Raw genomic sequence first — 49,729 nt, 5'->3', positions numbered from 1 at the left:
GGAAAATATATCTTGGTTTTTTGGTTAATAGTCTCTCGAATTCAACTGGAAATTCGTGATTTTGAGGGGCTTAAACATACTATACGAGGAGGAATCGTAGATGAAAGCGATCATGCTGCAGGGAACTTCATCTGATGTTGGCAAAAGCGTGTTATGCACCGCGCTTTGCCGCATCTTTTATGAGGACGGCTGGAAAGTGGCGCCTTTTAAATCACAAAATATGGCTTTAAATTCTTACATTACGCGCGATGGCAAAGAGATTGGACGGGCGCAGGGCGTGCAGGCGGAAGCGTGCCGGATCGAAGCGACGGCTGACATGAATCCGATTCTTCTGAAGCCCAAGAAAGACATGATTGCTGAAGTGATCGTGCGGGGCGAGCACTACGCGGACATGGGCGCAGCTGCGTATCGGGAAGATTATGTGCCCACGGCGCTGCCTATTCTGCGCGAATCGCTTGACCGGCTTGCAGCGGAATATGAGGTGCTTGTTATCGAAGGTGCAGGCAGCCCGGCGGAAATTAATTTGAAAGATCGAGATATTGCCAATATGAAAGTAGCGGAACTGGCCGATGCGCCGGTTTTGTTGGTGGCGGATATCGATCGGGGCGGTGTGTTCGCTTCGCTGGTCGGCACGCTTTCGCTACTGGATGAATCGGAACGGGCGCGGGTAAAAGGGTTTATCATCAATAAATTTCGCGGAAAATTCTCTCTATTGAAACCTGGATTGGATTGGCTGGAGGAATATACGGGTATTCCGGTGCTTGGCGTGATTCCGTACGCCGATACAGGTATTGAAGCGGAAGATTCGCTTGCGCTGTCGAATTTAAAGCTGAAAAAGCGGGATGAAACCGGCGAATCGCTTGATGTGGCATTTATCCGTTTGCCGCGCATTTCTAATTTCACAGATCTTGATCCGCTATATGATGAACCGGGAGTGAGAGTGCGTTTGATTGGTTCAGCGGCGGAATGGAATCACCCGGACATTGTGATTTTGCCAGGAACAAAAAATACGACGGATGACTTGCTCTGGCTTAAGCAAACAGGACTTGCTGATTTAATCTGCGAAGCAGCACAAAGCGGAACCCATGTAGTCGGAATTTGCGGCGGGTATCAAATGCTTGGCAAAAAGCTGTTTGATCCGGACCGAGTGGAGTCGAACCATCTGGAAAGCGAAGGGCTTGGGCTTTTGCCGATTCATACGACATTCCGCGCGGGAAAACGAACGGTACGTGTTCATGGAAACGTTGCAGGCGCATCTTTCGCCTCCGGTCAGACGGTAGAAGGATATGAAATCCATCTCGGTCGGACAGAAAGGGAAGCGGGAGGACGGCCTTTGTTGCAAATTGCGGACGGGCATATGGATGGTGCGATTAGCGATGACGAAAGGGTGTGGGGGACATATTTACACGGTGTGTTTCACAACCGCGCGTTTACAAGGGCATGGCTTAACGACATTCGGATGCGCAAAGGCATGAAGCTGGTCGACACCGAAGTGCAAACCGAATCGGAGCGAAGGGAGGGGAGCTATGCGGCGCTGGCTGCGCTTGTGCGTCAACATCTGGATATGAAAAAATTGTACGAAATCATGAATCTTTCGCTTCCGGTCAAATAAGTGGAACAAGGAGGTGTGGCGGATGGCCGACCGTTCATATCCTGTATTATTGAAACTAAAGGACAAACCGTGCGTTATTGTGGGCGGCGGCAACGTAGCGGAGCGCAAAGTGCTGGCTCTGCTTGAGGCGGCCGCTGCCGTAACGGTGGTAAGTCCTACAGTAACTTGGACCCTAAAAGAGCTGGCGGAATCCGGGCGCATTGTCTGGTGTGCGAAAACATTTGAGCCTTCTGATATTGCGGGTGCATTCCTTGTATTCGCCGCGACAAACCAGCCGGAGATTAATCTGGCTGTATATAGGGCGCTGGGGCCGGGACAGCTGATTACGATCGCAGACAGACCTGATTTGAGCATGTTTACTGTACCGGCGCAGCTAAGGCGTGGACGTTTACTTCTGGCCGCAGCTACAGAAGGGGCAAGTCCAGGGCTCGCGTCCAAAATCATTGGGGAGTTGACGGAAACATACGATGAAGCGTATGAACTGTATACCGATTTTCTTGCTGAGAGCCGTGCGGTTATTTTGCAACAAGTGGAGCAACCGTCCGTGCGTCAGCGATTGTTCAAACGGCTTTTGGATGAACAATTCCTGCGCGATGCAAGGGAAGGAGATGCGGCTGCTCTCTGGCGTAGATTTAAAGAAATTATGGCAATAGAAAGTCGGAAGGTTTGAAGAAAGGGAAGGGGAGAGAGTATGTTTACAGAGCAGGAGAAAAAGGCCGTATATAAAGTGATCGAAACACGCCGTGACGTTCGCTCGTTTCTACCGGATCCTTTACCGGAAGACGCGGTGCGACGAATTTTGGAGGCGGCGCACCACGGGCCGTCCGTTGGCTTTATGCAGCCGTGGAATTATATCCTGATTACGTCTCCCACAGTGAAAGCGCGTCTGGCTTGGGCGGTGGAAAAAGAACGGAAAGCCCTTGCTATTCATTATGAAGGGGAGCGGGCTGAGAAATTTCTTAAGCTGAAAGTGGAGGGGTTACAGGAAGCGCCGCTTACCATCTGTGTTACGTGTGATCCGACGCGAGGTGGCTCCCATGTACTTGGTCGCAATTCCATTCCGGAGACGGACATCATGTCCACGGCGTGTGCCATTCAGAACATGTGGCTTGCTTCATGCGCCGAAGGGATCGCAATGGGCTGGGTAAGCTTCTACAAAAAAAATGATGTTCGTGATATTCTTGGCATTCCACCGCACATAGAACCGGTGGCACTTCTATCGCTGGGCTATACAGAACAGTATCCGGAAGCTCCCATTTTGGAAACAGAGAAATGGGAGAAAAGACTAGATCTTGATACGTTAATCTATCACAATCAATGGGGGAATACGTAATGGCTCAACCGGATAAAAAACGCGGACTTGTGCTTGTTTATACGGGAGATGGGAAAGGGAAGACAACAGCGGCGCTCGGCTTGGCGGTTCGGGCGGCGGGACGCGGCAAACGGGTACTGGTGATTCAGTTTATCAAATCGCCGGAGCGAACATATGGCGAGAAAATTATATTTGACAAGCTCGGTATTGAGATGTATCAGAAAGGCGTTGGCTTTACGTGGCTAAAGACACCTGAAGAACACCGGGAAGCGTTAAAATCAGCCTGGGCGTTCACGAAAGAAAAAGTGATGAACGGCAAATATGATGTCGTGATCTTGGACGAGTTAAATAACGCGCTCGCTATTCATACGTTTCCTATTGATGATGTATTGCCGCTTGCAGAAGTTCTGGAACTTATGGAGAAGCGGCCGTACGGCATGCACATGGTGATTACCGGCCGGAACGCGAAACCAGAAGTGCTAGACAAAGCCGATTTAGTCACTGAAATGAAGCCGATCAAGCATTACTATGATGAAGGGATTCCGGCCGTACAGGGGATTGAGTTTTGATGGCGTACCTTGAACAGTTTGGGCACGGCGGCGATTTGCTGACAGCCTCCGCTTTGTTTGGAGTAACTCCGGAGAAGTTGCTGGACTTTAGTGCCAATATTAACCCGCTTGGCCCCCCGCCCGTCGTATTGGAAGCAGTGGAGCGTGAGATGCAAAATATTGTTCATTATCCTGATCCGGCGCATCGCTTGTTCATGCGAGCGCTTGCGGAAAAGTATCAAGTGACGGAAGAAATGTTGCTCGCAGGCAATGGGGCAGCCGAATGCATGGCGCTTCTGCTGCTTTCGCTTGCACCGAAGACGGTCGGTGTGATTTATCCTTCGTTTGTTGAGTATGAGCAGTTGGCCCGCCGGTTTGGCGCTTCGGTTATCGGTTGCACTGGCAGGGAGGAACAGGGTTTTTTGCCTTCACTGGAGGATTTACGTTCGTTGCTGAAGGCGGTGGATGTGCTATTTATCGGGCATCCAAACAATCCGACAGGACTGATGTATGGAAAAGAAGAGCTGCATCAGTTAGCGATCTGGGCAGAAGAAAGTGGAACCTATCTGGCGCTCGATGAAGCGTTTATTGACTTCTTGCCTGAAGGGGCCCAACCCACGCTTCTCCCGGAACTACAGGCGTATCCGCATGTCATCTTGCTGCGGTCGCTGACCAAGTTTTACGCGATTCCTGGTTTGCGCCTGGGATTTGCAGTTGCCCATCCTGCGGTTATTCAGCGGATGCGGGAGAAGCAAGTTCCTTGGAGCGTGAACCGTTTGGCGCTAGCTGCGGGTGAAGCGTGCTGTCGGACAGGCGCATATGAAAGTGAAACGCGCGCGCTTATTGCTAGAGAGCGCCAGTATCTAAGCGAAAATCTTGCGAAGCGGTTTGGTTTTTATGTGTGGCCAGGGCAAGCAAATTTTCTGTTGGTTCGTTTGCCTGAAACGATGACGGCGCAGGTATTGCAGCAAAAGTTGGGCCAGCGCGGCATCCTCATTCGCAGCTGTGCGATGTATCCGGGACTGACGCCGCATGATTTCCGAGTTGCCGTGCGTGATCGCAAAGACAATGCTCGGTTGCTTGCGGCACTTACAGAAGTTCTGGATAAAAGGGGGAGAGGATTTTGAGCATCGTGTTTGTTACCGGAGGCGTTCGCTCTGGCAAAAGTGCGTTCGCGGAGCAGCTGGCTAAAGAGAAGGATGTGTCCGTACTATACGTTGCGACAGGCGTTGCCACCGACAAAGAAATGGAACAGCGGATTGCCTTGCACCGTGAACGTCGACCTGCTTCATGGGAAGTGGCCGAACATCCGTATGACGCCGATGCTTTTGTTTCTGAGTATAGCGGTTATGAGGTCGTGCTTTTCGATTGTGTATCCACATGGCTCAGCAATTTGCTGCTTACGTTTCCGGAGGGGCGCTGGCGTGATGGGGCTGCGACAGAAGAAATCAAAGGGAAGATTGAGCGCTGGCTTTCTGGTGTGCGTCAATACCAGGGAACGATGATCGTTGTCTCGAGTGAAGCCGGTCTGGGAGGTGTGGCAATGTCGCGGTTAGGCCGGTGGTTTCAAGATATGCTGGGTTGGGCCAATCAGCGGATTGCTGCGGAAGCGGACGAGGTATACGCTGTTATATCCGGTATTCCGTGCAAGATTAAGGGGGAGCGGATATGAACGCTTTTTTTCATGCAGTCGCTTTTTTGACGCGCATTCCGGTTCCGAGACTGACGGATGATATGAAAGATTGGCAGCGTAGCGTCGCGTTTTATCCGGCGGTTGGCTTGCTTTTGGGAATATTGTTGTGCGGAGCGGCGTTTGTTGCTTTCTGGCTATTGCCCGTCCCGGTGGCCGCTGTCATCGTATTGGTCGGCTGGGTCTATAGCACAGGCGCTTTGCATTTGGACGGATGGATGGATCTGGCGGACGGGTTAGGTAGTTACCGTGACAGAGAAAGGGTTTTTGCTATTATGAAAGACAGCCGCGTCGGTGCGATGGGAGTGACAGCCGCGATTCTTTTATTTATGGTGAAGGTGGCGGCGCTTTATGAGATTATCGCTTCGGGGTTACTTGTCTGGTTGATTCTTCCGCCGTTGTTGGCGCGTACTGGGCTTACGGCCGCCATTTGGTTCTGGCCGTACATAACTGAAAAAGGATTGGGTACAGGCCTGCGCGGTGGGCTTACCGAATGGCGGGTCGCCTCTGGTTTTCTACTGGCTGTCGGTTTTGCTTTCGCGTTGTATGGCATAGCCGGATTGCTCGTGTCTTTTGTTGTGGCAGTATGTGACTGGCTGTTTTTGCGCATGGTGGCGCGAAGGCTTGGAGGTCTTACGGGCGATTGCTACGGAGCCCAGGTGGAATGGGCGGAAGCGGTGACTCTCGTATGCATTGTCATCGCCGGGAGGTTTTGCGCATGAGATGGATTTGGGTACGGCATGGCGAAACGCAGGAAAATCGGGAGCGTCGTTATCTTGGCCATTACGATGCTCCGCTGACCGCGCGCGGACGAAGGCAGGCGGAAGTTGTGGCCGAGAGGCTCAGCGGGGAACGAATTGATTTTATTTATACGAGCGATTTGCTACGGTGCCGGGAAACGGCCGAGGTTATCGCGCGCGTTCACGGTCTCTATCCATTTGTTGCTAAAGAATTGCGCGAATTAGATTTTGGAAAGTGGGATCGGAAGACGTACGAAGAGATTATGCAAAGGGATAAACAATTGGCTAAAGAATGGTATAATGATCCGTATACTATTACACCTCCTGAAGGTGAAAGTTTACAGGAGCTCGGAAAACGGGTAGATCGCTGGCTGTTAGCCTTACAAGAGCGGATGCATCCGAGGGAAATCGCGGTGCTGGTAAGCCATGGTGGTCCGATTCGCTGGTTTCTTGCCACTTGGATCATGGAAACCCCGGCTTGTTTCTGGTCTGTGAAAAATCTCGGCCCCGGCGAATTTTTTATCGCTGAGAAGTGTGGACAAACCTGGATTGCACGATCATTATAGAAAGAAAACAGAAAAGATAGACGGATGGGAAAAGAGGAGAAAATCATGAAAGCTATTACAGGCACAGCATGTCACACATTTGGCGAGTTGCTGCAGGGACAGAGAGAAGGCGTCCCTTTTCTCGTTTCCTTGCCGATTGAAAGCTATGTAAACGCAACATTTTATCCGGCTACTTCAGGTGAGTTGATGACTTCGCCGCAAAAAGTCAAAGTATATCGCGTTTTGCGGCGCTTGATGAATGAATGCAAGATTTCGCTTCATGGAACATTGTTATTGGAGAAAACGCTGCCTGAGAGCAAAGGATTCGCCACAAGTACGGCTGATATGGTAGCGGCTTGTCGGGCGGTATCCAAAGCATATAAGCTGTGTCTTTTGCCTCAGCATATTTCTTCATTACTTGTGCAAATTGAACCGACTGATGGGATTATGTACGACGAAGTGGTTGCCTATCAACATCATCATGGCCGGGTGATTACGAGCTTGGGATATCTTCCTCCGCTGCGGATTATTGGCGTGGACCGCGGTGGGAAGGTGGATACTGTATCGTTTAACAAGCGCTTGGCTGTATATACGTGCCAGGAAGAAAAAGAATATGATAGGCTTTTGCAGAAACTTCAGGAAGCTTTTCGTGAGGGGGATAGCGAGCTTATCGGATATGTGGCGACGCGCAGCGCAGAAATGCACCAAAAACGTCTCGCGCATCCGGACTTTGAAGAATTGAAAGCGCTTTGCCGTGAAGCGGGCGGCCTTGGCGTAGTGGTGGCACACAGCGGAACACTTGCTGGAATTCTGCTGGATGCGAGTTCTTCCTCGTGCGAAAGAAAGGTAGATATGTTGCAGAAGAAAATGAAAGGCTGGCCCCGTACCGTTTATACGTTTTCCGTCGCAAGAAGCCAGAAGGGGATTGTGGTATGAGCCAGCCGTTTCGTTCTTCCGTATCGTACGTATCTTCCATATGGACTGATATTTCGCTTGAATATAAGGAAGATCATATTCTTTTGCGATCTTTTGAACCGCTCACTGTGCTGAGCAGTGCGCTCTGGGGGGGAGGGCTGTCAAAGGCCACCCATTTTGTAAACTGGAAAGTACCGCTTACATACCGCTGTGAAGATCCGGCGCAGATGACGCAGAACCAATTGGTGGCGTGGGGGTATCCCCCGGAATCGACAATCGGCTTGCAGACCGCAGCCAAGTTGACCCATGCCGCGGTGACGGAAGAAGAAGGAGACCGTTTCCGGATGATTTGCTGTGCTACGGCAGGAACAAGTAACGGTGCGCGTGCGGGGAAAGCACGCCGCACGTTTTCCGCCTATCAGTGCGGCACGATTAATATTTTTTTACTGTTGGACGCGCATTTGACGTCTGCCGCCATGGTAAACAGCATTATTACGGCTACGGAAGCCAAAGCAGCCGCTTTGCAGGATTTGGGTATAATCGATGAGCAAGGGAATATTGCGACCGGAACAACGACCGATTCGGTCGTGTTTGCTGTAAGTCAGAATATACGGTACGGGGCGCCGCATCAGTTTGCCGGTACGGCGACAACGATAGGTAATACCGTGGGTCGGCTTGTGTATCAGGCTGTATACGAAGCGATTGCAACACAGGAGGAACCTTGATGCTGGCGCGTGCGTTAGTTCTGCTTGCCGCCTATATTATCGACCGCATTGTTGGCGATCCGCGTTGGTTGACTCATCCGGTCGTATATATGGGCCGCGTAATTGTTTGGCTGGAAAATTATATCCGTCGTCTGTTTCCACGGGAAGAACAGTTGAAGCAGGCGGGTGTTTTGTTTCCGGTTGTGCTTGTCGGCGGTAGCTTTTTGCTCATCTGGATGCTGCTTGAATTGCTACGCTTGGTTCATCCATGGCTGGCGTGGGCGGTGGAGGCATGGTTGATTTCGACGACGATCGCCACCAAAGGGCTGGCGGAAGCAGGAATGGGAATTTATCGCTTGCTGAAAGAAGATAAAATCAAGGAAGCGCGAAAGGCGCTTGCAATGGTGGTAGGACGGGACACACATTCCTTAAACGAGCGGGAGATTTCGCGAGGAGCGGTGGAAACAGTGGCTGAAAATATTGTGGACGCCATTTTGTCCCCGTTATTTTACGCTGCTATTGGAGGAGCACCGCTCGCCATGGCGTACCGTGCGGCCAATACACTTGATTCGATGGTTGGATATAAAAACGAAAAATACTACAATCTCGGGTGGGCGTCGGCTCGTTTCGACGATATCGCCAATTATATCCCGGCCCGGCTCGCAGCTCTTACGCTTATATTGGTTAGTTGGGTGCTGCGCCTGAACTGGCGGAAGTGCGCGGTCGTCATTTTGCGTGATGCGAGGCTCCACCCGAGTTTGAATAGCGGTTTTACGGAAGCGGGTGTTGCCGGTGCGCTCGGCATTCAGCTCGGAGGAACAAACTATTACCAGAGTGTTCCTTCGCATCGGGCGAAAATGGGTGATCCTGAACGTCCGATTGCTCCGGAAGATATAAAAGAAACGGTCGCCATCATGCATTGGACAGCGTTTTTCTTTTTGCTTGCTTGTCTGGGTAGCATACTGTTCGTCGCGTTGTTGTATAGTATATAGCAGCCCCTTCTTTTTTCGACGATGTATAGTATTATAGAAACCATATGACAATTTATTCGTACTATGATCATACACAAAAAGTCGCCTGTTTTATTCAGCGACTTTTTCGTTGTTTTGACGTCCAATTATTTATAGAAGAGGTTTTATATACATCGCTTTTGGCATTCAGCCCAACACTAAAACATATCCTTGACAAGATTGATTATATTGTGCGCATGGGGGAATCAAGATGCGGATACTCTTGTTTTACTTTTCAAGTTAAGCATTGAGTTTGGTGTAGACTCTATCATAAGTTGTATCTATATTGGGAGGAAGAAGCGGTGAACAACAAGGACGAAATTTTACAGCGGACGCGCGATTCAGTCAATGAGCGTGGGGGGGCAACTGTCTATCGGTTGCCATATGCGGAGAAAGAGCCTGAGCAAAAGGGGCGCTTCCGTCTGAAGTTCCCTTTGTTGCAGTGGCTGAATAAGTGGAAGAAGATCGTAGCTTTTTTTGTTCTCGGTTGTATAATTATCGGAAGCGGCATTTGGGCGGGAAGCGGGATGTTTGGCGCTTCGCGGGTTACTAGCCAAACGGTAGTGCAGGAAATTCAGGAGCTATCATATTTAACTACGGCGGAAGTGGTGATGATGACGACCCTGGAAGGAGAGGACGCTTATCGGTTTTATAACATAGAACTTCCGGGTACAAAGCGCTTTTTCCACATTGACGTCCCGGCTAAGATATTGGTTGGCATCGATTTGAAAAAGGTTACACCGTCCGACATCAGAATTGACGAGACGAACAAACAGATTACGATCACTTTGCCGCGGGCGGATTTTCTACAGGCTCCAAATATTGACATCAATAAGGTGAAAGTATTTACGGATGAAGGGATTTTCCGGGAAAAGATGACGCCCGAAGAGCAGCGGGAATTCTTGATTCGGGCACAGGATAAACTTCGTCAGGAGGCGGTAGGTAGCGGCGTGCTGCGAACGGCAGAAGACAGAGCGGTGCGCGTGTTGCAGCAGATTTACAAGCCGGTGGGCTATCAGGTGAATGTAGCGTTTAAATAAAGGTATGTTTCATAAATCATAGATTGTTGAAGAATACGTCTCTCTGGCACTTTATATATAAATATAGCCTGATATATTGCTATCTTTCGTGGTTTGAGGGAAGAGTGAAGAAGCAAGAAAATGTATATAGAAATATTAAAAAACTTGAAATCACGAATACAAATCAGAAATAATAAAGATAGCAAATGCGGGTAAAGAGAGGTGGAACGATGGATATAATAAATGAGATGTTTCATTCGCCAAATGATTTATTCTCGTTGGGCCTTGATCCGTTTGAGTTTATGATTTATGTGTTCCTGTTGCAAATCGTACAGCGAAGTGAAGGCAAATGGATGCCGTCCATCCGTAAAATTGCCGCGATGTGCAATATGAACAAGAACACGGTAGAAAGAAAAATTAAGAGTTTAGAAGAAAAGAAGCTTATTAAAATTCATAAATACCAGAATAAGAATCGGTACGAAATTTTGCCAATAGAAAATATACAGCAGGATAAGATGGGCGACTATTCGCTTGCACGATAAAAAGCGCAAAAAAGAGCGGGCAAATCACCCGCTCTTTTCCGTGTTTATAAAAGTGGCGACAGAAGCCGCGCCACCGATTCAAGCACACGGTGGTGCCAGGGGCGTTGGTTGTATTCTGCGAGCGTAAGCTCTTTGCTGTCCACCAGATCTCTAAGGAAGTCTTCCTCCAGCTTATAGACGGAATTGCTATTATAAATGATAGCATTAACTTCAAAATTATGCTGAAAACTGCGAATATCCATATTTGCCGTTCCGATGGAAGCGACTACGCCATCGACGAGCAGGATTTTGGCATGTACAAACCCGGGCTGGTACAAGTAGAAACGCACTCCCGCTTCCAAAAGTTCCTGGAAATACGAGCGTGAAGCCCAAAATACCGTATGATGATCCGGTCGACTCGGCAGGAGAATGCGAACATCAAGACCGCTTAACGCTGCTGTTTTAAGCGCCATACTAATAGAATCGTCCGGGATAAAATAGGGCGATGTAATGTAGATTTTTTCTTGTGCTGTTGCGATAATGGAAAAATACATCTGCCAGATTGACTCCCAGTCTGAATCGGGGCCACTCGCGGCGATCTGGATCAACTCTTCGCCCGGTGATTCCGTAAGCGGTGGAAAATAGCGGTCGTCGTTAATATTTTCATTCGTGACAAAGAACCAATCTTTCAGGAAGATGTTTTGTAGCAGATACACCGATTCTCCTTCAAGGCGTACGTGAGAATCGCGCCAGAAGCCAAAACGGGTATCTTTACCGAGATATTCGTCCCCGATGTTCAGGCCGCCTACAAATCCAATTTTTCCGTCGATCACGATAATTTTACGGTGGTTACGGTAGTTGAGCTTGTTGCTGAGAAAGGGCAGGATAACCGGGAAGAACGTGACGACTTCCACGCCTGCTTCCCTGAGTTCGGCGATATATTTTTTATCCAAGTGCACGCTGCCGACCCCGTCATAAATGACTCTTACCTTGACCCCTTCACGCGCCTTGTCTATAAGTACTTGTTTGAATTGCTGACCTGTTGTATCATGCCGGATAATATAAAATTGGAAATGAATATGGTCTTTCGCCTCAGACATATCCTGAATCATCTGGCGGAACGTCTCATCGCCATTGGTAAGAATCTTGCTTCGGTTATTTAATGTAAATGGTGATTCGGCGACATTCATCATTAAATTAAGGAGCCGACGTTTGGAAGCAAGGTGCGGATAGTCCCAGAAATCGTTTTCATCCAGCATACCTGCTGGGACGGTTTCCAGTTTTTTGAGGACTTCCGCGTTGCTAATGAACTTATTACGGAATAATTTGCGCTTGCGTACGTTCCTGCCCAGTAAAATATAAAAAATAAAACCGACAACTGGAAGAAAGTTCAAAACAATAAGCCAAGCCACGGTGCGGGAAGGATTGCGGTTTTCCAGCACGATTACGCATGCAATTAAGAATACGGACAATGAAAATAAAAAGGTAAGATAAGGCTCAATCGTCCGCCAGAAAGAAACTCCCGCTTCTTCTGGGGCAGCGACAAGCAGAAGAGGTGCCGGTATTACGGCGCTAAACAAAATCCACGTCATCGTACACCAACCTTATCTGTGATATTATGTATTTATCTTATTATATCCTCTAAAATCAAAATGGGTCTATGTTTGACCCGATTCTTCTTTACCAAAAATATACCGTCCTACGGATAGAAAATGGATAAACCGGAAAGGAAGTTGTAGTTGGATGTTGCAGCGGTATTTAACGGTAAAGCCGGAAGGCGGCCAGACTGAGATTGAGATAAACCGTTCCCGCTTTATTAGCTACGTACGGCGGGTAGAGACGCAGGAAGAAGCGATTGCTTTTATTCAGGAAATCAAGAAAAAACACTGGGATGCTACGCATAATTGCTCGGCATATATTGTGGGTGAGCATGACCAGCATCAGAAAATGGATGATGATGGGGAACCAAGCGGCACGGCAGGCAAACCGATTTTGGAAGTGATTAAGAAAAAAGGGCTGAAGGATACAGCTATTGTTGTGACTCGATACTTCGGCGGCATTAAGCTCGGTGCTGGAGGACTTATCCGCGCATATGGTAAATCGGCAAGCGCTGGCGTGCATGCGGCTGGTGTCGTGGAGCGTATTTTAACGCGTGAGCATCACTTTTCATTTGATTATACGTTTCTTGGCAAAGTGGAAAATGAATTGAATGCGCGCGGTTTTCAAATCGTCGGCATTCAGTATCTTGATAAAGTGATAGTGACGGTAGGTGAAGAGGAAGGGGAAGAAGAACCGCTCAAACAATTGATCACAAACCTTACAAACGGCCAGGCGGAATGGAAGCCAGGCGATCTTGTGTATATTGAAATCGATCAGGAAACAGAACCTGAAGAAGACGACGAATAGCGGCGCTTCTTGCCCGCTTTCTCCGGAAGAATTGAGTGAAAATACGAAAACTTTATTTGCCAGTCATTGTTTAACTTTGGTAAAATAAAAAGTGTTTGGGGAATAATAACTTCAGCTTTATATGGGAGGAGTTGAGGGGCATGTTGATGAACATTCTTATGTTCATCTTTACATTTTTTGTTGCGTGGGGTCTTCGGAACGTAACGAAGCAGAAAAATAAGTTTGGGATGGTATTTACGGCGATCGCGTTGGCAGTTTGCATTTTTGCCGACGTTTTAATTGTGGCGACTGGATTTGCGGTGCCTTAAGATGTAAGCTTAAAGACAAGCTTGAAAAAGGGGTTGGACGAGCGGACGCCCCTTTTTTGCATGGAATTTTATGAGGAAAAGGGGATAATCAAAATGAAATATGTCGCATTTTTGCCCATTATCGATCAGGAAAAGAATGCTCAATACCGTCCGGCCCACCTCGCGTATATCAATAAATTGTACCATGAAGGGAAAATAATGGCCGCAGGCCCGTTTACTGATGGGAAGGGCGGCATGGTGATTTATATTGCGGATACATACGAAGAAGCGATGGAACTTGCGAAGAATGATCCGGTTGTCGTCGAAGGTGCTCGCTCGCTGGAATTGCGGGAATGGGGTGCGCTGGCGCTGCCGCTTGAGTTATAATAAAAGACGGCAGCTATTATAGGAAGCTACCTGAATCGAGAGTGGGGAGGCAACACAACATGGAAGTTATCAAAATCTCGCCCCGCGGCTATTGCTACGGCGTCGTGGATGCCATGGTACTGGCGCAGAAAACGGCGCAAAACTTTGATTTTCCAAGACCGATTTATATTCTTGGCATGATCGTGCATAACAGCCATGTGGTGAAGGCGTTTGAAGAGCAAGGCATCATCACTTTGGACGGTCCAAACCGGATGGAGATGCTTGAGAGAATAGATAAAGGTACGGTAATTTTCACCGCACACGGTGTATCGCCTCAAGTGAAGGAGCGCGCCCGAGAAAAAGGGTTAACCGTGGTGGACGCGACCTGCCCGGATGTGACGAAGACGCACGATTTAATCCGGGAAAAAGTCGCACAAGGTTACCATGTTATTTATATCGGTAAGAAAGGACACCCAGAGCCGGAAGGAGCATTGGGTGTTGCGCCTGGCCGTGTTCATCTAATCGAGAGAGAAGAAGATATCGACAAGCTTGACGTGCCGTCTGAGAAGTTAATTGTTACCAATCAGACGACGATGAGTCAGTGGGATATTAAGCATATCATGAACAAAGTCATTCAAAAGTATCCGCACTGTGAAGTTCATAACGAGATTTGCTTGGCGACACAGGTACGTCAGGAAGCGGTAGCTGAACAGGCGGGTGAAGCTGATTTGCTTATTGTTGTTGGTGATCCGCGCAGCAATAATTCGAATCGGCTGGCGCAGGTAGCAGAAGAGATTGCGGGTGTGCCCGCATACCGTATCGCTGATTTGGGCGAACTTAACCTTGAATGGCTCAAAGGCAAGAAGAAGGTAGCAGTGACGTCAGGTGCTTCTACACCGACGCCGCTAACCAAGGAAGTCATCGCGTTTTTGGAGCAGTATGATGAAACAAAGCCGGAAACATGGGAGAAAAAGCGGACGGTTAATATGAAGAAAATCCTGCCGGCGTACAAACGATAATGAAGAGGCAAATCTGTGAGGCAAACCTGTGTAGGTTTGCCTTCTCTATTTTTTATGAAATTCGCGGAAAGGAATTGGAACGGATGAAGAGAGCTTTATTGAAGCGGGAACCGATGTGCATCAGCGGCTTGTTTTAGTTGTAAAGTGAAAATCCGGACCCGGTTTGGAAATGGAGCGTGATACACACTCTGCCGCTTTTTCCGCATACACTGGTCAAAAAAGGTGATGTAGGAATGAGAAAGATACGTTTGTTTGGAAGGCGGCAACAGCAGCAGGATCCGTGTATGGGAGTGAAGCAAGGGCAGGTATCAATTTCAGAAGACCTTCTTATGATTCAACAGTTAGCCGATAACGGAGAGAACCCTTGGCGCTTGAACCCGGTACAAACGGCGCGCCAGATAGGAATTGAGAAGCTAGGGTTTGCTCCCACAGATGTTTTTCGTTTCCAGAGATATTATATGGATTACAGTTTAGGATTGAATTATGCACTTGTACAGGCACAGCACGGGCCTTGTCTGTTTCTGATTGAATTGTACCAGCCTGTGCGCCAGGGATCGACCGGTATCTGGGCTGTGGAAAGAGTTGCAATAGTAAATGATTGAGGAGAAGATATCGCTTTTCACTTTATTATTGAAGTGAACCATCCTAAATTTTCGTTCATCAACAGCTCTGCGAGGTTTCTTCATTTGACTTCCAGTATGCCTCTATATCCTATTTCCGGATAACCGGGCACGTTTGAGATGAAAGCAAACGTGCCTTTTTTGACGGCAGTAAACTCGATTTTGGCTGTCTCCCCTTTGCGTAAATCAGGAGAGAAGATATGATAATTTGCCAACACAATATTATGCGTTTTATCATCTAGGTTATAGATGATAAAAGAAACAGTATCGCCTTGCTTACATACAATCCGGTTAGGTACAAAGCCATTTTTACTAATAATGATCGTTTGCGTCCCACGCGGATTTATCTTACCGTCTGGATGCTTTTTATGACCGGTTGTTGCGGGAAGATTGGCAGGTGTCAGCATTTGTTCGATTATTGATCGGCTTTGTGTTTTTACGTTCGGGATGGAAAGAAATGCATGAATGATGAACGTCAGCGTTAGAAGTGTGCAAATCATATGAAACATATATCGATGCATAATATTTTCTCCTTATAAAGGAAGATGGACAGCTAACAATAGTATGGGGAGAATGGTAACATTTCCTTCATGAAACCATTGGAAAAATAGGATATACTTGCTTTAAAATAAAGGGGAGGTAGATGGATGATGGAACTAAAGGTGAATGAGCGTATTACACTGAGGGAAATTGAACATAAGGACGCGGCCGAATTATACGCGCTGGTAGATGCCAATCGGGAACATTTGCGAAGGTTTCTCGGCTGGGTAGACGCAAATCAAAGCGTGTCTGACACAGAGGCTTTTATTGCGGCAAGCAGGCAACTCCAGCAAATGAAAAATGGTGTGACTTATATGATTCGATACGAGGGCAGAATTATCGGTGTCATCAATCTGCACCACATTGATTGGATGAATCATCATACAAGCATCGGGTACTGGCTTGCGGAAGGGATGGAAGGTCAGGGCATTATGACCGCTGCTGTGAAAAGATTAATTACATACGCATTTGACGAATTGGGATTAAATCGGGTGGAAATTCGTTGTGCGGTGGAAAATCGGAAGAGCCGCGCCATACCGGAGCGGCTCGGCTTTATAAGAGAAGGCAGAATCCGCCAGGGAGAGTGGCTGTATAACCGTTATGTTGATCACTATATTTATAGCCTGTTAAAAAACGAATGGCGACGGGATTAACAACCGCAGCTTCCGCTTCCGCAGAACGGTGTTAATTCTTCGAGACGGCCGATTGGGAACGCACGCTCTTCGGTGGATGAGCGGAAATGCCCCCATGCCATTACACCGTTTAAGTAGCGTACAAAAAACGGTTCATCGTATCCGATAACCCCATACTCCTGTCCGCTCATAAAATGATCCGGGTTAAGCAGATAAGAGCGGGCCATGAAAAATTTAGATTCGAGCACCGATGCTTCAGAAATGTATCCGGCCTGGTATTTTCGCATACTTTCCGCGCGCAGGCGCTGCATTTCCGCCTGCAATTCCTCTCTTGTCATTTCGCTGTAACGTTTCATGCGTTTATAACCTCTTTCTACCTATGGTTCACCTGTTTTTTATACTTGATTAGTAGTATATCACAAGTCCCTTAATAAAAAGTTTGAAACCTGTATTGGCAGGTAAGACTCGGATCGTTAACCGCTTATCTGGAAAAGAAAAGCTCGCGGGGATAAGCCCGCGAGCTTTTTCTCATTGAGTTTGTCCTGTGTACGGGAATTGGGAGGTATAACCGTTAAACTGTTGGTATGTCTGATCCAGTTTCTGTTGCTCTTCCGCTTCAAGCTTATACCAACCTTGCTGGAACATCAGGTTGAAAATATCACGCGCGCACTGGTGCGTTTCAGTCAGGCAAGTCAGTATATCGCGGTGCAGTGCATCATGGCTTGCTTCGCGCACCGCAATGTTAAAATTGTCGGTCAGATATTTTTGAGTTGCAAGGATATCGTTTAGACGGTCGCGGTCAGTCATTTGCGGGCTTTGCTGTATTTGGCCGCCTTGCAATGGTGCGGTCGGATTTGCGATTTGGTTATTTTGCATAATATCCCTCCTTAATCATTGTGCAGACATATTGGTCGGTATATTGCCCATAGCGCTATTATTGTTGTTCTGGCAGTGCTGAAGCAGCGTATTGTAATGGCGTTGATGCATTTGGCCTGCGCGGTCAATGATTTGCTTGATTTGTGGATCGGCACATTCTTGCGCATAGTGACTACACTTTTTCATAGCGACAAGCAGCCAGCTCATTTGATCTTTGACATAGAGTACGTCTTTTGTCGTCATGACTGCTGGCGGTGTCATCATTATTGCCTGCTGCATTTGTCCGGGTGTTTGTTGCTGTTGTTGCACGGAATAAACTCCTTTCATTATATGGATTTATACATGCATATTTTGCACAAAAAAAACCGACGCATTCACGCGTCGGGCATTGTAAGTTTGCCAATCGTGATATTGATGGTGTCAAGTTCGAGGTTCAGATGCCGGACGTAAGCATCATAGATGCGGTGGTGTATTTCCTGCGCCACCTGTCTTAAGGGAGTTCCGCGCGGCACGTTTAGGTGAACTTCCAGTGAGACGAAAGGCAGATCGTTTAGCATGACATGAATTTTGGTCATGTTTGTTACTTCCTGCATATCGCGGCAACTTAATGTGATCAGCTTACGCAAAACATGTTCCGTGACATGGACGCGTCCACCACCGAAATCCGGCTGTACGATTGTCGTTTCTCCTATTACTTCTTTTTTGGCGGAAAAAAATTTTTTACCGCGCGCGATCAGGCGGCGGAAGAAATCTTGTTCCACCTGAATGTAAGGAATTGGGATGACGTGTTTGCCGGCGGTGCGCCGGGTATAAAGCGCTGCCTTAATTTCGCTGGAAGAGCGGATATCTTCAATGGCGATATATTTGGAAATTGGCCCTAGTTCAAGCGCGTCCGCGATTCGGTTTACCATTTTGCGTGAGGTGCCGAGCAAGAGAATCCGCTCGATTTCGTATTCATGGATCGCTTTTCGCACTTCCTGCGCGTGGTCTTTATAGAAAAAAATCGCTCGTTTGACGGCCTGCACCGTTGTGCGCTCGTATTTGGCAGATGTGCCTGCAACTTTGCGCCCTTTATAAATAAGCAGGCCATCATCAATAATGGCACTGATTTTATGTTTATGCGCCAGCTCGAGGGCGCTTGAGCTTTTTCCTGTTCCGCTTGGGCCGTACAATGCGTAAACATCCATACTACGTGTCTCCTTTGCCGAATTCGAAGCAACTGTTAGGAGGCAGACACTGATTGTTTTCCCATTTCAGCTGATCGTTCGGCCGCGCGTTTGATGCAGGCAAGCATCGCTTCCTGGAAGCCGCGTTCTTCGAGCACGGCAATCCCTGCTGCGGTCGTACCATTCGGACTGGTCACTTGTTTGCGTAACAGTGCCGGTTCTTCTTGGCGGTCGCGGAGCATATGCGCTGCGCCGATGATCGTCTGCAGAATCAGGCGGCGGGCTACTTCCGGTGCAAGGCCGATTTCACGTCCGGCCGCTTCCATTGCTTCTACCAAATAGTATACATAAGCTGGACCGCTTCCGGAAAGACCGGTTACGGCGTGCAGGTCTTTTTCTTTTACTGTTTCTACAATACCGATCGCTTGAAAAATTTGCATGGCAAGTTCCATATCCTTTTCCGTAGCGAACGCGCCGGAAGCGATCGCTGTAGCGGACAAACCGACCGCCGCTGAAGTATTTGGCATTGTTCGGATAACCGGGGCTTGGTGGCCAAGCAGGTGCGAAATATAATCCGTGGAGATGCCGGCCAGTACAGAAATAAAAAGTTGTTTCGGCCGGGTGAATGATTGAATCTCTGCGATCGCTGCGTCAATATCTTTCGGTTTGACAGCGAGGATGATAATATCCGCTGTTCTAATCGCTTCTTCTTTTCTTAATATAGAAATTCCATAGCGCGTCGCTAATTCCCGGATGCGGGTGCTATTGCTGCGGTTTAGTGCACAGATCTGCTTGGAAGGAAGGAGATTTTTGTTTACCAATCCTGAAATCATTGCTTCCGCCATAGATCCAGCGCCGAGAAAGCAAATGGTTTTATCCTTAAGGCTAGACATTGCATTCTCCCCTTTATCGAATTTGTCCCGTGCCATAGATGACATACTTGGAAGAAGTAAGAGCCGGCAGGCCCATTGGTCCGCGTGCATGCAGTTTCTGTGTGCTGATGCCGATTTCCGCCCCGAAGCCGAACTCAAATCCATCTGTAAAACGGGTGGAGGCATTATGGTAAACCGCGGCGGAATCCACACGAGTGAGGAACTTACGCGCGCTTGCTTCCGATTCGGTTATAATTGCTTCCGAGTGCTTTGTGCTGTATCGGTTAATATGTTCAATGGCGCTGTCGACCGATTCAACCACGGTGATTGCCATCGTGTAATCCAGATATTCCGTGCGCCAATCTTCTTCCGTTGCTGGAATGATCTCCACATTCTTTGCCAATTCGCGTACGCGTTCGCAGCCGCGGAGCTCGACGTTTTTCTCTTTTAGTGCGCTCAACAAAGCCGGGAGGTGTTTCTTGGCCCAAGCTTCGTGAACAAGCAGCGTTTCGGCGGCGTTGCATACGGCCGGGCGCTGCGTTTTTGCATTTATTACGATGGCATGCGTCATATCGGGTTTTGCCGATTCGTCAACGTATATATGACAGTTGCCTGCGCCTGTTTCCAGCACCGGAACCGAGGCGTTTTCTACGACCGAGCGGATAAGGCCCGCGCCACCGCGCGGAATGAGAACATCGAGATAATCGTTCATTTTCAGCATCTGATTCACTTCTTCGCGTGTGCCTTCTTCAAGCAATTGTACCGCCTCTTGCGGAACGCGAGTGCTCAGGAGTGCTTCACGCAGGATGGTGACGAGTATCCGATTAGAATGAAGTGCGGAAGAACTGCCCCGCAGAATGACCGCATTGCCGGATTTCAGGCAAAGTCCGGTTGCGTCCACGGTTACATTCGGACGTGCTTCATAAATCATGCCAATGACACCGAGCGGCACGCGCACTTTAGTAATACGCAAACCATTCGGCCTTTCCCACGAATCCATCACTTCGCCGATAGGATCTGGCAACTCGACAACTTGACGCAGTCCTTCTGCCATGTCGTGGACGCGGATTTCCGTCAACATTAGGCGATCGATAAGTGCGCCTGTTACGCCTGCTTCTTTGGCGGACGCTATATCTTTTTCATTCGCTGCAAGAATGCGCGCCATGTTGTTTTCAAGCGCGTCTGCCATTGCGAGCAACGCCTGATTTTTTTCTTCGGTGGTCAGCGTAACCATTTGCGCTGCCGCCTGTTTTGCCAGTTTTGCCTTGTCGAGCAGTGTCATTGCATAATCTCCTCCTTATGTTCCTCTTTATTCTCATTGATATATAACGTCACCCAGTTATCCCGGTGTACTGCTTCTACGCGGAGAACGCCCAGTTGTTCGCGACAAACAGCAGTGGATTCACCTTTTACCTGTTCAAGTTGTGCCGCAGAGTAGTTGACTTCCCCTTTCCCGAGCAAGCGGCCGGATAAATCGGTTACTTCCACGACTTGGCCGGCTGAAAAATCCCCGCATACCCTAACAATTCCGGAAGGTAGCAGGCTTTTTCCTTCGTAGAGCAACGCCCGGGCTGCTCCCTTATCAATTACGATGCGTCCGTCGCTTTCTGCGTGAAAAGCGATCCATTGTTTACGCGCTTTAAGAGGCGCTCTCATGTCGTTGCGAAAATATGTGCCTTCCCCTTTTCCTGCCAAGATGTCAAGCAGTTTGCCTGCGCCTTTGCCTGTACCGATAAAAACATGGATACCTAGCGAAAGCGCAAATTTCGCAGCGTTAATTTTCGAACGCATGCCTCCGGTGCCGACGCGGCTGCCGGCTCCTCCGGCAATGGCCTCAATCTCGGGAGTAATCTCTTCAATGAGCGTAAATTTTTTCGCCTGCGGATTTGTGCGCGGGTCAGCGTCATACAATCCGTCCGTATCAGTCAAAATGATTAAATCATCCGCTCGCAAAAAGCCGGCCACAAGCGCGGAAAGCATATCATTGTCCCCGAATGTAAGCTCATCGACGGCTACGCAGTCATTTTCATTAATAATCGGGAGAATCCCTCGTTTCAGTAACTCGTTCAATGCATTATGGGCGTTTTGGTAGCGATGACGTTTGGAAAAATCGTCGCGCGTAAGCAAAATTTGCGCCCCTGAAAGCCCGTATGTCCGCAATGAATCATTATATGCCTGGATTAATAGTCCCTGGCCGACCGCTGCAGCCGCCTGTTTGCCTTCCAGCGTAACAGGTCGTGATGGATACCCAAGCTGCGTAAATCCGGTCGCAACAGCTCCGGACGATACGAGAATGACCTCGTGACCCGCCCGGCGCAGCGCCGCTAGTGCGGAGACATGCTCTTCCAGCTTTTGACGGGACAATCCGCCTGTCGGGTTTGTCAGTGAGCTGCTTCCGATTTTCACAACAACACGATGTTTTCTTTTGGCATCCATCCTTGTACTCCACCTTTATTCTCAGAAATACTTCATTACAAGAAAAACACGCAGACATTGCATGACCATCTAACAAAAAAATGCCTTTCGTTCCTTTGCAAAAGGACGAAAGGCAAATTGCTTCCGCGGTACCACCTTTATTGGCGATGCGGCATTGGCCGCATGCCCGCTTACCTCTTTGGTAACAGGGAGAGGACCCTGGCCAGGTTCATTCCCTGGCGCTCCGGGGTGGGTTCAGGCAGGCCGTACGGCAAATCTTGCAGCGGTATGATTTGCTCTCTGAACGCAGGCGTATGCCCTACTAATCCCCATCAACACGTTCGTATCTTTATACCATTGGATTTGAAATTTATTATCGCAGACCCTTTACACAATTGTCAAGTGATATGAAAAAAAATGCAGACTGTATATTTTCCCTGTTTCTACACAACCTACCTAAAGATTCTGCAAAGAAACGGGTGACAAAAATGGGGAAATTTAAAAAGCCGAAAAAAGCAAAAACGTTAGAAGAAATTGTGCAGGGACAGGCAAAAGAAGATGTGAAAGAACAGAAGAGGCTCGAAGAGATTGGCATTGATCCGATGACAGCGGTGAATGCCGCGCGGCTGCAAGCGATATTTAAAGATGTGGACGTGTTTGTCACGCATCTATTAACATTTCCAAACGCAAAAAATGACGCAAGAATGCCGGAAGGGGCAGTATTTTTTCTGGATGACTTGGTCAATGAAATGATTCTTGACCAGCATGTGATCCGGCCATTGTTAGAAATGGGCCCGGAGTCGTTTCTCGGTCATGTGGAAGATCAGGTGATTACGGCAAAAAAATTGATGCCGGTTGATAATTTAAAAACGATGATTGAGATGATTACCGCCGGCTGTGCTGTCGTTCATGTCGATTATATGCCGTATGCGGTCGCGGTGGTTACGCCGAACCTCCCAACCCGTTCTGTTTCCGAACCAGAGGCTGAACAGCTGGTGCGGGGCCCGCGCGAAGGTTTTACCGAGAAGCTACAGGATAATACAGGGTTGATTCGCAAGCGGTTACGCACGCCGGATTTGAAGTCGGAAGTGATTAAAATCGGCCATCGTAGCCGAACAGTGGTCTGCTTTATGTATATTTGCGATCTTGTAGAAGAAGATGTCCTTAATACGTTGCGGAAACGATTGAAAGAAATCGATCTGGATGTTCTTCTGGAGAGCGCCGAGCTCGAAGAGTTAATTCAGGATAGTGTCTACTCGCCGTTTCCACAAATTCTTTCCACTGAACGACCGGATAAAGTAGTATCGGGACTGGCGGAAGGACGGGTAGCCGTCATTGTTGATGGTACGCCATTTGTGCTGCTGATACCGGCTGTTTTCTATGATTTCTTGCAGGCTAGCGAGGATTACTATCAGCGTTTTTACTTTCCCAGCGCGGTTCGTCTATTGCGGATCATTACGTTTCTTACCGCGCTACTAGGCCCGTCCCTTTATGTTGCTATTACTACATTTCATCAGGAGCTTATCCCCACCCCGCTTTTATTAACGGTTATTTCAGCTAGAGTCGGTGTGCCGTTTCCGGCGTTAATTGAAGCGTTAATTATGGAGATTTCGTTCGAGATACTGCGGGAAGCGGGTGTGCGCCTGCCGCGTCCGGTCGGTTCGGCGGTCAGTATAGTAGGCGCGCTTGTTGTAGGGCAGGCGGCCGTAGAAGCGGGGATCATTTCACAGGCAATGGTCATTGTCGTAGCTTTTACAGGGATTGCTTCTTTTACTATTCCTGCTTTTAATCTGGCTATGGTTACCCGCCTGCTGCGTTTCCCGATGATGATTGTTGCAGCGAGCCTGGGGATATACGGCATTTCGATTGCGCTTGTCGCGCTCGGTATTCACATGTGTTCGCTGCGTACGTTTGGCGTACCGTATATGTCCCCGGTTGCCCCGGCGCATCCTAGGTCATGGATAAGCGAACTGTTCGTTTTGCCATTTTCACTACGAAAATCGCGGCCAAATTATTTGCAGAAAAAGGACCTGAAGAGAATGGATGTAGCTTCTAATCCTCCGGAGCAGGAAGGGGGAACGCATGAATGAAGAAAAAACTGCTTTCATTTGCTTTCTTTTTCCTTTTGTTCGTCCCCTTTCTTCAGGGATGTGGCACAGTAGCGGGCGGCATTGCTGTCCGGGAATTAAACCAGTTAAATGTCGTAATGATCACGGGGGTAGATTATGATCCGAAGCATAAAAAATTTATTCTGTCTATCCAGTCTCTTAAACCGGCGAAGGAAAAAAATGTCGCCATTTCGCCAGAGAGCGCATATACGGCAAGAGCAACAGGAGACACCATTATGGAAGCTTCAAAAAACTTGCGTGCTCAAACATCCGGAAAGCTTGTCTGGTTTCACAGTAAGGTCATCATATTAGGGGAGACGTTAGTAAAACAGAAAGTACTGAAAGAAGTGGTGGATTTCTTTGCGCGAAATCGGGAAATTCGTTATTCCAGCTGGATTCTTGTCGCCAATGGAACGGCGGAGGATATCGTAACAGCAGAGCCAAATGGCGAGAGTACAATGGGAGAGGAACTGGTCGGAATTATTAACAATCAGGCGGAATGGGGCCGAACGGCAGTTGTGATGCTACGTGAACTCATTAACAGCTATGCGAGTCCGTACGAAGGATTTGTCACCGGTCGTGTTCACAAGTATCTTTCCAAAGATAAGGAAAAACAAATTATAGCGATTACCGGCGCTTCCGTAATTCGTAATCAAACACTGGTAACGGATTTATCCAGAGAGGAGGTTCGGACGCTTCATTTTCTTAACAAAACGATACAGCAGGAGCCGGAAATAGTCTTTTCTGTTCCGCTAAACGAAGCGGGGAGCAACAGACGAAGTACCGCGGTACAGATTAAGATAAAAGACAGGAAAAAAAGCAGCATAACAAATGGAGTTCCCAAAATTGATGTGCAATTAAGCTTGGATGCTACCGTTTTAGAGTCGGGCGCTTCACCCGATTTTAACAAGGAGGTGACGGTGGCCAAGCTGAAAAAACGATTGGAAGAAAGAATACAACGTGACATTCGCACTCTGCTTCATAAAATGCAGAAAGAGAAAAAGGTCGACATTTTTGAATTTAATAGTTTGATTCACCGTCAGCATAAACGGTACTGGCATGAGCATCGAAAGGAGTGGGATACTATTTATCCGAATATTCCTGTTCATGTATCCATTACATGGAATACGTTCCGTACCGGGCTAATTAATCAGGTAAAAAAAGGTGAACAGTCATGATCTTGATTCTGGCTTGTCTTTTGTTTGTCGTATATTTCGTGGTTAAAGTAAGGCAGTTCAGCAAAGATAAAGAATGGAAAGATTTGTTTGTTTTTGTGGTGCTCAGCGTTATAGCTAGTTATTTTGTGTTAGTCTTTATGTTCAACTGGGGCGTTGGCTATCCTATCCGCTATTTACACAGTATCACTGGACCGATTGCTCACAGAGTGTTCCCTGCAATTTTTGGCATTGAGATGTAAAAGGCGGTGAAAAATATGTATGAAAAAGGTCGAATTTCTTCCAGTCAATTGTTTATCCTGATTGTCATTTATATGACAAGCTCGGAGAACCCCATAATGGCGGGCCAGGATGGGGCAATTGCCAGTTTGTTTGCCATTTTGCCCAGCATCCTTACCTTTTATTTGCTTGCACAACTGCAAAAGCGGCATCCTGGAAAGATACTGTTTGAATACGCGGAAGACATCCTCGGGAAATGGCCGGGAAAATTGGTAAGTTTGTTGTATATCTGTTTTGCAGTGGAGGTTTGCTCCATTCTGTCTCGAAGTGTCGCCGAATTCGTCGTATCGACATTAACTCCTGAATTGCCGGTTGGTGTATACATTATTAGCATGGTTATCGTAGCAGCGTATGCGGTATACCAAGGAATAGAAGGAATTGGCCGATTCGTAGAGATGGCGTTTCCTTTTTATTTCATCTTGCTTGTTTTTATCAATATGCTGCTGATCGGTCAGTTTAGGCTGGAGAATGTGCTACCGTTTTTGGATCATCCACCGGGCGAGATTTTGTATGCATCGTATCTGCATTACGTTCTTCCGCTTGGAGAGATTATTTTTTTCATGAGTATTCTTCCTTACACGAAAAGATCGAATAAGCGATTTTTTTCTCCGGTCATTGCGCTTGTGCTGGGCGGTCTCTACATTGCCTATAAGATCATTATCACCGTTGGGGTGCTTGGACCGGGAACAGCGCAGGCTAACACATATCCGTACATTACAGCGATTCGCTTTGTTAAGATTGGGGAGTTTATCGAGCGGATTGATATTTTGCTCCTTGGAATCTTTATCATGATGATATTGATGAGATTTATCGTTATTTTCTATACGCTCGTCCATGGAGTGGCACATCTTACCGGAGCGAAAAGTGTCAATCCGCTTGTGTTGCCACTCTGTTTTCTGATTATTGGCCTATCACAAATTTTTATTAATGATGTAAATGATGTTACTTTGTATCATAATGATATTCGCGTGGTGACTGCCCCTATTTTTATGTTGCTTTTGCCTGCATTGCTCCTTGTCGTTAGCTGGTTGCGTCGACGAAAGCAGGGGCCTGCTAATCATGTGGATAGTTTGGAAGAAGGAAAGGCGTCGAATTAATTCGTCGCCTTTTTTCTTTTTGTACAGTACAATAGATGTTGGATTGTAAGCTTGTTGGTACAAATGCGCATGGAGCCGTTTGCCGACAAGCATTATTATTTTTAGGAAGGGGAGTGAAGAAAGTGCGAACCGCTTCGTCATCATACCGTTTTTTGCTTTTAATCTTTGTAGTGCTCATTGCTGGCTTGAGCCAAGGGTTACTGCTTCCACTCCTAACGATTCTTTTGGAAAAATCAGGAGTATCATCCGGCATGAACGGTTTGAATGCCGTTGCCTTGTATATCGGGATGTTCCTTATCATGCTGGTTATTGAAAAGCCAGTGCGTAAATTCGGCTATAAAAGGGTCATCATACTGGGAATTATGCTTGTTATGGCGGCGACGCTATTATTTCCCCTCTGGAAAAATCTTGTCTTTTGGTTTGCGTTGCGTATGTTGGTCGGAATGGGAGACAGTGCGCTGCATTATTCGTCACAGCTGTGGATTACATCTACAAGCCCGGCTGAGAAACGAGGGCGCAATATTTCTATTTACGGAATGGCGTATGCGATTGGATTTAGTATCGGACCTTTGGGCATCAATCTGATGTCATTCGGTGTGTGGGTGCCTTTCGCTGTGATCGGCGGCTGTTTTGGTCTTGCGCTTTTGCTTTTGCTCAAGATGCCGCACGAATATCCGGTACGGGAAGAAAAGAATGCACCTGCCAAAAGCCGTTATATCGGGGCAATACGAATCGCTTGGTTCGCGCTTTTTCCGGCTCTTCTTTATGGGTATATGGAATCGTCCATGAACAGCAACTTTCCGGTGTATGGGCTGCGGATGGGGCTCAGCGAAAGCTGGGTGTCAGTGCTTTTGCCTGCTTTCGGTATTGGAAGCTTGATTTTGCAGATTCCGCTCGGATTATGGAGCGACCGCAAAGGGCGAAAGCAAGTGCTTATGCTGGCCGGATTCGCAGGTGGGCTGGCCTTTTTGTCTGTTCCGCTATTCGGCAATAATGTATGGGGCATATTGTTTGCGTTTATTGCGGCAGGAGGTCTGGTCGGTTCATTTTATTCCCTCGGCCTTGCTTATGTGGCTGACCTTGTGCCGAAAGCGTATCTGCCAGCAGCCAACGTCATCGCTTCCATTAATTTTAGCGTAGGAAGCATTATTGGCCCGAATCTGGGCGGGCTCGGCATTCAATATGTGTCTCCGGGCAGCATGTTTTATTTTCTTGGTAGTATGTTTTTGCTTTTCATAGGTTTAGGATTCTTTTTCCAGAGAACCAAACAGGAAGAAAAAACATCGTTAATCCGTTTTACAAATTAGCCTTTTTTTCTTAAAATAAAAAGGATGGAGGGCAGTTGGAAAGGGGACGGGAGCATGATTATTCAAGTTAAAGATTTGCATAAATATTATGGTTCATTGGAAGTATTGAAAGGCGTCGACTGCGTCATTAATGAGAAGGAAGTCGTCAGCGTGATTGGCCCGTCCGGTTCGGGGAAAAGTACGTTTTTGCGCTGCTTGAACGGATTGGAAGAATTAACGAGCGGCCAGATTATCGTTAACGGGCATGATTTGTCCGATCCGAAAGTTGATATGAACCGGGTGCGCATAGAAGTGGGCATGGTATTCCAACGCTTTAACCTGTTTCCGCATAAAACTGTACTGGAAAATGTGATGCTTGCCCCGTTGAAAGTGTTGAAAGAAAATCCTGACAAAGCGCGTGAAAAAGCGTTGCATCTTCTTGAAAAAGTCGGCCTGCGTGACAAAGCAGAGGTTTATCCGGAGAAATTGTCAGGGGGGCAAATGCAGCGTGTAGCGATTGCAAGGGCACTGGCGATGAATCCAAAAGTGATGTTGTTTGATGAGCCGACTTCGGCACTTGACCCTGAATTGGTAGGCGAGGTGCTGGCGGTTATGAAAGAGCTGGCCCAAGAAGGGATGACGATGGTAGTGGTTACCCATGAAATGGGGTTTGCACGCGATGTGTGCGATCGTGTCATCTTTATGGATCAGGGTGTTATTATAGAAGAGGGCAAGCCGGAAGACGTATTTACGAATCCGAAGAATGAACGCACGCGTGCGTTTCTGCGCAAAGTCATCGATATTTCCGAGGAGGCACATTAATATCGAACAGACAAATATTGTGAAACATACAGGTTTTTTGCAAGGATTTGTTCACAAATATGAAAATCCAGTACAGTATATATTGAAGCTTAATGAAGCGAAAGTGCTGATGAACGGATGGATCGGCAGAAGCATCCGTGTTGAGTTTCTGGACAATATAAAGTGTGTACATTGCGGACGAAGCATAAAGAAGACGTACAATAACGGATATTGCTATCCCTGCTTTGTCAAGTTGCCGGAAAATGATTTGTGTATCGTAAAACCGCATGAGTGCCATTACCACTTGGGAACGTGCCGAGATTCTGAGTGGGGAGTGGCGCACTGCATGGTTCCCCATTACGTCTATCTGGCTGTGAGCAGCGGCGTTAAAGTAGGATTGACCAGAAAAAATAATGAAAAGAAACGTTGGGTAGATCAGGGAGCGGTGCAGGCGATCGCAATCGCTGAGGTGCCTACGCGGAAAATCGCAGGCGAATTGGAAGCATATCTTACACAGTATCTGGCAGATAAAACCGATTGGCGCAAAATGCTGAAAGGTGAAGTGGAGCCGGTTGATCTGATTGGGTTGCGCGAGAAAATATATGAATATTTTCCGGAAGAGTACAAACAGTACATGATTGAAGAAGATGAATGGATGAACTTTATATATCCAATTTTGGAACAGGTCCAGAAGGTAAAACCATATAACCTAGACAAGCAACCTGTAATCGAAGATCGGCTAATTGGAATGAAAGGACAGTATTTGCTTTTTGAGAATGGTGTGTTAAATATACGTAAATACTATGGATATCAGGTGGAAATAAGCGGATAGTCTTGAGATAAGAAGGAGGAGCAGGAGGCAGATAGAAAAGCCGTCTGCTTCTTTCTTTGTTTGTCTGGCATGCTTAATCTAGGAGATAGTGGGGAGAGAACCATGGAAGAAGAAAAGCAGCGTGCGCTTTTGTTTCATGTGTGGATGCTTGATGATTACGCCGAACTTTTACAATGGTTGCAGGAAGAAACAGTGACTCATGCAGATTTTTCTAGAATGAAGGGAAAGGTTGAAGACGCGAATGTGCCGGAAGAGGTGAAAGAGTTACACTACAGGATGATTGAGCGGTTGGCCAGGGTACAGGGAAAGCTTGAAAATTTAAGCTGGATGTCAGAGCATCTAAAAATTCTACATGATTTGCAACAGACATTTACCCAGACGTTTGACAAAGAGAGAATTTATCAAAAAGCGTTTGAGCTGGTATCTCGCGTAATGGATGTGGACGCATTCTTCATCGCTTTTTACCGCAAGGGGGAAGAAAATATTTACATTCCGTTTGCTATCGATAACGGTATTCGCTATGAAAGTTGGACGATTCCGTTCGGTCAGGGGATTGTTTCCGAAGTGCTGAAAACGGGCCGTTCTATTCATATTCATGCAGGGGCAAAACAGGAGAGAAAGGAGGAAATTTGTTGGGGAAATCCCGCTCAGGATACAAAAACCCTCATTTTTGTGCCGATGGTTTTGCGAGGAAAGATGAAAGGGGTCATTACGGCGCAAAGCTATCGCGAGTTCGCTTATAAAAAAGAGCATGAGGAGCTTTTGCGTATTATTGGTACACAGGTGGCCAGTGCGATTGAAAATACAGAATTATATGAACGAATGATGGAGCTTGCTATTAAGGATGAACTTACCGGCTTAAAAAACCGTCGCGCGTTTCAGGTTGATTTGCATGATAAAATTCGTCAGGCGAATCTGCGCGGTGAGCCGCTTTCCCTGCTAATGATTGATTCAGATAATTTGAAAGAAATAAATGATACGTACGGTCACCATGCTGGGGATTTGCTGTTGCATCGTGTAGCTGAATCCATCAACTATTGTCTTGGTCCACGCGAAGAAGCATATCGGTATGCAGGAGATGAATTTATTGTGCTGGCGTTAGGCGCAGACGGAGAAACAGCGCGGAAAAAAGCGAAGGCCATGCAGCAGCATTTACGGCTGTATCCTCCTGTTATTAACAAGATGAAGATACCTGCTTCGCTTAGTATTGGTATTGATACATACCCTGTGTCTGCCAAAAATGCGGAAGAATTGAAGAAACACGCCGATCAGGCATTATATGTATCCAAGAAGCTGCGAAATGCGGTTACGCTATATGAGCGGTAATCCGGAGAGAATATCGACCACCTTGTAAAAAGGGATACAACCGCCTATAATCACCTATGGTAAGGAACAAATAAATAGGGATAGATGTACAGAAAGGGGTGCGGAGAAGCAGATGAAAAAATGTGTATCGATCATGATAGCTATTATGTTGCTGGTTGTGCTGGCCGCATGTGGTAACAATGCGTCCGACAGTTCAGGCAATGATTCTGCCGGACAGAAGAAACAGCAAGCGCAGGCGGGAGCGTTTCCACTGAGTATTACAGACAAAACAGGGACGGAAGTCAAACTAGAAAAGAAACCGGAACGGATTGTGTCCGTTATGCCGAGCGCTACCGAAATCGCTTATGCCGTAGGCGCGGGCGATAAAGTGGTAGGTGTATCTAATTATGATAATTATCCGGAAGAAGTAAAGACAAAAGAAAAAGTTGGAGACCTGAAAGTCAACATTGAGAAAGTCGTATCGCTGGAGCCAGATCTTATCCTGGCAGATACAGGAAATGGGGAAGCGATTGAGGCGCTTCGCAAAACCGGTCTTCCAGTCGTAGTAATGGGGGCGAAAACATTTGACGAGATTTATGATTCCATTGAAATGATAGGAAAAGTCACCGGCAATGAGGTGAAAGCAGCTGAGGTCATTAAGCGCATGAAAGATGATGTGCGGGAAGTTCAGGAAAAAGTAAAAAACATTCCCGTAGACAAGCGCCCGAATGTCTGGATTGAGGTTGATCCTTCTTTATTTACGGCAGGAAAAGGCACATTTATGCACGATATGGTGACGATGGCCGGGGGCAACAATATTGCGGCTGATTTGGATGGCTGGAAGCAACTATCGGAGGAGAAAGTGCTACAGCGTAACCCGGATGTAATTCTAAACACATACGGTTACTATAACAAGGACGCGTCCGTTAAAATCAAGCAACGGCCGAAATGGCAGCAAGTAAAAGCGGTACGAAACGGCCAGGTGTATTCGCTTGATTCGGACGTAGTAAATCGACCGGCACCACGTATTACGCAAGGGCTAAAAGAGATTGCGCAATATTTGCACCCGGAACTATTTCATAAATAAGGAATGATGCAATTGAAAGAAGGTCAATTGGGCTGGGGGAAGAAGCTAGGATTGTGGCTGCTTCCCCTTCTTCTTGTGCTTCTTGTTGTGATGGTGGCCAGCGTTTCGCTAGGCAGCGCTAGATTATCTTTCAGCACGGTTTGGAAAATTATTCTTTCGCACGTACCGTTTATGCCGGAATTTACAAAAGAGTGGTCAAATTCGGCGGAGATTATCGTATGGAATATTCGGATGCCCCGCATTTTGGTGGGCGTTTTGGTCGGGGCGGCGCTTGCAGTATCCGGTGTTGCTTACCAAGGTGTTTTGCGCAATCCGCTTGCCGATCCTTATGTGCTGGGAGTGTCTTCCGGCGCTTCGCTCGGAGCAGCTTCTTTTATTTTATTCGGGCAGGAGCTTTTGTTTGCCGGCCGGTGGACACTGCCGCTTATTGCCTTTATTTGCGGTGTGGGTACATTGTTGGTAGTGTATCGTCTTGCTTATATCGGTGGAAAAGTCCAACCGGAAACACTTCTGCTAGCGGGCGTGGTGGTGCAGGCGTTTCTTGGCGCAGGTCTATCTCTAGTTATGTCGATGTCTGGAGAAAAGATGCAAACAATTTTGTACTGGTTAATGGGAAGCTTGACATTAAGCGATTGGTCTTCTGGCATGGTGATTGTTCCGTATGTCCTAGGCGGGGCGCTCGTAATTTTCCTTTTTGCGAGAGAGTTGAATTTACTGACGCTCGGTGAACAAAAAGCGCACCATTTGGGGATGAATGTAGAGCGAACACGTCTTATCGTATTGCTTGCGGCCTCCCTTACCGCAGGAGCGGCGGTAGCGGTTTCCGGCGTTATTGGTTTTGTTGGATTGGTAGTGCCGCACATTATGCGATCGCTCGTTGGTTCGGATCATCGGGTGCTTTTGCCGGTATCAGCGATTGCGGGCGCGATTTTATTAATGATTGCCGATACGGCGGCGCGGACGATTATGGAGCCGCAAGAGCTTCCGATCGGTGTTATTACCGCATTTTTGGGCGCGCCTTTCTTCGGGTATTTATTGCGTAAGCGACGGCGTGGTTTGTGGTATCATGAATGAAGCACAAGGAGGCAAGCATAGGTGAACATGATCGAAGTGTGCGATATAAGCCTGCGGATCGGACAGCACGAAATTTTGCACGATATTCATTTCTGCGTTGAGAAAGGTAAAATATTGGGCATTATCGGGCCGAACGGCTCGGGCAAATCGACGTTGATAAAAGTAATATCGCGCCTGCTTGTCCCCTCTTCAGGAATGGTAACAGTGGATGGCAGGGAGATCTCCGCCTACTCTCCTAAGATGCTGGCACGCAAAATGGCGGTCGTAAGCCAGGAAGGATTTGCCCCGCTGCCGATTACCGTCAGGGAAGCGGTCGCGATGGGAAGATACCCGTATCATCGCTTGTTCCGGAGCAATGTAGCACGAGATGCGGAAGCTATACAGCGTGCGCTCATGCGAACAGGACTTACGGGGCTGGCTGATCAGCCGCTTGAAAAGTTGAGCGGCGGAGAACGCCAGCGCGCCGCTATTGCCTGCGCGCTGGCGCAAGAGCCAGAAGTTTTGCTTTTGGATGAGCCGACGACGTATCTTGATATTGGCCATCAGATTGGAATTTTGGATGTGGTACGCGAATGGCGGCAAGAAACGGGAGGCACCGCGGTGCTTGTGCTGCACGATTTAAATTTGGCCGCCCAGTACTGTGACTGCCTGCTGCTTATGGAGAACGGAAAAATTACGCAATATGGCGGTGTGGAAGAGATAATAGAAGCCAATTTGCTGGCAGGTGTATATGGCGTGAAACCATTGGTTATTACTCACCCGAATTTGCACCTTCCTCAGATTTTGCTGGAAAGATCCAGTTGACCTGCAATTTGTTTCTAGCACCTTCCGCACATGGTTTTTCTTATGCTATGCTATAGAAAAAGGAGGATCAGGATGACGGAAGTTACAGCTTACTTATATAATAAATGTGGCACATGCCGTAAAGCGAAAAAATGGATGGACGAAAACGGGATCACATACCGCGAAATTCCGATTGTGGATGAGCCACCGACCAAGGAGCAGCTTCGTACATATTGGCAGCAGAGCGGACTCGATCTCAGGAAATTCTTTAATACAAGCGGGCAATCTTATCGTGAACGGGGCCTAAAAGACCGATTAAAGGATATGTCAGAAGAAGAAATGCTGGATTTGCTCGCCTCTGATGGGAAGCTTATCAAGCGTCCGCTTATCATTGGAAATGGTAAAGTGACGGTCGGATTTAAAGAAGACGAAATGGAGCAAGCGTGGAAATAAGGGAGGCGCGTATGGAAAGGTTGCTTACTATTCGGCCTTCGCGCCGTCTTCAGGGGCTGACGTCGGCTATCTTCACGGAAATGAACCGGCGCAAAAAAGAGGTAGAGGCGCGCGGTGTTCGGGTTATTGACCTTGGTATTGGCAGTCCCGATCAGCCGCCACCTCCCTTTGTTATCGAAGCGTTAACCCACGCGGTACAGAATGTGGGGAATTATGGTTATCCGACTTCGGAGGGCTCACCTGCATTTCGGAAAACGGTTGTGCGTTGGTATCAGCATCGTTTCAGCGTAGAATTGGACCCTGAACATGAAGTGCTATCGCTTATGGGCTCACAGGATGGGCTGGCTCATTTGGCTCAGGCATGGGTCGACCCAGGAGATATCGTATTGGTTCCGGACCCAGGCTATCCGATTTATTTTGCAAGTGTAGCGCTTGCGGGCGGCGAGATTTATCCGATGCCATTGCGTGAAGAGAACGATTTTCTACCTGATTTTTCGAAAATTCCGGATGATGTGAAAAAGCGCGCTAAACTGATGGTGCTCAATTATCCGAACAATCCGGTGACCGCTATCGCAAAAGATGGATTTTTTGCAGAAGTCGTTTCGTTTGCTAAGGAAAACCAGTTAATCGTTGCGCACGATTTGGCGTATTCGGAGCTTGCGTTTGACGGATACCGTCCACCGAGCTTCCTAATGACGCCGGGAGCGAAAGAGGTGGGAGTCGAATTTAACTCCCTGTCCAAAAGCTTTAATATGGCTGGTTGCCGTGTTGGTTATCTTGTAGGTAACAGGGATATTATTCGCCCGCTTGCCATCATTAAGTCCAATATTGATTATGGGGTGTTTCTCGCCGTACAGGAAGCGGCAGTAGCGGCGATGGAGTACGATATTGCAAATCCAGGAAAAAACTACAATGCTGCCATTTATAAGAAACGGCGTGATGTGCTGCTGGACGGACTTCGGGACAACGGATGGACAATACCGAAGCCGCAGGCGACCATGTTTGTCTGGGCGCGTGTTCCTGACGGGTGGACTTCCGAGACGTTTGCTTTTGCCTTGTTGGAAAAGGCGGGGGTCGTGGTGATTCCTGGCAATGCGTTCGGTGCTGAAGGGGAAGGGTATGTTCGCATTGCGCTGGTAAAACCTGTTGACGTTTTAAAGGAAGTGATTCTGCGTATTAAGAAATCAGGAATACTTTCTTCCTAAACGGTGTATGTTATATGATGTGTGCTGACCATCATAAGGCTCATTTTGAAAAAAGTTGAACTATCTTAATTAGAATAATTACAATCTTGTATTGACTATTATCATTTGGCTTGCTATTATGTAAAGAGATAAGGTAACATTTACTATTCCGGGCTTGCCCGGATTAGAATAAATATTAGGAGGTAGTTACATATGGCAGAACGCTTAGTAGGTTTACCAGCTCCAGATTTTGAAATGGAAACAGCTCTGGGTGACGGTGAGAACTTCGGGACTGCAAAGCTGTCTGACTACAAAGGCAAATGGCTGGTAATGTTCTTCTATCCGCTGGACTTTACTTTTGTATGCCCGACGGAAATCACTGCAATGAGCGACGCATATGAGCAATTCAAAGAACTGGATACGGAACTGCTGGCAGTCAGCACAGACAGCAAGTTCTCTCACCGTGCATGGATTAACACGCCGCGTGAAGAAAACGGTCTGGGCAAACTGAACTTCCCGATCGCTTCCGATATTACTCATAAAGTATCCCGTGACTATGGTGTGCTTATTGAAGAGAAGGGTGTTGCGTTGCGCGGTCTATTCATCATCGATCCGGAAGGCACATTGATGTATTCCGCAATTCATAACTTGGATGTTGGACGCAGCGTAGACGAAACACTCCGCGTGCTGCAAGCTTTCCAATCTGGTGGTTTGTGCCCTGCAAACTGGCGTCCGGGTCAAGCTCACTTGGAAGCGAAGTAATCGTTGTTCGCTTGTACGGAAAAGGACCTAACTTTTGCAAAAGTGTTAGGTCCTTTTTTTACAATTTTCTCCGTTTCGCGCATATTGACCGGACGGGGGGTAGAAGTGGAAGAAATTATTATATTAAGGAGGCGCGTTGCATGAAACTGCGTGAGGAAATGCCTGAATTTGAAGGGATTACCGAATGGGTTAATGGCGAAGTGAAAAAGGAAGACCTGAAAGGAGCGCCAGTGCTTGTTCATTATTGGTCGATTAGCTGCCATACATGCAAGGAAGCATTACCACAATTGAACGAATGGCGCGATCGCTACGCAGAACAGGGCTTGCGCGTCGTTAGTATCCACATGCCACGTTCGGAAAAGGATATGGAAATTGAGCCTGTGAAGGAAGCGATTAAGAAGTACCAGCTAACACATCCTGTCGCGATTGATAACAGCTATAAGCTGGTTGACGCCTACAAAAATCAGTATGTGCCGGCGTACTATTTGTTTGATGCAGATTTGAAGTTGCGCCATTATCAGGCGGGCGAAAAAGGGCTAAAAATGCTTGAAAAGCGCTTGGACCGTGTGCTCACTCCAGAAGAAACGGAGAAATAGTCCGGAAAGAATAACAGGGAGGATTCGATCGAGATGAATTTGCCGATGAATTTAAAGTATAGCGAAGAGCATGAATGGGTACGCGTCGAGGGAAATAAGGCGTACGTAGGAATTACTGATTTTGCGCAATCCGAACTGGGAGATATCGTGTTTGTCGAACTTCCGTCTGTAGGCGATGAAGTGAAACAGGATGAGCCGTTCGGCAGCGTAGAGTCCGTAAAAACTGTATCTGAACTGTATGCGCCAGTAAGCGGAAAAGTGGTAGAAGTGAATGGTGAACTGGAAGATTCTCCGGAACTCGTGAATGAATCACCGTATGAAAAAGCGTGGATGATTGTTGTTGAGATGTCCGATACAAGCGAGTTGAATAAGCTGATGGATGCGGCGGCTTATGAAGAAATGGTGAAGGAATAAAGAATTGCCGAGTCGAAAGTCAAAGGTGTAAAGAAACAATACAGTCATTTCATCTTCATCTTTAAAATACAGGAGCCTTCCAGCATCAAATGTTCGGAAGGCTTTTAAAGTTATTTAAAAGTGAAGTTTTGGAAGAATGATTGCTTCAAAAATGAACGAATAAAGTTGTTTAAGTTTGAAAGTGGAAAAATGAATAATAGCTTCCCAATTATAATGTTAATTTTCCACCATGATAGCAATAATAATCTTTAGCCTTAAGGTTTTTTAAACGATTCAAAGACTGATTTGCTTTCTCAATATCTAAACAAAAATGTGGATTCGCTATCACTAATTCATTCCCCTCTCTAACTGCTGCATCTCCTGTAATGACACTGCTTAATTCAGGAAAATATAATGAAATATGGCCTGATGTATGCCCTGGTGTTGCAACAATTTTGCATTTATTATGTAAAATCCATTGGCCATCATGGACTGTTTCATCAACTGAAACATGTCTTAAAATTTTTAATTGCTGTATAAACCAATTTCCAAACTCTTTTTCTTCCTCAGGCATATTATTTAGCATTTCCTCAGCTTGAACTAATCTCTCAGATTTCGCTTCACCACTAATGAATTTCGCTTCCACTTCACTAGCTATAATAGTAACTGAAGGATATTTTTCCTTGAAATCGTATAAAGAACCGATGTGATCATCATCACAGTGTGTAATAATGATATTCTTTAAATTCTTCATGTCATATCCAATTTTTAAAATCTCCTTTTCAATTAAAGGCAAAAAATTGGTATAGCCTGTATCAACTAAGGTTAATTCATTCATGCTACTTTTACTTCAGTTCGTTTGACTACACTGTCCGAATTTTAAATAAACGAATATCGAAATTTCCTGTTTATTATACATGAAATGGAAACTAGAGGGATATATAACTTGAATCGTTCAATTTTTAAACGACATTGTCACTGTACAAAAGGAGCACAAGAAGAAGGATGTTTTTGTATAAAATTAGAGGGCTTTGAAAAAGCAAACCATTCATTGCGAAAACTTGTGGAGCGTATGGAACGGAGAACGAGCGGTTAACGCCCACAAGTTTTTCTTATGTTTGAGAAACGAGTAAAAAATATCTTCCTTAGGCATACTATAAGTATTCTTGTGTAAATCGGGAGGGATTGTGATGTCACAGCAGCCAGATGTAAATCGTATTGATGTTACGAAGCAAGTGCGTGGCGAAGTGACGGAGGATTGCATTGTCCTGACACTGAATGGCCGAGAAATCGGACACATTCCGTTTGACGCGGCCTCCTGTACGATGAATGCCGGATACATGGTAGAGCAGCAAAGAATTTTTCGCATTGACTCGGCGGACACTGTCCATCCTTCCAGCTATGTTGATAATTGTGACATGGGATGGTGTTAAGCGAAAGCGTTTAAGCTCGGAGCGGAAATTTCCGCTCCCCTTTTTTTATAGTCTTTCAGACATATCTACTTTTTATGAGGAATCTTTTCATTTGTAAACGAGGAAACACTGGCAAGGCGTGTGCCAAACGTTGCCCGTCTCATGTAGAGCATGTGGCATGGGGAGAGAGAAGGATCGATAACGCCTACAAGTTTTTCTCATGTAAGGTTAGAGGGTTTTGTGGTAGAATAATAGAAAAAAGGTGAGAAAATTCAGCCATTGCAATGCAGGCAGTTTTTTCAGGGAAGTTCCATTATTTTACGCATGGGAAAACAAAATATACACCATTACAATAGAAGTTGTACGTTGTTGCGTAGCTGCTATAGATGATAAAGGAGGAGTCCGGATGAGCTTTTGTTGTGGAGCCAGTATGATTGGAGCACTTGGTAGTTTGCGTCATGTTAAGACGCAAATTCATAACGTCCCGATTTTGTACTGCCCTGTATGCAATCGTATTGATGTTCACCCTGAGATCGAGGAAGAGTATGATATATTGTCTGAATACGCCCAGGCCGATTTAGCTCCCGAAGTCGACTTTCGCGAATATGTGACCGGAGAGCATGTAGAGAGAATTTTTGAGAATTGCGTTTCGATCGACGACGGCAACATCTCTTATATTCTTCGCAGTCAGATTGATAATGCGCTTGATTTGATGTCTGTTGCCAAACAATTGGATGATGAAGAATGGAGCAATGAATTGAAGCGTCGTTTAAATAAACTAAGCAAACGCCTGATCCGTTGGGAAGCACAAAGCAACAAAACGCTGCCTTAGCTCAAGCTAGAGATTGAAAAAAAGAGTATTTTATGTTCGGTCGCCGGAGAATCTCTGCTGTAATAGAGAAACAGGCGGCTTTTCTTTTGTTTATATATGTCATAAGTTTATAAATACGGGTGCGTCCCCCCTGAAAATAGCAAGAAGGCGCGAATACATATGAAGCGAGGTGAATGTCTTTGTTACTTACACTTTTCCTAGGAAAGTGGCGCCGAAGAGAAAAGTTGTTGCAGGTGCAAGAGACTGAACACCTTCATCAAATGATTGAAAGAATACACCAGGGCGAAGATGCGTTGCGCAATGAATTGCTTCAGCAGTACCGTCCTTTTATCGGAACGACGGTATCAAAAGTGTGCAAGCGATATATTCACCAAACCCATGATGAAGAATTCAGCGTTGGACTTGAAGCGTTTAACGAAGCGATATCACAGTATTCAAGCGATAAAGGAAGCAGCTTTCTCTCGTTTGCTGATCTTGTGATACGCAGGCGTGTCATAGATTTTATTCGTAAAAACAAGCAACGGGCTTTATTTGTTTCGTTAGATGAGACAGCAGACCCCGAATCACCCGAGTATAATGTCTGGGATGTGCAGGCGGCGATTGAACAGCATCAAGCAAAGCAGGACGCGGAGATGCGGCGAGAAGAAATTTTGCATTATCGCGAACGTTTGCGTGAATTCGACATTGAGCTGGAAGAGCTTCCTGAATACACTCCAAGGCATGCAGATGCCCGAAAAAATATGATTCACATCGCCCGGATGATCGCGGATAACAAGAAGCTGCGCGAAGCATTTTTGGAGAAAAAGAAAATTCCTGTCAAATATCTTCTGCAGTTTATTTCTTTCTCACGCAAGACGGTAGAAAGAAATCGAAATTATATTGTGGCGATTACACTCATTTTTATTGAGAACTATCAATATTTGCGCTCCTACATTCAGGTGGATGATACAGAGGGAAAGGAGAAGCTTGCGCGTGAAAAGGAAGGGCATCGTACTGGAGATACAGAATCAGTATCTTATTGTCATGACGTCCGACGGGGAGTTTTGTAAAATCCCTCCTGTGGACAAACCTCTTACAGAAGGGGATGAGGTGGAATTTACACGCACGGTCAAAGCAGAAAAAGCATCGCAACGGGCCAAGCGCAGCTGGAAGGGCTGGACATATGTAGCGGCGGCTTGTTTGCTTTTATTCATTACTGCACTGCCGTTATGGAATATGGTTTTTGCTTCTGCTTACGCGGCCGTTTCCATTGATATTAATCCAAGCTTTGAACTTGAAATTGATAAAAACTATGTAGTAACGAGCGTCACAGCACTTAATCAGGATGCGGAAAGCATATTGAAGAATATTAAATGGGAAAAGCGTCCTTTATTGGAAGTAACGAAAGATATTCTCACGGACGCGCGCGTACACGGGTTTTTAAAAAATAACCACGATGTGCTTATTGTACCTGTAGGGTTGAAAAATCCGGAGGCTTCGCGGGAATTATTGCAGCTTATGAAAAAAGAAATACCGCATCTTGTCAGCAACAGCGCGGGAGAGCTTACCATCACTTTAATGGAAAGTACGAAAGAAATGCGCAAGCAGGCGCAAAAGCTGGGTATTTCCCCGGGAAAATACACGCTCTATGATTCCATGAAGCGAGTAAATAAAAAGATTAGTGAAAAGGAAATTCAGACGTTGAGCATTAGCGAAGTATCTTCCGCTATCGGAGGCTTTGAAAATATTCCAAACATCATTCAGTATTCGAAGGAAAAAATGGCGGCAAAACCGGAAGCGCGGCGACCAGCTCAAGTAACCAAACCCGTTGCTTCAAATGTAAAACAACGGATGGCGACGAACCATAAAGCTAACGCCACCAAAGAAGAAAAGAAAAAACATGAGACGACAGTCGTTCAGCGGGAAGAAGAATCGTCTGCTGGAAAACGCCAGCATATATTGACTGAAGAAGAAAAAAGGGATAAGACAAAAGGCGTGCCAAAAATCATTGCGGCCGAAACGAAGCGGAAAGCCGAACAGCAAACGAAAAGAGAAGCAAATCGGACGAAAGAAGATGAACGCTACTATTCTGAATACGGTCAACTACAACAGCAATATCAGCAGGGAGGACGCGCAATTAAAGAGGAAGAAAAAGAACGAAACGAAAAATATAAAGAAGAACGCGAAAAGCAAAAGAACAAGCAAAACTTTGCGCGTCCTCCAATTAACGAATCGGAAGAAAATAAGAAGCCGTCGTCCGGAAAAAAAGCGGAGGAAAATGATTAGCGTTAAACAACAAAAAATTTGGGCAAAGAACCGGTGTCGCATGGCACCGGTTCTTTTTTAACGCTATGCATTTTAGTCATTCAATCAAAAATAGAGGTACGTTCGCCGCGTGAATCGATTCCCGTATAAGAACTGCAATCAAAGTCCTCCCAACTTCGTGCCTCAGAAAGAATGATTGGCCTCTCGGCGCATAGACGACTATATTCTTCATCTGTCACGTACTGATACGCGTATTCATTTAACCGGCGAATGCGCCACAATCTTTTGCCGCTCGCTTCGTAAAACCATGCTTGTGCCTGATCGCAAAGGGGATGGGAATCATCGATAACTTTCCGACATGGAGGGCAGAAAAACTCCATTATATCACCCCGTTTTCACGATTTTAGTTACTAATATTATACAAAAAATTTTGATGAATAACACTGGATTTTCAGGAGATGGCTATAGGGAGCAAAAGGAAAGTTTCAAAATCATGTTCGCGTATGGTGGAAAGCAAGAAAAGTGATAAGATTGGAAATATATCACTTGTAGGCGAAGGCTCTTAGGTTCTTTTATGAAGGGAAGAAATGGGTATGAAAGAGATTCTATTCTATATTAGCGCCGCGATGTCAATTTCTTTTTTGCTGTTTATCCTAGCGTTTTATGCGCTAATAGGCAAAAAGGAAAATAAAAGTGATCTGGCTGTCATTGGTCCGGAATATTTTGATGTACCTATCTGGCGAGGAAAAGTAAAGGAAGTTATCCATAATGATAACGTGCACGCCACAGAAATGGATATCATTGTGTACAGCAAAAGCATTTTTATAGGGTTTGCTTCGCAAGGATTTCCGTTTGTTAGCATTCATGCAGGCGATATTATCAAGGTGCATTATCAGCGTCACAGTGTGTCCATTCAGGTAAAAGAGGGAAATGGGCAGTCTGCTTATGTAACGATAAAAGGAGCTGGAGAAAAACCGTTACTTCAATTCGCGCGTAAAGCGGAATTTATTGCCTCACGCGCTAGGAAAGCCGGCCTTTTCTCCTGAGAATTGTAAAAAATGAAAAAAGAACGATACAGCAAATCGTGGGGTTGCTTTCTTTTTTCCAATAAATTCTTTGGAAATTGGATACTCTAATGGAATAGAGATAAAGGTACTTTTTAAACAAATTTGTTTAAAAAGTATGTATATAGGTCTTTCCTTGATTTCCAACTATGATATACTATATTATATAAGAAGATTGAAGACAAATCGTTTATTATACGCGACTATTTTACGTCATGTTTGAAGTCGATAAGAGCTAATTGGAGGGAAAAATTCATGGCAGGAACACCGCATTTGCAAATAAAAGATCTATCTGTTGCAATCGAAGATAAACAGATTCTAAAGGGCTTAAACCTGGAAATTAAGGGCGGTGAAGTGCACGCGATTATGGGCCCGAACGGTACGGGTAAATCGACGCTAGCTTCCGCGATTATGGGACATCCCAAGTACGAAGTTACTGGTGGTTCCATTACATTGAATGGCGAAGACGTGCTGGAGATGGAGGTTGATGAGCGTGCACGTAAAGGGCTGTTCCTCGCGATGCAGTATCCGAGTGAAATCAGCGGTGTAACAAACGCTGACTTCTTGCGTAGCGCTTTAAATGCGCGCCAGGAAGAAGGTAAAGAAATTTCGCTCATTAAATTCATTCGTCAAATGGAAAAGCAAATGGAAATTTTAGAGATGGATCAGTCCTTCTCCCATCGTTATGTAAATGAAGGCTTTTCTGGCGGTGAGAAGAAGCGTAACGAGATCCTTCAGATGATGATGCTGAAGCCGAGCATTGCTATTCTTGACGAAATCGACTCCGGCCTTGATATTGACGCGCTGAAAATTGTTGCTCGCGGTGTGAATGAACTGCGTGGATCGGAAATGGGCGTATTGATGATTACGCACTACCAGCGTTTGCTGAATTACATTAAACCGGATTTCGTTCACGTAATGATGCAGGGACGGATTGTGAAGTCCGGTGGACCGGAATTGGCTCTCAAGCTTGAAGAAAAAGGATATGATTGGATTAAAGAGGAGCTTGGCATTAAGGACGAAACAGTAGGCGCAGAAGCGTAGGTTAGGAGGAAGCATAGTAATGAGCGTACAAACGAATGTGCGATTCGACCAGGAAGCGATTGCTCGTTTTCAGGGCGAGCCAGAATGGCTGACGCGGCTTCGCCAGGAAGGGATTAATGGTTATCAGCAATTGCCTCTGCCCAAGCTAGAGAAAACGAAAATTGACAAATGGAATATGGATGAGTTCGTTCCTTATAAAGAAGAAGCGGCACTTGCTTCGCTAGATGAATTGCCGCAGGAAGCAAAAGACGCACTGGCGCCAGACAACGGGAATGTCATGGTGCAGAAGCACTCCAGCGTCGTATATGTGGAGCTGAGCGCTGCGTTAAAAGAGCAGGGCGTGTTGTTCATGCCACTGGAGCAAGCTGCTCGTCAACATGGTGAGCTCGTGAAAAAATACTTATTCCAGAGCGGCATTGAGAGGCACAAAGTAACCGCGCTGCATCAGGCGCTGTGGGGTGGCGGATTTTTTGTATACGTGCCGAAAAATGTGGAAGTTAACGAACCGCTACAGCTTATTGTGTGGGGTACGGATGAAGATGTAGCCCTTTTACCACATACATTGATCGTGGCTGACGTAAATAGCAAGGTTACGGTTGTTGAAAACGTAATAGGGGCAAACTATACCCGCCCGGTTGTTGTCAATGGCATGGTGGAAATCTTCGCGGAAGGTGGCGCAAAAGTACAGTATGCTTCTCTGCGTTCTTTGGCAGAGCAGGTAACAGATTATACACACCGCCGCGGAATTACGGCGAACGATGCGCGGATCGAATGGTTGCTGGGAGATATGAATCACGGAAATACCGTGGCCAACACGACAACGATTTTGAAAGGCAACGGTTCTTCTACAGACATAAAATCCGTGGCGATGGCGAGCGGCGGTCAGAAAGAAAACTTTGTATCCCGCGTAGTGCATGTCGGTACTCATACGGAAAGCAATATTCTTGCGCGTGGAGTTATGTTGGATGAAGCGACAGCGATTTTCAACGGCATTACGGAAATAAAGAAAGGCGCACAGAAGGCAAACGGTGAACAGGCGGAAAATATCCTGATGGTCGGTGAACGTGCGCGCGGAGACGCAAATCCGATTTTGTTGATCGATGAAGATGATGTCATGGCGGGACACGCTGCATCTGTTGGGCCGGTAAGCCCGCTTCAGGTATATTATATGATGTCGCGCGGGGTGAAGCGCCAGGAAGCAGAACGCTTAATTATTAACGGGTTCCTAGCTCCGGTACTGGATCATTTGCCAATCGAGGGTATGCAAAAACGCTTAAGTGCAATGATTGAAGGGAAGCTGTCATCATGAACGCGAAAGAAATTCGCAAGCTCTTTCCAATCCTCAACCAAAAGGTAAACGGCCATCGACTTGTGTACCTTGATAGTGCAGCGACTTCACAGAAGCCAATTCAAGTTATTGAGGCGATTGACCGCTATTACCGCGAATACAACTCCAACGTTCACCGCGGCGTTCATACCCTCGGAACGCTTGCAACGGACAAATACGAAGGAGCGCGCGAGAAAGTACGCAAATTTATTAATGCTAAAGAAACAGCAGAAGTTATTTTCACACGCGGCACCACCACATCTTTAAACTTTGTTGCTCAGGGATACGCCCGCAATTTTATCGGTGAAGGCGATGAAATTGTGATTACGCAAGCAGAGCATCACAGTAATTTTATCCCGTGGCAGCAAATAGCTAAGAAGACCGGTGCGACCTTGAAGTTTATTCCATTGGCGGAAGATGGCTCCATTACCGTGGAGGCCGCAGAACAAACGATTACGCCAAAGACGAAGCTTGTAGCGATGGGATATGTGTCCAATGTGCTTGGTTCTATTAATCCAATAAAAGAAGTCGCTAAAATCGTGCATCGTTACGGCGGGGTTATGGTAGTAGACGGCGCACAGGCGGCACCACACTTGAAAGTTGACGTACAGGATTTGGATTGTGACTTCTTTGCTTTCTCCGGTCATAAGATGGCGGGTGCGACAGGCATTGGCGTTCTGTACGGTAAGCGTTATCTCTTAGAAAAAATGGAGCCGATAGAATACGGCGGCGAAATGATCGACTTTGTAGAATTATATGATTCTACATGGAAAGAACTTCCTTGGAAATTCGAAGGCGGCACACCGATTATTGCAGGCGCCATTGGTCTTGGCGCGGCGATTGACTTCATTGAGTCGATTGGAATAGACGAAATTCGTGAGCACGAGAAAAAACTGGTGGACTATGCGATGGAGCGGTTAAGCGAAATTAAAGGGTTGAAGATTTATGGTCCGAAACAGCGGAGCGGCCTTGTTACGTTTACGATGGAAGAGGCTCATCCGCACGATATCGCTACTGTATTGGATGCGGAAGGTATCGCGATTCGCGCGGGGCACCATTGCTGTCAGCCGCTTATGAAATGGTTGAATGTTTCGTCCACGGCGCGTGCTAGCTTTTACCTTTACAACACGGAAGAGGATATAGACGCATTGGTACAAGGACTTATTAAAACAAAGGAGTATTTCGGCAATGTCTTCTCTGGATGATTTGTACCGTAGAGTCATCATGGATCATTACCAAAAACCGCGTAACCGTGGTGAGTTTGAAGATGGTGCATTGACGGTTAATATGAACAATCCGACCTGCGGCGACCGCATTCAATTGCAGATGAAAATAGAAGATGGAAAAGTGACTGACGCCCGGTTTACCGGGGAAGGTTGTTCGATTAGTATGTCTTCCGCTTCGATGATGACGGAAGCCATCAAAGGTTTGACAGTCGAAGAAGCGTTAAAAATGGCCGACCTTTTCTCCCGTATGATGAAAGGTGAGGCTACAGAAGAAGAGATCGAAGACGCGGATTTAGGCGATATTGAAGCGTTGCAAGGCGTAAGCAAGTTTCCAGCCCGTATTAAGTGTGCGACTCTTGCATGGAAAGCGATGGAAAAAGGACTCCGTGAGCAACCAAATTAAAAGCAGGCGTAACACGTCTTAGCAAGGAGGAGATGGAAATGAGTAAAAAAGCACCTGAGCTGTCCTCAGAATATAAATATGGGTTTCATGATAAAGATATTTCAGTTTTCCGTGCAAAAAAAGGTTTGACAAGAGAAATCGTTGAGGAGATTTCTCGTATTAAAGGTGAAGAGAAATGGATGCTGGATTTCCGTTTGAAAGCTCTGGAAATCTTCGAAAGTATGCCGATGCCGATGTGGGGCGGAGATTTGACGGAACTCGACTTTAACAGTATCACCTATTACGTCAAGCCGTCCGAGAAAAAAGGGCGTGACTGGAGCGAAGTGCCGGAAGAAATCAAGAATACATTCGATCGCCTTGGTATCCCGGAAGCTGAACAGAAATTTTTGGCTGGCGTATCCGCACAATACGAATCTGAAGTGGTATACCATAATATGCAGAAAGAGCTCGAAGAAATGGGTGTTATTTTCTGTGATATGGATACAGCTGTGCGGGAATATCCGGAAATTGTCAAAGAATACTTTAGCACGGTGATTCCACCGACGGACAATAAATTTGCGGCACTGAACAGCGCGGTATGGTCAGGCGGAAGCTTCATTTATGTTCCAAAAGGCGTAAAATGTGAAACACCGCTGCAAGCGTACTTCCGCATTAACTCCGAAAACATGGGTCAGTTTGAGCGTACGTTAATTATTGCGGATGAAGGTAGCTTTGTTCACTATGTGGAAGGCTGTACGGCACCGATTTACAGCACCGACTCGTTGCATAGCGCAGTTGTTGAAATCATTGTTAAGAAAGGTGCACGTTGCCGTTATACAACGATTCAGAACTGGTCCAATAACGTATACAATCTCGTTACGAAGCGCGCGGTTGCGGAAGAAGATGCAACAATGGAGTGGATTGATGGCAATATTGGAAGCAAGCTGACAATGAAATACCCGGCTGTTGTGATGAAAGGGCCGCGTGCCAAAGGCGTTGTGATTTCTATTGCGGTAGCGGGTAAAGGGCAGCATCAGGATGCAGGCGCAAAGATGATTCACTTGGCGCCAGAGTGCAGTTCGACAATTGTATCGAAGAGTATCAGCAAGCAGGGAGGTAAAGTCACATATCGTGGTCTTGCAAGCTTTGGACGCAAATCCGAAGGTTCTAAATCAAACGTAAAGTGTGACACGATCATTCTCGATAAACTTTCCACTTCTGATACGATTCCGTACAACGAAATTTTAAATAATAATATTACGTTAGAGCATGAAGCGACCGTTTCCAAAGTGAGCGAAGAGCAACTCTTCTATCTGATGAGCCGTGGTTTGAAAGAAGACGAAGCAACCCAGATGATCATCATGGGCTTCATTGAACCGTTCACAAAAGAGCTGCCGATGGAATATGCGGTAGAAATGAACCGTCTTATCCAGTTTGAAATGGAAGGTAGTATCGGGTAACCATTATTTGTTTGCGGTATTAACAGGTGATTGTGGTACAGGCAAAACAACCACGATTCGTCGATTTGTGGATCGCCTTCGTTTACAGTATTTTACCGCAATTCGGCAGAGGATCGATATCCAATGCAGGCTGGGCCACTTTGATCGTGCGCAGGTAGGCGAGTATGTAACAAAGCATCTTCAATATGCCGGAGTTAGTCAGCAAATATTCTCTGATGGAGCGATCGATGAAATACATCGTTTTTCTGGAGGAGCCGCAAGGCTGATTAACAAGCTGTGCACGCACTGTTTACTTTATGGAGCACAGAACGGGCATCGCATCATAGATGAACATATGGTCAAACGGGTGGTTGAGGGAGAATTGTCATGATTCTCCCTTTCTTTCAAATAAGATTTGGACAAGATTTCCGTCAAAGCTCGGACAACAAACGCCGTCAAGTTATGGACAATATAGTATGTCATTAACAGTGAAGATGCAAAAATAAAAGAGAAATCATCAATGGAAAATAAAAAAGAAGGAGTATATTTTCGTTACATGGACTACATGGGAGATGAAGAGAAGAACGGACAACTTTTCGATGAATTCAATGATTATATTTCAACGGATCGTAAGAAAGAGATTGCGAAGTTGTATAGTGAAGCCGAACAAAAAGGTTCTCCAATGTGGCAAGATGTAGTTAGCTTTGACAATGATTGGTTAGAAGAACAAGGGCTATATGATTCAAAAACGCATTGGTTAAATGAAGTGAAAATGAAAGATGTGGTACGTAAAGCGATGGCTGCAATGATTGAAAAAGAGGAGATGCGTTCTCCAGTGTGGACTGCATCTTTTACAATATCGTGGAAAGCGTAAAAAAAGCAGTTTAAAAGCGATGCGTTCAACTGTTGCGAATCAAATTTTAGATCGTACACCTCCCTCTATGAATTAAAGTTTTTCTTACGAATACTCACGTATTCTCATGATATCTTGATTTTTATAAACGAAGTCTCAGTTAGACATTTGAAACTTTTAAAAATGTTGGAAGTGGAGGACGTAGCCTATCAGAGATCTATCGCCTTTTTGAAAAATATGGTTGCACATTGGATCTCCACAAGACTCATGGTGGTGTACCCTCCCATGTCTCTCAGGATCTGCTGTCCCTACTTTCCTTCGTTCAACCTGTCCATGAGGTGGAGGCCAGAGATGCTCCTTTTCAGGGTCAGTGCCCGCATGGTGAAAATCATTCCGGCTTCTCCGTGCTTCGTTTTTAATCAAGGTATCGAATAAGAACGTATGCCAAAAAGAAACAACTAAAAGATTTATGCAGTGAGAGGCAAGATCTGACTACATAAAGGCGTAGCTTTCATCATCTTGTTCATGTCAAAATCGACTTCTTTACGTGCCAGCACAAACATAATCCGAAGCAGACGACAGCACAGGGCAATCAACGACTGCTGCTTGCGGAGCGGATTCTGCTGTCGGGTCGTATCATACATATGCAGCGCCTTGAATGCCTGGTTTTTGGCGACCAAGGGTCGGATCACTTTGTAGAGAAGTGCGCGAAGCTGTGGTCGTCCTCGTTTGGTAATTCGGGTTTTCCCTCGGTGCTTTCCTGAGCGGTTTTCTTTAAGGTTCAGACCAGCCAGCTTTTGAAGTTGACGAGGGTGCTGGTATCTGGACAAGTCGCCAACCTCTGCGAAAAAGCCGGCAACCGTGGCGATTCCCATA

Annotated in this window: 58 protein-coding genes, 1 pseudogene and 1 other annotated feature; of the genes and pseudogenes, 47 read left to right on the top strand and 12 right to left on the bottom strand. The window is 46.4% G+C overall.

Annotated features, from left to right (window positions below; genetic code table 11):
- Positions 1–100 precede the first annotated feature (100 nt).
- The 13 genes from BLR88_RS12900 to BLR88_RS12840 all read left to right on the top strand — a co-directional run bounded on the left by BLR88_RS12900 (position 101) and on the right by BLR88_RS12840 (position 10,637).
- Positions 101–1,612, top strand: coding sequence for a cobyric acid synthase (locus tag BLR88_RS12900; RefSeq protein WP_091260849.1), 1,512 nt, complete (start codon positions 101–103; stop codon positions 1,610–1,612).
- 22 nt (positions 1,613–1,634) lie between these two features.
- Positions 1,635–2,282, top strand: a complete 648-nt coding sequence (locus tag BLR88_RS12895) for a precorrin-2 dehydrogenase/sirohydrochlorin ferrochelatase family protein (protein ID WP_057897666.1) — start codon at positions 1,635–1,637, stop codon at positions 2,280–2,282.
- Between the two features lie 21 nt (positions 2,283–2,303).
- Positions 2,304–2,945, top strand: coding sequence for a 5,6-dimethylbenzimidazole synthase (gene bluB, locus BLR88_RS12890; RefSeq protein WP_057897667.1), 642 nt, complete (start codon positions 2,304–2,306; stop codon positions 2,943–2,945).
- Positions 2,945–3,493 carry a cob(I)yrinic acid a,c-diamide adenosyltransferase gene (gene cobO, locus BLR88_RS12885; protein WP_057897668.1) on the top strand — a complete coding sequence of 183 codons (549 nt, stop codon included), beginning with the start codon at positions 2,945–2,947 and terminating at the stop codon, positions 3,491–3,493. Before bluB ends, cobO begins: the two co-directional genes overlap by 1 nt.
- Entirely contained in the window at positions 3,493–4,599 is a 1,107-nt protein-coding gene (gene cobD, locus BLR88_RS12880) for a threonine-phosphate decarboxylase CobD (RefSeq protein ID WP_057897669.1), read from the top strand. Before cobO ends, cobD begins: the two co-directional genes overlap by 1 nt.
- Positions 4,596–5,144: a bifunctional adenosylcobinamide kinase/adenosylcobinamide-phosphate guanylyltransferase gene (gene cobU, locus BLR88_RS12875; RefSeq protein ID WP_057897670.1), complete on the top strand. Its 549-nt coding sequence runs from the start codon at positions 4,596–4,598 to the stop codon at positions 5,142–5,144. The genes cobD and cobU overlap by 4 nt, the downstream gene beginning before the upstream one ends.
- A complete protein-coding gene (cobS, locus tag BLR88_RS12870; RefSeq protein WP_057897671.1) occupies positions 5,141–5,884 on the top strand; it encodes an adenosylcobinamide-GDP ribazoletransferase in 744 nt (247 codons plus the stop codon). Before cobU ends, cobS begins: the two co-directional genes overlap by 4 nt.
- A complete protein-coding gene (locus tag BLR88_RS12865) occupies positions 5,881–6,468 on the top strand; it encodes a histidine phosphatase family protein (RefSeq protein WP_057897672.1) in 588 nt (195 codons plus the stop codon). The genes cobS and BLR88_RS12865 overlap by 4 nt, the downstream gene beginning before the upstream one ends.
- A gap of 45 nt (positions 6,469–6,513) precedes the next feature.
- A complete protein-coding gene (locus BLR88_RS12860) occupies positions 6,514–7,383 on the top strand; it encodes a GHMP family kinase ATP-binding protein (protein WP_057897673.1) in 870 nt (289 codons plus the stop codon).
- A complete protein-coding gene (locus BLR88_RS12855) occupies positions 7,380–8,087 on the top strand; it encodes an adenosylcobinamide amidohydrolase (RefSeq protein WP_057897674.1) in 708 nt (235 codons plus the stop codon). The genes BLR88_RS12860 and BLR88_RS12855 overlap by 4 nt, the downstream gene beginning before the upstream one ends.
- A 2-nt stretch (positions 8,088–8,089) precedes the next feature.
- A complete protein-coding gene (gene cbiB / locus BLR88_RS12850; RefSeq protein WP_409359903.1) occupies positions 8,090–9,058 on the top strand; it encodes an adenosylcobinamide-phosphate synthase CbiB in 969 nt (322 codons plus the stop codon).
- A 320-nt stretch (positions 9,059–9,378) separates the two neighbouring features.
- On the top strand, positions 9,379–10,116 hold the full coding sequence (locus BLR88_RS12845; RefSeq protein WP_057897676.1) for a DUF4230 domain-containing protein: 738 nt from the start codon (positions 9,379–9,381) through the stop codon (positions 10,114–10,116).
- Positions 10,117–10,325: 209 nt separating this feature from the next.
- Complete coding sequence (locus BLR88_RS12840) at positions 10,326–10,637, top strand: helix-turn-helix domain-containing protein (protein WP_057897677.1); 312 nt, start codon at positions 10,326–10,328, stop codon at positions 10,635–10,637.
- Between the two features lie 44 nt (positions 10,638–10,681).
- On the opposite strand, the gene cls is transcribed toward BLR88_RS12840, so the two are convergent.
- On the bottom strand, positions 10,682–12,208 hold the full coding sequence (gene cls / locus BLR88_RS12835) for a cardiolipin synthase (RefSeq protein ID WP_082705864.1): 1,527 nt from the start codon (positions 12,206–12,208) through the stop codon (positions 10,682–10,684).
- Between the two features lie 151 nt (positions 12,209–12,359).
- On the opposite strand from cls, the gene BLR88_RS12830 reads away from it, so the two are divergent.
- The 5 genes from BLR88_RS12830 (at position 12,360) to BLR88_RS12815 (ending at position 15,296) form a co-directional block, all read left to right on the top strand.
- Positions 12,360–13,022, top strand: coding sequence for a YigZ family protein (locus tag BLR88_RS12830; RefSeq protein ID WP_057897678.1), 663 nt, complete (start codon positions 12,360–12,362; stop codon positions 13,020–13,022).
- 140 nt (positions 13,023–13,162) lie between these two features.
- The gene (locus tag BLR88_RS19085) at positions 13,163–13,330 is read left to right on the top strand and encodes a DUF2759 domain-containing protein (RefSeq protein ID WP_236781957.1); all 168 of its coding nucleotides are present in this window, start codon (positions 13,163–13,165) and stop codon (positions 13,328–13,330) included.
- Between the two features lie 93 nt (positions 13,331–13,423).
- Positions 13,424–13,696, top strand: a complete 273-nt coding sequence (locus BLR88_RS12825; RefSeq protein ID WP_057897679.1) for a YciI family protein — start codon at positions 13,424–13,426, stop codon at positions 13,694–13,696.
- Positions 13,697–13,755: 59 nt separating this feature from the next.
- Entirely contained in the window at positions 13,756–14,694 is a 939-nt protein-coding gene (locus BLR88_RS12820) for a 4-hydroxy-3-methylbut-2-enyl diphosphate reductase (protein ID WP_057897680.1), read from the top strand.
- A gap of 233 nt (positions 14,695–14,927) precedes the next feature.
- A complete protein-coding gene (locus tag BLR88_RS12815) occupies positions 14,928–15,296 on the top strand; it encodes a hypothetical protein (RefSeq protein WP_057897681.1) in 369 nt (122 codons plus the stop codon).
- Positions 15,297–15,376: 80 nt separating this feature from the next.
- Here BLR88_RS12815 and BLR88_RS12810 read toward each other — a convergent pair whose 3' ends face one another.
- Positions 15,377–15,835: a cupredoxin domain-containing protein gene (locus BLR88_RS12810; RefSeq protein ID WP_057897682.1), complete on the bottom strand. Its 459-nt coding sequence runs from the start codon at positions 15,833–15,835 to the stop codon at positions 15,377–15,379.
- Positions 15,836–15,961: 126 nt separating this feature from the next.
- Between BLR88_RS12810 and BLR88_RS12805 the strand changes: the two genes are divergently transcribed.
- The gene (locus BLR88_RS12805; protein ID WP_057897683.1) at positions 15,962–16,507 is read left to right on the top strand and encodes a GNAT family N-acetyltransferase; all 546 of its coding nucleotides are present in this window, start codon (positions 15,962–15,964) and stop codon (positions 16,505–16,507) included.
- On the opposite strand, the gene BLR88_RS12800 is transcribed toward BLR88_RS12805, so the two are convergent.
- The 7 genes from BLR88_RS12800 to proB form a co-directional block, all read right to left on the bottom strand.
- Positions 16,504–16,842, bottom strand: coding sequence for a YfhH family protein (locus BLR88_RS12800; RefSeq protein WP_057897684.1), 339 nt, complete (start codon positions 16,840–16,842; stop codon positions 16,504–16,506). The genes BLR88_RS12805 and BLR88_RS12800 overlap by 4 nt on opposite strands.
- Positions 16,843–17,014: 172 nt before the next feature.
- A complete protein-coding gene (locus BLR88_RS12795; protein ID WP_091260846.1) occupies positions 17,015–17,365 on the bottom strand; it encodes a spore coat protein in 351 nt (116 codons plus the stop codon).
- A 12-nt stretch (positions 17,366–17,377) separates the two neighbouring features.
- Complete coding sequence (locus BLR88_RS12790) at positions 17,378–17,689, bottom strand: hypothetical protein (RefSeq protein WP_254778314.1); 312 nt, start codon at positions 17,687–17,689, stop codon at positions 17,378–17,380.
- A 47-nt stretch (positions 17,690–17,736) separates the two neighbouring features.
- Positions 17,737–18,549: an isopentenyl transferase family protein gene (locus tag BLR88_RS12785; RefSeq protein WP_057897686.1), complete on the bottom strand. Its 813-nt coding sequence runs from the start codon at positions 18,547–18,549 to the stop codon at positions 17,737–17,739.
- Positions 18,550–18,584: 35 nt separating this feature from the next.
- A complete protein-coding gene (proC, locus tag BLR88_RS12780) occupies positions 18,585–19,421 on the bottom strand; it encodes a pyrroline-5-carboxylate reductase (protein WP_057897687.1) in 837 nt (278 codons plus the stop codon).
- 13 nt (positions 19,422–19,434) lie between these two features.
- Positions 19,435–20,682 carry a glutamate-5-semialdehyde dehydrogenase gene (locus tag BLR88_RS12775; protein WP_091260845.1) on the bottom strand — a complete coding sequence of 416 codons (1,248 nt, stop codon included), beginning with the start codon at positions 20,680–20,682 and terminating at the stop codon, positions 19,435–19,437.
- On the bottom strand, positions 20,679–21,836 hold the full coding sequence (gene proB, locus BLR88_RS12770; RefSeq protein WP_091260843.1) for a glutamate 5-kinase: 1,158 nt from the start codon (positions 21,834–21,836) through the stop codon (positions 20,679–20,681). The genes BLR88_RS12775 and proB overlap by 4 nt, the downstream gene beginning before the upstream one ends.
- Positions 21,837–21,934: 98 nt before the next feature.
- Positions 21,935–22,160 (bottom strand) — a binding site (T-box leader).
- Positions 22,161–22,303: 143 nt separating this feature from the next.
- Between proB and BLR88_RS12765 the strand changes: the two genes are divergently transcribed.
- The 16 genes from BLR88_RS12765 (at position 22,304) to gcvH (ending at position 37,051) form a co-directional block, all read left to right on the top strand.
- Complete coding sequence (locus BLR88_RS12765) at positions 22,304–23,905, top strand: spore germination protein (RefSeq protein WP_175493621.1); 1,602 nt, start codon at positions 22,304–22,306, stop codon at positions 23,903–23,905.
- Positions 23,902–25,101 (top strand): Ger(x)C family spore germination protein, encoded by a 1,200-nt coding sequence (locus BLR88_RS12760; protein ID WP_057897691.1) that lies wholly within the window; start codon positions 23,902–23,904, stop codon positions 25,099–25,101. Before BLR88_RS12765 ends, BLR88_RS12760 begins: the two co-directional genes overlap by 4 nt.
- Entirely contained in the window at positions 25,098–25,340 is a 243-nt protein-coding gene (locus BLR88_RS12755; RefSeq protein ID WP_057897692.1) for a hypothetical protein, read from the top strand. The genes BLR88_RS12760 and BLR88_RS12755 overlap by 4 nt, the downstream gene beginning before the upstream one ends.
- Positions 25,341–25,355: 15 nt before the next feature.
- A complete protein-coding gene (locus BLR88_RS12750) occupies positions 25,356–26,474 on the top strand; it encodes a GerAB/ArcD/ProY family transporter (protein ID WP_057897693.1) in 1,119 nt (372 codons plus the stop codon).
- Positions 26,475–26,587: 113 nt separating this feature from the next.
- The gene (locus tag BLR88_RS12745) at positions 26,588–27,781 is read left to right on the top strand and encodes an MFS transporter (RefSeq protein WP_254778312.1); all 1,194 of its coding nucleotides are present in this window, start codon (positions 26,588–26,590) and stop codon (positions 27,779–27,781) included.
- 54 nt (positions 27,782–27,835) lie between these two features.
- Positions 27,836–28,582, top strand: coding sequence for an amino acid ABC transporter ATP-binding protein (locus BLR88_RS12740; RefSeq protein WP_091260838.1), 747 nt, complete (start codon positions 27,836–27,838; stop codon positions 28,580–28,582).
- A gap of 19 nt (positions 28,583–28,601) precedes the next feature.
- Entirely contained in the window at positions 28,602–29,393 is a 792-nt protein-coding gene (locus tag BLR88_RS12735; protein ID WP_057897695.1) for a DUF2797 domain-containing protein, read from the top strand.
- A 102-nt stretch (positions 29,394–29,495) separates the two neighbouring features.
- Positions 29,496–30,719, top strand: coding sequence for a sensor domain-containing diguanylate cyclase (locus BLR88_RS12730; RefSeq protein ID WP_057897696.1), 1,224 nt, complete (start codon positions 29,496–29,498; stop codon positions 30,717–30,719).
- Positions 30,720–30,831: 112 nt separating this feature from the next.
- Positions 30,832–31,785, top strand: coding sequence for an ABC transporter substrate-binding protein (locus BLR88_RS12725; RefSeq protein ID WP_057897697.1), 954 nt, complete (start codon positions 30,832–30,834; stop codon positions 31,783–31,785).
- 6 nt (positions 31,786–31,791) lie between these two features.
- Positions 31,792–32,859, top strand: coding sequence for a FecCD family ABC transporter permease (locus BLR88_RS12720; RefSeq protein WP_057897698.1), 1,068 nt, complete (start codon positions 31,792–31,794; stop codon positions 32,857–32,859).
- A 27-nt stretch (positions 32,860–32,886) separates the two neighbouring features.
- Positions 32,887–33,663: an ABC transporter ATP-binding protein gene (locus tag BLR88_RS12715; RefSeq protein ID WP_091260851.1), complete on the top strand. Its 777-nt coding sequence runs from the start codon at positions 32,887–32,889 to the stop codon at positions 33,661–33,663.
- A gap of 72 nt (positions 33,664–33,735) precedes the next feature.
- On the top strand, positions 33,736–34,095 hold the full coding sequence (locus BLR88_RS12710; protein WP_057897699.1) for an arsenate reductase family protein: 360 nt from the start codon (positions 33,736–33,738) through the stop codon (positions 34,093–34,095).
- 11 nt (positions 34,096–34,106) lie between these two features.
- Entirely contained in the window at positions 34,107–35,300 is a 1,194-nt protein-coding gene (locus BLR88_RS12705; RefSeq protein WP_057897700.1) for an LL-diaminopimelate aminotransferase, read from the top strand.
- 192 nt (positions 35,301–35,492) lie between these two features.
- Positions 35,493–36,041 carry a peroxiredoxin gene (locus BLR88_RS12700; protein ID WP_057897701.1) on the top strand — a complete coding sequence of 183 codons (549 nt, stop codon included), beginning with the start codon at positions 35,493–35,495 and terminating at the stop codon, positions 36,039–36,041.
- Positions 36,042–36,181: 140 nt separating this feature from the next.
- Positions 36,182–36,637 carry a redoxin domain-containing protein gene (locus BLR88_RS12695; protein WP_057897702.1) on the top strand — a complete coding sequence of 152 codons (456 nt, stop codon included), beginning with the start codon at positions 36,182–36,184 and terminating at the stop codon, positions 36,635–36,637.
- A gap of 33 nt (positions 36,638–36,670) precedes the next feature.
- Entirely contained in the window at positions 36,671–37,051 is a 381-nt protein-coding gene (gene gcvH, locus BLR88_RS12690) for a glycine cleavage system protein GcvH (protein ID WP_091260834.1), read from the top strand.
- Between the two features lie 208 nt (positions 37,052–37,259).
- On the opposite strand, the pseudogene BLR88_RS12685 reads toward gcvH, so the two are convergent.
- Positions 37,260–37,865: pseudogene (locus tag BLR88_RS12685) on the bottom strand (MBL fold metallo-hydrolase); the annotation flags it as partial.
- 355 nt (positions 37,866–38,220) lie between these two features.
- Here BLR88_RS12685 and BLR88_RS12680 point away from each other — a divergent pair.
- From BLR88_RS12680 to BLR88_RS12665, 4 genes are all read left to right on the top strand, one after another.
- Positions 38,221–38,463, top strand: a complete 243-nt coding sequence (locus BLR88_RS12680; RefSeq protein ID WP_057897704.1) for a DUF2553 family protein — start codon at positions 38,221–38,223, stop codon at positions 38,461–38,463.
- A 385-nt stretch (positions 38,464–38,848) separates the two neighbouring features.
- Positions 38,849–39,274: a hypothetical protein gene (locus BLR88_RS12675; RefSeq protein WP_057897705.1), complete on the top strand. Its 426-nt coding sequence runs from the start codon at positions 38,849–38,851 to the stop codon at positions 39,272–39,274.
- Between the two features lie 179 nt (positions 39,275–39,453).
- Complete coding sequence (sigI, locus tag BLR88_RS12670; protein WP_057897706.1) at positions 39,454–40,323, top strand: RNA polymerase sigma-I factor; 870 nt, start codon at positions 39,454–39,456, stop codon at positions 40,321–40,323.
- Positions 40,247–41,539 carry an anti-sigma factor domain-containing protein gene (locus BLR88_RS12665; RefSeq protein ID WP_162264993.1) on the top strand — a complete coding sequence of 431 codons (1,293 nt, stop codon included), beginning with the start codon at positions 40,247–40,249 and terminating at the stop codon, positions 41,537–41,539. Before sigI ends, BLR88_RS12665 begins: the two co-directional genes overlap by 77 nt.
- An 80-nt stretch (positions 41,540–41,619) precedes the next feature.
- Here the strand turns inward: BLR88_RS12665 and BLR88_RS19080 are convergent, their stop codons facing one another.
- The gene (locus tag BLR88_RS19080; protein WP_139184975.1) at positions 41,620–41,898 is read right to left on the bottom strand and encodes a hypothetical protein; all 279 of its coding nucleotides are present in this window, start codon (positions 41,896–41,898) and stop codon (positions 41,620–41,622) included.
- A 213-nt stretch (positions 41,899–42,111) separates the two neighbouring features.
- Between BLR88_RS19080 and BLR88_RS12660 the strand changes: the two genes are divergently transcribed.
- The 8 genes from BLR88_RS12660 (at position 42,112) to mobL (ending at position 48,874) form a co-directional block, all read left to right on the top strand.
- Positions 42,112–42,564 carry a hypothetical protein gene (locus tag BLR88_RS12660; RefSeq protein ID WP_057897708.1) on the top strand — a complete coding sequence of 151 codons (453 nt, stop codon included), beginning with the start codon at positions 42,112–42,114 and terminating at the stop codon, positions 42,562–42,564.
- Between the two features lie 273 nt (positions 42,565–42,837).
- Positions 42,838–43,626, top strand: coding sequence for a Fe-S cluster assembly ATPase SufC (sufC, locus tag BLR88_RS12655; RefSeq protein ID WP_057897709.1), 789 nt, complete (start codon positions 42,838–42,840; stop codon positions 43,624–43,626).
- A 19-nt stretch (positions 43,627–43,645) separates the two neighbouring features.
- Positions 43,646–44,935: a Fe-S cluster assembly protein SufD gene (gene sufD / locus BLR88_RS12650; protein WP_057897710.1), complete on the top strand. Its 1,290-nt coding sequence runs from the start codon at positions 43,646–43,648 to the stop codon at positions 44,933–44,935.
- Positions 44,932–46,158, top strand: a complete 1,227-nt coding sequence (locus BLR88_RS12645; protein WP_057897711.1) for a cysteine desulfurase — start codon at positions 44,932–44,934, stop codon at positions 46,156–46,158. The genes sufD and BLR88_RS12645 overlap by 4 nt, the downstream gene beginning before the upstream one ends.
- Positions 46,142–46,582: a Fe-S cluster assembly sulfur transfer protein SufU gene (gene sufU, locus BLR88_RS12640; RefSeq protein WP_057897712.1), complete on the top strand. Its 441-nt coding sequence runs from the start codon at positions 46,142–46,144 to the stop codon at positions 46,580–46,582. The genes BLR88_RS12645 and sufU overlap by 17 nt, the downstream gene beginning before the upstream one ends.
- Positions 46,583–46,620: 38 nt before the next feature.
- Positions 46,621–48,021 carry a Fe-S cluster assembly protein SufB gene (gene sufB / locus BLR88_RS12635; protein ID WP_057897713.1) on the top strand — a complete coding sequence of 467 codons (1,401 nt, stop codon included), beginning with the start codon at positions 46,621–46,623 and terminating at the stop codon, positions 48,019–48,021.
- Positions 47,996–48,391 carry a hypothetical protein gene (locus BLR88_RS20170; RefSeq protein WP_236781959.1) on the top strand — a complete coding sequence of 132 codons (396 nt, stop codon included), beginning with the start codon at positions 47,996–47,998 and terminating at the stop codon, positions 48,389–48,391. The genes sufB and BLR88_RS20170 overlap by 26 nt, the downstream gene beginning before the upstream one ends.
- Positions 48,392–48,481: 90 nt before the next feature.
- The gene (mobL, locus tag BLR88_RS12625) at positions 48,482–48,874 is read left to right on the top strand and encodes a relaxase MobL (RefSeq protein ID WP_322787669.1); all 393 of its coding nucleotides are present in this window, start codon (positions 48,482–48,484) and stop codon (positions 48,872–48,874) included.
- 446 nt (positions 48,875–49,320) lie between these two features.
- On the opposite strand, the gene BLR88_RS12620 is transcribed toward mobL, so the two are convergent.
- Positions 49,321–49,729 (bottom strand): transposase (locus BLR88_RS12620; RefSeq protein ID WP_091260830.1); only part of this gene is annotated, 409 nt, incomplete at its 5' end.

It is taken from the genome of Aneurinibacillus thermoaerophilus, from assembly GCF_900099925.1.
Lineage (GTDB): Bacteria > Bacillota > Bacilli > Aneurinibacillales > Aneurinibacillaceae > Aneurinibacillus > Aneurinibacillus thermoaerophilus.
This window is presented reverse-complemented; position numbering and strand designations above follow the sequence as displayed.

Coding starts and splice junctions, on each gene's coding strand:
- BLR88_RS12725 (WP_057897697.1), top strand. CDS start 30,832: ATGAAAAAATGTGTATCGATCATGATAGCTATTATGTTGCTGGTTGTG.
- BLR88_RS12865 (WP_057897672.1), top strand. CDS start 5,881: ATGAGATGGATTTGGGTACGGCATGGCGAAACGCAGGAAAATCGGGAG.
- BLR88_RS12825 (WP_057897679.1), top strand. CDS start 13,424: ATGAAATATGTCGCATTTTTGCCCATTATCGATCAGGAAAAGAATGCT.
- BLR88_RS12895 (WP_057897666.1), top strand. CDS start 1,635: ATGGCCGACCGTTCATATCCTGTATTATTGAAACTAAAGGACAAACCG.
- sufU (WP_057897712.1), top strand. CDS start 46,142: ATGTCTTCTCTGGATGATTTGTACCGTAGAGTCATCATGGATCATTAC.
- proB (WP_091260843.1), bottom strand. CDS start 21,836: ATGGATGCCAAAAGAAAACATCGTGTTGTTGTGAAAATCGGAAGCAGC.
- BLR88_RS12730 (WP_057897696.1), top strand. CDS start 29,496: ATGGAAGAAGAAAAGCAGCGTGCGCTTTTGTTTCATGTGTGGATGCTT.
- BLR88_RS19080 (WP_139184975.1), bottom strand. CDS start 41,898: ATGGAGTTTTTCTGCCCTCCATGTCGGAAAGTTATCGATGATTCCCAT.
- BLR88_RS12810 (WP_057897682.1), bottom strand. CDS start 15,835: ATGCATCGATATATGTTTCATATGATTTGCACACTTCTAACGCTGACG.
- BLR88_RS12675 (WP_057897705.1), top strand. CDS start 38,849: ATGAGCTTTTGTTGTGGAGCCAGTATGATTGGAGCACTTGGTAGTTTG.
- BLR88_RS12860 (WP_057897673.1), top strand. CDS start 6,514: ATGAAAGCTATTACAGGCACAGCATGTCACACATTTGGCGAGTTGCTG.
- BLR88_RS12815 (WP_057897681.1), top strand. CDS start 14,928: ATGAGAAAGATACGTTTGTTTGGAAGGCGGCAACAGCAGCAGGATCCG.
- BLR88_RS12680 (WP_057897704.1), top strand. CDS start 38,221: ATGTCACAGCAGCCAGATGTAAATCGTATTGATGTTACGAAGCAAGTG.
- cobD (WP_057897669.1), top strand. CDS start 3,493: ATGGCGTACCTTGAACAGTTTGGGCACGGCGGCGATTTGCTGACAGCC.
- BLR88_RS19085 (WP_236781957.1), top strand. CDS start 13,163: ATGTTGATGAACATTCTTATGTTCATCTTTACATTTTTTGTTGCGTGG.
- BLR88_RS12705 (WP_057897700.1), top strand. CDS start 34,107: ATGGAAAGGTTGCTTACTATTCGGCCTTCGCGCCGTCTTCAGGGGCTG.
- cobS (WP_057897671.1), top strand. CDS start 5,141: ATGAACGCTTTTTTTCATGCAGTCGCTTTTTTGACGCGCATTCCGGTT.
- BLR88_RS12720 (WP_057897698.1), top strand. CDS start 31,792: ATGCAATTGAAAGAAGGTCAATTGGGCTGGGGGAAGAAGCTAGGATTG.
- BLR88_RS12805 (WP_057897683.1), top strand. CDS start 15,962: ATGATGGAACTAAAGGTGAATGAGCGTATTACACTGAGGGAAATTGAA.
- BLR88_RS12755 (WP_057897692.1), top strand. CDS start 25,098: ATGATCTTGATTCTGGCTTGTCTTTTGTTTGTCGTATATTTCGTGGTT.
- BLR88_RS12765 (WP_175493621.1), top strand. CDS start 22,304: ATGGGGAAATTTAAAAAGCCGAAAAAAGCAAAAACGTTAGAAGAAATT.
- BLR88_RS12695 (WP_057897702.1), top strand. CDS start 36,182: ATGAAACTGCGTGAGGAAATGCCTGAATTTGAAGGGATTACCGAATGG.
- BLR88_RS12715 (WP_091260851.1), top strand. CDS start 32,887: ATGATCGAAGTGTGCGATATAAGCCTGCGGATCGGACAGCACGAAATT.
- bluB (WP_057897667.1), top strand. CDS start 2,304: ATGTTTACAGAGCAGGAGAAAAAGGCCGTATATAAAGTGATCGAAACA.
- BLR88_RS12700 (WP_057897701.1), top strand. CDS start 35,493: ATGGCAGAACGCTTAGTAGGTTTACCAGCTCCAGATTTTGAAATGGAA.
- BLR88_RS12645 (WP_057897711.1), top strand. CDS start 44,932: ATGAACGCGAAAGAAATTCGCAAGCTCTTTCCAATCCTCAACCAAAAG.
- sufB (WP_057897713.1), top strand. CDS start 46,621: ATGAGTAAAAAAGCACCTGAGCTGTCCTCAGAATATAAATATGGGTTT.
- BLR88_RS12840 (WP_057897677.1), top strand. CDS start 10,326: ATGGATATAATAAATGAGATGTTTCATTCGCCAAATGATTTATTCTCG.
- gcvH (WP_091260834.1), top strand. CDS start 36,671: ATGAATTTGCCGATGAATTTAAAGTATAGCGAAGAGCATGAATGGGTA.
- sufC (WP_057897709.1), top strand. CDS start 42,838: ATGGCAGGAACACCGCATTTGCAAATAAAAGATCTATCTGTTGCAATC.
- BLR88_RS12900 (WP_091260849.1), top strand. CDS start 101: ATGAAAGCGATCATGCTGCAGGGAACTTCATCTGATGTTGGCAAAAGC.
- BLR88_RS12790 (WP_254778314.1), bottom strand. CDS start 17,689: ATGAAAGGAGTTTATTCCGTGCAACAACAGCAACAAACACCCGGACAA.
- BLR88_RS12660 (WP_057897708.1), top strand. CDS start 42,112: ATGAAAGAGATTCTATTCTATATTAGCGCCGCGATGTCAATTTCTTTT.
- BLR88_RS12750 (WP_057897693.1), top strand. CDS start 25,356: ATGTATGAAAAAGGTCGAATTTCTTCCAGTCAATTGTTTATCCTGATT.
- BLR88_RS12785 (WP_057897686.1), bottom strand. CDS start 18,549: ATGGATGTTTACGCATTGTACGGCCCAAGCGGAACAGGAAAAAGCTCA.
- proC (WP_057897687.1), bottom strand. CDS start 19,421: ATGTCTAGCCTTAAGGATAAAACCATTTGCTTTCTCGGCGCTGGATCT.
- BLR88_RS12800 (WP_057897684.1), bottom strand. CDS start 16,842: ATGAAACGTTACAGCGAAATGACAAGAGAGGAATTGCAGGCGGAAATG.
- cls (WP_082705864.1), bottom strand. CDS start 12,208: ATGACGTGGATTTTGTTTAGCGCCGTAATACCGGCACCTCTTCTGCTT.
- sufD (WP_057897710.1), top strand. CDS start 43,646: ATGAGCGTACAAACGAATGTGCGATTCGACCAGGAAGCGATTGCTCGT.
- BLR88_RS12820 (WP_057897680.1), top strand. CDS start 13,756: ATGGAAGTTATCAAAATCTCGCCCCGCGGCTATTGCTACGGCGTCGTG.
- BLR88_RS12775 (WP_091260845.1), bottom strand. CDS start 20,682: ATGACACTGCTCGACAAGGCAAAACTGGCAAAACAGGCGGCAGCGCAA.
- cobO (WP_057897668.1), top strand. CDS start 2,945: ATGGCTCAACCGGATAAAAAACGCGGACTTGTGCTTGTTTATACGGGA.
- BLR88_RS12740 (WP_091260838.1), top strand. CDS start 27,836: ATGATTATTCAAGTTAAAGATTTGCATAAATATTATGGTTCATTGGAA.
- BLR88_RS12830 (WP_057897678.1), top strand. CDS start 12,360: ATGTTGCAGCGGTATTTAACGGTAAAGCCGGAAGGCGGCCAGACTGAG.
- BLR88_RS12855 (WP_057897674.1), top strand. CDS start 7,380: ATGAGCCAGCCGTTTCGTTCTTCCGTATCGTACGTATCTTCCATATGG.
- BLR88_RS12710 (WP_057897699.1), top strand. CDS start 33,736: ATGACGGAAGTTACAGCTTACTTATATAATAAATGTGGCACATGCCGT.
- BLR88_RS12760 (WP_057897691.1), top strand. CDS start 23,902: ATGAAGAAAAAACTGCTTTCATTTGCTTTCTTTTTCCTTTTGTTCGTC.